This window comes from Martinezella tropici, from assembly GCF_003287875.1.
Classification (GTDB): domain Bacteria; phylum Pseudomonadota; class Alphaproteobacteria; order Rhizobiales; family Rhizobiaceae; genus Rhizobium; species Rhizobium tropici_C.
Genome location: NZ_QMKK01000025.1, coordinates 349,366 through 407,036 on the forward strand (window position 1 = coordinate 349,366; position 57,671 = coordinate 407,036).

At 60.9% G+C, this 57,671-nt stretch carries 51 protein-coding genes and 2 riboswitches (1 of these 53 running past the window's edge); of the genes, 27 read left to right on the top strand and 24 right to left on the bottom strand.

The annotated features are described in order from the left end of the window. Positions 1–8 precede the first annotated feature (8 nt). The 6 genes from DQ393_RS09715 to DQ393_RS09740 all read left to right on the top strand — a co-directional run bounded on the left by DQ393_RS09715 (position 9) and on the right by DQ393_RS09740 (position 6,443). Complete coding sequence (locus DQ393_RS09715) at positions 9–1,292, top strand: ABC transporter substrate-binding protein (RefSeq protein WP_112341543.1); 1,284 nt, start codon at positions 9–11, stop codon at positions 1,290–1,292. Positions 1,293–1,353: 61 nt separating this feature from the next. Beyond that, the gene (locus DQ393_RS09720; protein WP_245430302.1) at positions 1,354–2,265 is read left to right on the top strand and encodes a carbohydrate ABC transporter permease; all 912 of its coding nucleotides are present in this window, start codon (positions 1,354–1,356) and stop codon (positions 2,263–2,265) included. Continuing rightward, complete coding sequence (locus DQ393_RS09725) at positions 2,258–3,142, top strand: carbohydrate ABC transporter permease (RefSeq protein WP_112341546.1); 885 nt, start codon at positions 2,258–2,260, stop codon at positions 3,140–3,142. Before DQ393_RS09720 ends, DQ393_RS09725 begins: the two co-directional genes overlap by 8 nt. A gap of 73 nt (positions 3,143–3,215) precedes the next feature. Continuing rightward, entirely contained in the window at positions 3,216–4,241 is a 1,026-nt protein-coding gene (locus DQ393_RS09730; protein ID WP_112341548.1) for a Gfo/Idh/MocA family protein, read from the top strand. 7 nt (positions 4,242–4,248) lie between these two features. Continuing rightward, the gene (locus DQ393_RS09735; RefSeq protein WP_112341550.1) at positions 4,249–5,319 is read left to right on the top strand and encodes a Gfo/Idh/MocA family protein; all 1,071 of its coding nucleotides are present in this window, start codon (positions 4,249–4,251) and stop codon (positions 5,317–5,319) included. Positions 5,320–5,363: 44 nt separating this feature from the next. After that, positions 5,364–6,443 (top strand): ABC transporter ATP-binding protein, encoded by a 1,080-nt coding sequence (locus DQ393_RS09740; RefSeq protein ID WP_112341731.1) that lies wholly within the window; start codon positions 5,364–5,366, stop codon positions 6,441–6,443. Positions 6,444–6,507: 64 nt separating this feature from the next. Here DQ393_RS09740 and DQ393_RS09745 read toward each other — a convergent pair whose 3' ends face one another. The 7 genes from DQ393_RS09745 to epmA form a co-directional block, all read right to left on the bottom strand. Further along, positions 6,508–8,976: a glycoside hydrolase family 2 protein gene (locus DQ393_RS09745; protein ID WP_112341551.1), complete on the bottom strand. Its 2,469-nt coding sequence runs from the start codon at positions 8,974–8,976 to the stop codon at positions 6,508–6,510. A 76-nt stretch (positions 8,977–9,052) separates the two neighbouring features. Further along, a complete protein-coding gene (locus DQ393_RS09750; protein WP_112341732.1) occupies positions 9,053–10,012 on the bottom strand; it encodes a DUF1839 family protein in 960 nt (319 codons plus the stop codon). An 8-nt stretch (positions 10,013–10,020) separates the two neighbouring features. Next, the gene (locus DQ393_RS09755; RefSeq protein ID WP_112341552.1) at positions 10,021–10,929 is read right to left on the bottom strand and encodes an amino acid--[acyl-carrier-protein] ligase; all 909 of its coding nucleotides are present in this window, start codon (positions 10,927–10,929) and stop codon (positions 10,021–10,023) included. A 5-nt stretch (positions 10,930–10,934) separates the two neighbouring features. Further along, entirely contained in the window at positions 10,935–12,128 is a 1,194-nt protein-coding gene (locus DQ393_RS09760; protein ID WP_112341553.1) for an acyl-CoA dehydrogenase family protein, read from the bottom strand. Then, entirely contained in the window at positions 12,128–12,379 is a 252-nt protein-coding gene (locus DQ393_RS09765) for an acyl carrier protein (protein WP_112341555.1), read from the bottom strand. Before DQ393_RS09765 ends, DQ393_RS09760 begins: the two co-directional genes overlap by 1 nt. A 357-nt stretch (positions 12,380–12,736) precedes the next feature. Next, entirely contained in the window at positions 12,737–13,789 is a 1,053-nt protein-coding gene (locus DQ393_RS09770; protein WP_112341557.1) for a lysine-2,3-aminomutase-like protein, read from the bottom strand. After that, positions 13,786–14,850 carry an EF-P lysine aminoacylase EpmA gene (gene epmA, locus DQ393_RS09775; RefSeq protein ID WP_112341559.1) on the bottom strand — a complete coding sequence of 355 codons (1,065 nt, stop codon included), beginning with the start codon at positions 14,848–14,850 and terminating at the stop codon, positions 13,786–13,788. The genes DQ393_RS09770 and epmA overlap by 4 nt, the downstream gene beginning before the upstream one ends. A gap of 152 nt (positions 14,851–15,002) precedes the next feature. Here epmA and efp point away from each other — a divergent pair, with 152 nt between their 5' ends. Further along, a complete protein-coding gene (gene efp, locus DQ393_RS09780) occupies positions 15,003–15,572 on the top strand; it encodes an elongation factor P (protein WP_069611558.1) in 570 nt (189 codons plus the stop codon). A gap of 115 nt (positions 15,573–15,687) precedes the next feature. Here efp and DQ393_RS09785 read toward each other — a convergent pair whose 3' ends face one another. After that, a complete protein-coding gene (locus DQ393_RS09785; RefSeq protein WP_112341560.1) occupies positions 15,688–17,538 on the bottom strand; it encodes an ABC transporter ATP-binding protein/permease in 1,851 nt (616 codons plus the stop codon). Between the two features lie 164 nt (positions 17,539–17,702). Here DQ393_RS09785 and DQ393_RS09790 point away from each other — a divergent pair, with 164 nt between their 5' ends. The 9 genes from DQ393_RS09790 (at position 17,703) to DQ393_RS09830 (ending at position 26,721) form a co-directional block, all read left to right on the top strand. Next, a complete protein-coding gene (locus DQ393_RS09790; RefSeq protein WP_112341561.1) occupies positions 17,703–18,545 on the top strand; it encodes an AAA family ATPase in 843 nt (280 codons plus the stop codon). 277 nt (positions 18,546–18,822) lie between these two features. Continuing rightward, positions 18,823–18,900, top strand: a riboswitch (SAM riboswitch). 47 nt (positions 18,901–18,947) lie between these two features. Next, positions 18,948–19,874: a homoserine O-acetyltransferase MetA gene (gene metA, locus DQ393_RS09795; RefSeq protein ID WP_112341563.1), complete on the top strand. Its 927-nt coding sequence runs from the start codon at positions 18,948–18,950 to the stop codon at positions 19,872–19,874. Positions 19,875–19,877: 3 nt separating this feature from the next. Next, complete coding sequence (locus DQ393_RS09800; RefSeq protein ID WP_112341564.1) at positions 19,878–21,071, top strand: vWA domain-containing protein; 1,194 nt, start codon at positions 19,878–19,880, stop codon at positions 21,069–21,071. Positions 21,072–21,181: 110 nt separating this feature from the next. Next, positions 21,182–21,604, top strand: a complete 423-nt coding sequence (locus DQ393_RS09805; protein ID WP_112341565.1) for a hypothetical protein — start codon at positions 21,182–21,184, stop codon at positions 21,602–21,604. Positions 21,605–21,806: 202 nt separating this feature from the next. Beyond that, positions 21,807–22,832 carry an aldose epimerase family protein gene (locus tag DQ393_RS09810; protein WP_112341567.1) on the top strand — a complete coding sequence of 342 codons (1,026 nt, stop codon included), beginning with the start codon at positions 21,807–21,809 and terminating at the stop codon, positions 22,830–22,832. A 120-nt stretch (positions 22,833–22,952) separates the two neighbouring features. Next, complete coding sequence (locus tag DQ393_RS09815) at positions 22,953–23,726, top strand: GntR family transcriptional regulator (RefSeq protein WP_112341733.1); 774 nt, start codon at positions 22,953–22,955, stop codon at positions 23,724–23,726. After that, positions 23,723–24,754, top strand: a complete 1,032-nt coding sequence (locus DQ393_RS09820; protein WP_112341568.1) for an SIS domain-containing protein — start codon at positions 23,723–23,725, stop codon at positions 24,752–24,754. The genes DQ393_RS09815 and DQ393_RS09820 overlap by 4 nt, the downstream gene beginning before the upstream one ends. Next, a complete protein-coding gene (gene nagA, locus DQ393_RS09825; protein ID WP_112341570.1) occupies positions 24,754–25,911 on the top strand; it encodes an N-acetylglucosamine-6-phosphate deacetylase in 1,158 nt (385 codons plus the stop codon). The genes DQ393_RS09820 and nagA overlap by 1 nt, the downstream gene beginning before the upstream one ends. An 81-nt stretch (positions 25,912–25,992) precedes the next feature. Beyond that, positions 25,993–26,721, top strand: a complete 729-nt coding sequence (locus DQ393_RS09830; protein ID WP_112341572.1) for an SIS domain-containing protein — start codon at positions 25,993–25,995, stop codon at positions 26,719–26,721. Positions 26,722–26,975: 254 nt separating this feature from the next. On the opposite strand, the gene DQ393_RS09835 is transcribed toward DQ393_RS09830, so the two are convergent. The 5 genes from DQ393_RS09835 to DQ393_RS09855 all read right to left on the bottom strand — a co-directional run bounded on the left by DQ393_RS09835 (position 26,976) and on the right by DQ393_RS09855 (position 34,735). Then, a complete protein-coding gene (locus DQ393_RS09835) occupies positions 26,976–30,155 on the bottom strand; it encodes an efflux RND transporter permease subunit (protein WP_112341573.1) in 3,180 nt (1,059 codons plus the stop codon). Then, positions 30,152–31,333 (bottom strand): efflux RND transporter periplasmic adaptor subunit, encoded by a 1,182-nt coding sequence (locus tag DQ393_RS09840; protein ID WP_112341734.1) that lies wholly within the window; start codon positions 31,331–31,333, stop codon positions 30,152–30,154. Before DQ393_RS09840 ends, DQ393_RS09835 begins: the two co-directional genes overlap by 4 nt. A gap of 316 nt (positions 31,334–31,649) precedes the next feature. Next, a complete protein-coding gene (locus tag DQ393_RS09845) occupies positions 31,650–33,479 on the bottom strand; it encodes an ABC-F family ATP-binding cassette domain-containing protein (protein ID WP_112341574.1) in 1,830 nt (609 codons plus the stop codon). A 2-nt stretch (positions 33,480–33,481) separates the two neighbouring features. Beyond that, on the bottom strand, positions 33,482–34,135 hold the full coding sequence (locus DQ393_RS09850) for a thiamine diphosphokinase (protein ID WP_112341575.1): 654 nt from the start codon (positions 34,133–34,135) through the stop codon (positions 33,482–33,484). A gap of 72 nt (positions 34,136–34,207) precedes the next feature. After that, on the bottom strand, positions 34,208–34,735 hold the full coding sequence (locus tag DQ393_RS09855; RefSeq protein WP_112341576.1) for a MarR family winged helix-turn-helix transcriptional regulator: 528 nt from the start codon (positions 34,733–34,735) through the stop codon (positions 34,208–34,210). 165 nt (positions 34,736–34,900) lie between these two features. On the opposite strand from DQ393_RS09855, the gene DQ393_RS09860 reads away from it, so the two are divergent. The 5 genes from DQ393_RS09860 (at position 34,901) to DQ393_RS09880 (ending at position 41,877) form a co-directional block, all read left to right on the top strand. Further along, positions 34,901–36,439, top strand: coding sequence for an MDR family MFS transporter (locus tag DQ393_RS09860; protein ID WP_112341578.1), 1,539 nt, complete (start codon positions 34,901–34,903; stop codon positions 36,437–36,439). 70 nt (positions 36,440–36,509) lie between these two features. Further along, positions 36,510–36,626: riboswitch (TPP riboswitch) on the top strand. 86 nt (positions 36,627–36,712) lie between these two features. Further along, the gene (gene thiB, locus DQ393_RS09865; protein ID WP_245430303.1) at positions 36,713–37,705 is read left to right on the top strand and encodes a thiamine ABC transporter substrate binding subunit; all 993 of its coding nucleotides are present in this window, start codon (positions 36,713–36,715) and stop codon (positions 37,703–37,705) included. A gap of 10 nt (positions 37,706–37,715) precedes the next feature. After that, positions 37,716–39,353: a thiamine/thiamine pyrophosphate ABC transporter permease ThiP gene (thiP, locus tag DQ393_RS09870; RefSeq protein WP_112341735.1), complete on the top strand. Its 1,638-nt coding sequence runs from the start codon at positions 37,716–37,718 to the stop codon at positions 39,351–39,353. Further along, the gene (locus DQ393_RS09875) at positions 39,346–40,074 is read left to right on the top strand and encodes a thiamine ABC transporter ATP-binding protein (protein ID WP_112341581.1); all 729 of its coding nucleotides are present in this window, start codon (positions 39,346–39,348) and stop codon (positions 40,072–40,074) included. Before thiP ends, DQ393_RS09875 begins: the two co-directional genes overlap by 8 nt. A 375-nt stretch (positions 40,075–40,449) precedes the next feature. Then, entirely contained in the window at positions 40,450–41,877 is a 1,428-nt protein-coding gene (locus DQ393_RS09880) for a M48 family metalloprotease (protein WP_112341736.1), read from the top strand. A gap of 44 nt (positions 41,878–41,921) precedes the next feature. On the opposite strand, the gene DQ393_RS09885 is transcribed toward DQ393_RS09880, so the two are convergent. From DQ393_RS09885 to DQ393_RS09905, 5 genes are all read right to left on the bottom strand, one after another. Beyond that, positions 41,922–42,785 (bottom strand): RNA polymerase factor sigma-32, encoded by an 864-nt coding sequence (locus DQ393_RS09885; RefSeq protein WP_112341582.1) that lies wholly within the window; start codon positions 42,783–42,785, stop codon positions 41,922–41,924. Positions 42,786–43,191: 406 nt separating this feature from the next. Beyond that, positions 43,192–43,764, bottom strand: coding sequence for a CarD family transcriptional regulator (locus tag DQ393_RS09890; RefSeq protein WP_112341583.1), 573 nt, complete (start codon positions 43,762–43,764; stop codon positions 43,192–43,194). A 398-nt stretch (positions 43,765–44,162) separates the two neighbouring features. Beyond that, complete coding sequence (gene fdxA, locus DQ393_RS09895; protein ID WP_112341737.1) at positions 44,163–44,501, bottom strand: ferredoxin FdxA; 339 nt, start codon at positions 44,499–44,501, stop codon at positions 44,163–44,165. 196 nt (positions 44,502–44,697) lie between these two features. Beyond that, positions 44,698–45,102, bottom strand: a complete 405-nt coding sequence (locus DQ393_RS09900; RefSeq protein WP_112341585.1) for an RNA-binding S4 domain-containing protein — start codon at positions 45,100–45,102, stop codon at positions 44,698–44,700. A gap of 3 nt (positions 45,103–45,105) precedes the next feature. Further along, positions 45,106–48,240: a helicase-related protein gene (locus tag DQ393_RS09905; RefSeq protein ID WP_112341588.1), complete on the bottom strand. Its 3,135-nt coding sequence runs from the start codon at positions 48,238–48,240 to the stop codon at positions 45,106–45,108. A gap of 1,224 nt (positions 48,241–49,464) precedes the next feature. Here DQ393_RS09905 and DQ393_RS09910 point away from each other — a divergent pair. The 3 genes from DQ393_RS09910 (at position 49,465) to DQ393_RS33385 (ending at position 50,250) form a co-directional block, all read left to right on the top strand. Next, complete coding sequence (locus DQ393_RS09910; protein ID WP_112341589.1) at positions 49,465–49,620, top strand: DUF3309 family protein; 156 nt, start codon at positions 49,465–49,467, stop codon at positions 49,618–49,620. 46 nt (positions 49,621–49,666) lie between these two features. Then, on the top strand, positions 49,667–49,921 hold the full coding sequence (locus DQ393_RS09915) for a YMGG-like glycine zipper-containing protein (RefSeq protein WP_112341591.1): 255 nt from the start codon (positions 49,667–49,669) through the stop codon (positions 49,919–49,921). A 152-nt stretch (positions 49,922–50,073) separates the two neighbouring features. Beyond that, the gene (locus DQ393_RS33385; protein ID WP_169645216.1) at positions 50,074–50,250 is read left to right on the top strand and encodes a hypothetical protein; all 177 of its coding nucleotides are present in this window, start codon (positions 50,074–50,076) and stop codon (positions 50,248–50,250) included. Between the two features lie 115 nt (positions 50,251–50,365). Here DQ393_RS33385 and DQ393_RS09920 read toward each other — a convergent pair whose 3' ends face one another. Further along, entirely contained in the window at positions 50,366–51,091 is a 726-nt protein-coding gene (locus DQ393_RS09920) for a beta-ketoacyl-ACP reductase (RefSeq protein WP_112341592.1), read from the bottom strand. A 160-nt stretch (positions 51,092–51,251) separates the two neighbouring features. Continuing rightward, entirely contained in the window at positions 51,252–52,433 is a 1,182-nt protein-coding gene (locus DQ393_RS09925; RefSeq protein WP_112341593.1) for an acetyl-CoA C-acetyltransferase, read from the bottom strand. A gap of 241 nt (positions 52,434–52,674) precedes the next feature. On the opposite strand from DQ393_RS09925, the gene phaR reads away from it, so the two are divergent. After that, positions 52,675–53,247 (top strand): polyhydroxyalkanoate synthesis repressor PhaR, encoded by a 573-nt coding sequence (phaR, locus tag DQ393_RS09930; protein WP_112341594.1) that lies wholly within the window; start codon positions 52,675–52,677, stop codon positions 53,245–53,247. Positions 53,248–53,592: 345 nt separating this feature from the next. Here phaR and rpmF read toward each other — a convergent pair whose 3' ends face one another. From rpmF to mtgA, 3 genes are all read right to left on the bottom strand, one after another. Then, positions 53,593–53,778 (bottom strand): 50S ribosomal protein L32, encoded by a 186-nt coding sequence (rpmF, locus tag DQ393_RS09935; protein ID WP_003543812.1) that lies wholly within the window; start codon positions 53,776–53,778, stop codon positions 53,593–53,595. Between the two features lie 179 nt (positions 53,779–53,957). Beyond that, the gene (locus DQ393_RS09940) at positions 53,958–54,605 is read right to left on the bottom strand and encodes a glutathione S-transferase family protein (RefSeq protein WP_112341595.1); all 648 of its coding nucleotides are present in this window, start codon (positions 54,603–54,605) and stop codon (positions 53,958–53,960) included. 174 nt (positions 54,606–54,779) lie between these two features. Further along, positions 54,780–55,529 carry a monofunctional biosynthetic peptidoglycan transglycosylase gene (mtgA, locus tag DQ393_RS09945; RefSeq protein ID WP_432421997.1) on the bottom strand — a complete coding sequence of 250 codons (750 nt, stop codon included), beginning with the start codon at positions 55,527–55,529 and terminating at the stop codon, positions 54,780–54,782. Positions 55,530–55,708: 179 nt separating this feature from the next. On the opposite strand from mtgA, the gene DQ393_RS09950 reads away from it, so the two are divergent. Together DQ393_RS09950 and DQ393_RS09955 are read left to right on the top strand one after the other, a co-directional pair. Continuing rightward, positions 55,709–56,623: a polyprenyl synthetase family protein gene (locus DQ393_RS09950; RefSeq protein ID WP_112341596.1), complete on the top strand. Its 915-nt coding sequence runs from the start codon at positions 55,709–55,711 to the stop codon at positions 56,621–56,623. A gap of 237 nt (positions 56,624–56,860) precedes the next feature. Beyond that, positions 56,861–57,502 (top strand): LysE family translocator, encoded by a 642-nt coding sequence (locus DQ393_RS09955; RefSeq protein ID WP_112341597.1) that lies wholly within the window; start codon positions 56,861–56,863, stop codon positions 57,500–57,502. Between the two features lie 25 nt (positions 57,503–57,527). On the opposite strand, the gene ispG is transcribed toward DQ393_RS09955, so the two are convergent. Further along, positions 57,528–57,671, bottom strand: the final stretch of a protein-coding gene (ispG, locus tag DQ393_RS09960) for a flavodoxin-dependent (E)-4-hydroxy-3-methylbut-2-enyl-diphosphate synthase (protein WP_112341598.1). Its footprint extends 1,110 nt past the window's final position; the window shows 144 of its 1,254 coding nt (coding positions 1,111–1,254); its start codon lies off the right edge, out of view — the gene reads right to left on this strand; its stop codon occupies positions 57,528–57,530.

Here is a 57,671-nt window from a genome sequence, read left to right on the forward strand (position 1 = left end):
AGACCAGGATGACGTTGACGATCGACCGCCGGCAGTTGCTAGCCGGCATGGCAGCCACGCTTGCCTTCAGCTGTATGGGACTTTCGAGCGCCAATGCGGCAACCGCGATGCGCCTTCTTTGGTGGGGGTCGAAGGAGCGCAGCGACCGGACATTTGCAGCCGTAAAGGCCTATCAGGCCAAGAATCCGGATATCACCATCGCCGGCGAATCCTTCGGCTGGGACAGCTATTGGACGCGCTTGGCCACCCAGACCGGCGGCGGCAATGCCCCCGACCTCATCCAGATGGATTACCGCTACATCTTCGAATATGCCCGTCGCGGCGCGTTGCTCGACATGACGCCTTATCTCGGCAAGAGCCTGGCAATCGAGGATTTCGGCACGGCCAACATCGATTCCGGCAAAGTCGACAACAAGATTTACGGTGTCAGCCTCGGCGTGAATTCCTCAATGGTCGTCGTCAATACTGCCGCCTGGAATGAAGCCGGCGTCGAGCCGCCGCATGACGGCATGACATGGGAGCAGCTCGGCGAGGCCTGTGCCAAGGTGACGGCTGCCAAGAAACGCCGTGGCTTCTATGGCACGGCAGATGCCGGCGGCAGCGAGCCGGCTTTGGAATGCTGGCTGCGCCAGCGCGGCAAGGCTCTCTATACGGCTGACGGCAAGCTGGCTTTCGAAGCCAGGGATGCCACCGAATGGTTCGACTTCTGGGGCCATATGCGAGAGATCGGCGCGTGCACGCCAGCCGACGTCCAGGCGCTGGACCAGCAGACCCTCGAAACCGACATGCTCGTGACCAAGAAGGCAGCGGTCAGCTACGCACATTCCAACCAGTTCGTCGCCATTCAAGGCCTTGTCAAGGAGAAGCTCGATATCGTCTCCTATCCGGCCAATGCCGACAGCAAGCCCGGCCAGTATCTGAAACCGTCGATGCTGATGTCGGTTTCGGCCACGTCCGCGAACAAGGATGCCGCCGTCGCCTTCGTCAACTACCTGGTCGAAGACCCGGAAGGCACCAAGGCGCTCGGAGTCGAGCGCGGCGTTCCGCCTTCGAAAAAAATCCGCGATCTCCTGACCCCGGGTCTGGATCCCGTCAGCAAACAGGTGGTCGACTATATCGGCCGGTTGACGCCGCGTGTCGGAGCGCTACCGCCGTCTCCACCGAACGGCGCCGGCGAGAACGCTTTCCTGCTGAAGAAGATCGCCGAGGAGGTGGCCTTCGGCAAAACCAGTGCACGGGACGCTGGCACGAAGTTCACCGAACAGGCAGCAGCAAACATTACGCGAGGCTGACACCGTGGGTACAAACAGCAAGAGCGTTGCCGGCGGCTTGGCCGTCGGCGCGCGCGCGCCGTTGCGCGTTGAAACTGCCTATAAAGCGCCGAGCGCATTCGCGCGCAACGCACCCGGCTATCTCTTCCTTCTGCCGTGGTTCATCGGCTTCTTCGGACTGACCCTCGGGCCGGCGATCGCCTCACTCTATCTCTCCTTCACCGATTACAATCTGCTGCAGGCGCCGAACCTCGTCGGTATGGAGAACTACGTGCGGATCGCGACGGCCGATGACAAATTCCTGTCGTCGATGAAGGTGACGCTGTTCTACGTCGTCTGTTCGGTGCCGCTGAAGCTCGCCTTCGCGCTGCTGGTGGCGCTGCTGCTCAACCGCGGTATCAAGGGCCTACCGGTTTACCGTGCCATCTTCTACCTGCCCTCGCTGCTCGGCTCCAGCGTCGCGATCGCGGTGCTGTGGCGGCAGATCTTCGATGCCGACGGCATCGTCAATACCCTCCTCTGGTACGCCTTCGGCATCAACGGGCCGAGCTGGATCTCCAATCCGGACTATTCGCTCTACACACTCATCATCCTGGCCATCTGGCAGTTCGGTTCGCCAATGATCATCTTCCTCGCCGGCCTGCGCCAGATCCCGACCGATCTCTACGAGGCCGCCAGCCTCGACGGAGCTTCCAAGGCGCGAATCTTCTTCAAGATCACCCTGCCGCTTCTGACGCCGGTCATTTTCTTCAATGCCGTGGTCCAGACGATCGACGCCTTCAAGGCCTTTACGCCGGCCTATGTGATTTCATCCGGCACCGGCGGCCCGATCGATTCGACGCTGTTCTACACGCTCTATCTCTACCAGGAAGCCTTCGGCTATTTCCGCATGGGTTATGCCTCGGCGCTGGCCTGGATCCTGGTGATCATCATCGCGATCTTCACCGCCTTTTCCTTCCTCTCCGCTCGTTATTGGGTCTACTACGATGACTGACGCGAAGCTCACTCATTTTGCCGACGACATGAAGCCGCCGCGCGAGCGCCCGTGGTTCCTCTCCGTCCTCATCCACGTCGCTCTCGTCGCCGCGTCGATCGTGATGCTCTATCCGCTGCTGTGGATGCTCTCGGGCTCGATCAAGGACCAGAACGAGATCTTCGGCACGGCATCGCTGATCCCTTCGCAATTCGATTTCAGCGCCTATGCCCGCGGCTGGTTCGGCGGACAGGTCACCTTCGGCAAGTTCGTCTGGAATTCAGCCGTCATCGCCGTGCTTTCGGTCATCGGCAACGTCATCTCTTGCTCGCTGGCGGCTTACGCCTTCGCCCGACTAAATTTCTGGGGCAAGAATTTCTGGTTCGCCCTGATGCTGGGCACGCTGATGCTGCCCTATCACGTGACGCTGATCCCGCAATATATCCTCTTCCTGAAGCTCGGCTGGGTGAAGACCATGCTGCCGCTCGTCGTGCCGAAATTCCTCGCGGTCGATGCCTTCTTTATCTTCCTGATGGTGCAGTTCTTCCGCGGCATTCCCCGTGAACTGGACGAGGCCGCCATGATGGATGGCTGCAGCCCATGGCGCATCTACTGGCGCATCATGCTGCCTCTGTCGCTTCCCGTTCTGGCGACGGCCGCCATCTTCTCCTTCATTTGGACCTGGGACGATTTCTTTGGACCGCTGATCTACCTCTCGGACATCAACACCTACACGGTACAGCTCGGCCTGCGCTCCTTCGTGGACTCCACGGGAAGTTCCGATTGGAGCAGCCTGTTTGCCATGTCGAGCCTGTCGCTGATCCCGGTCTTCCTGATCTTCCTCTTCTTCCAGAGGCTGCTGATCGACGGCATCGCGACCGCCGGCCTCAAACGCTGATTACGAACCTCGCAGCCCCGAATACCCAAGATTTGGGGCTGCGAACCAACAAACCGACGAAAGGAAATGTCGCATGAGCGCGCTGCGCTTCGCCGCCATCGGCCTCAATCACGATCACATCTACGGCCAGGTCAACGTCATGCTGCGGGCCGGCGCCGAACTCATCGCCTTCCATGCGGTGGAGGACGATCTCGCCACCACCTTCGCCGAACGCTTCCCGCAGGCGAAACGCGTTGCCGATAAAAGGGAAATCCTCGAGGATAGCTCCATCGCGCTGATCGTCAGCGCCGCGATTTCCAGCGAGCGCGCCGACCTTGCTATCGAGGCCATGCGCCACGGCAAGGACGTGATGCTCGACAAGCCAGGCATGGTGACGCTGGATCAGCTCGCTGAAGTGCGAAAAGTGCAAGCCGAGACCAAACGCATCGTCTCCATCCTCTATTCCGAGCATTTCGAGACGGCGTCGACGGTCAAGGCCGGTGAATTGGTGAAGGCTGGCGCCATCGGCAAGGTCATCCACACGACCGGCCTCGGTCCGCACCGTCTGCGCAAACCGACCCGGCCCGACTGGTTCTTCGACCGCAAGCGCTATGGCGGCATCATCGCCGACATCGCCTCGCATCAGTGCGAGCAGTTCCTGTTCTTTGCAGACTCCCTTGAAGCCGAGGTGCTGTCGGCAACGGTGTCCAACCGCGCCAATCCGGAAACGCCGGGCCTGCAGGACTATGGCGATTTTCATGTAAGGACGCCCGACGTCACGGGCTATGTCCGCGTCGACTGGTTCACGCCGGACGGGCTTTCCACCTGGGGCGACGGCCGCCTCTTCATCGTTGGCACCGAAGGCACGATCGAGCTGCGCAAATATATCGATGTCGCCGGCCGGCCCGGCACCGACCATCTCTTCCTCACCGACCGCAAGGGCATGCAGCATATCGACTGCAGCGGTGTGGAACTGCCCTATGGCCGCCAGCTTGTTGACGACGTCAGAGATCGCACCGAAACCGCGATGGGCCAGGAACATTGCTTCAAAGCCATGGAGCTGGCGCTGAAGGCGCAGGCGCTTGCCGAGGCAACATCGCTCAACAGCATTCAAAGGTAATTGCGTCATGTCCGACATCAAGAAAGTCGCGATCATCGGCCTTGGCATCGGCCGCTCTCATATCGTCGAAGGCTATCTGCCGCATCCGGATCGCTTCGAAGTCGCCGTCCTTTGCGATCTCAACGAGGAACGCCTGAACGCCGTCGGCGACGAGTTCGGCATCGGCAGACGCCTCAAGGATTTCTCCGAAGTCCTCAACATGCCCGATATCGACATCATCGACATCTGCACGCCGCCCGGCTCGCACTTCCAACTGATCATGCAGGCGCTTGCCGCCGGCAAACACGTGGTCTGCGAAAAGCCGCTCGTGGGATCGCTCGCCGATGTCGATGCGGTCATCGAGGCCGAAAAGACCGCCAAGGGCCGGCTGATGCCGATCTTCCAATATCGCTATGGCGACGGCATCCAGAAAGCCAAGCGTATCATCGCTTCAGGCATTGCCGGCAAACCCTATGTCGCAACGTCGGAGACGCATTGGGTACGCGGCGCCGACTATTATGCGGTCCCCTGGCGCGGCAAGTGGGACACCGAACTCGGCGGCGTGCTGATGACGCACTCTATCCATCTGCACGACATGCTGACCTATCTGATGGGGCCGATCGCGGGCCTCTTCGGCCGTGTTGCCACCCGCGTCAACGATATCGAGGTGGAAGATTGCGCCAGCGCCAGCCTGCTGATGGAAAACGGCGCGCTCGCCACCATCAGCGCGACGCTCGGCTCGCAGGAGCAGATCAGCCGCCTGCGCCTCGCCTTCGAAAACGTCCTGATCGAGAGCAACCACGAGCCCTACAGCCCCGGCCAGGACCCCTGGAAGATCATCCCCGCCAATGAGGAGATCGGCGCGAAGATCGATGCGCTGCTCACCGATTGGTCGCCGATCCCCAACCGTTTCAACACGCAGATGAGGCTGTTCCACGACGCGCTGGTGTCGGGCGGACCGCTGCCGGTGACCACAGTCGATGCCCGCCAGGCGCTGGAGTTGGTCACCGCATTCTATGAATCGTCGGAAACCCGCACTGAAGTCCGCTTCCCCGTCGGGCCGGAAGCCAAGAAATACAAGAGCTGGAGGCCGTCATGAACGTTGCTCCGCGAGCCATCAGGACCAACAAGGAGGAAGCGCCCATGGCGACAAGCGTATCGCTGCAGAAGGTTATCAAGCGCTATGGCGAGCTCCAGGTGGTTCACGGGATTGACCTCGAAATCGAGCCGGGGGAATTCACCGTCTTCGTCGGTCCCTCCGGCTGCGGCAAGTCCACGCTCCTGCGCATGATCGCTGGCCTCGAGCCGATTTCCGGCGGCGGGCTTTATCTTGACGGCAGCCGCATGAACGATGTCCCCGCCTCCAAACGCGGCATCGCCATGGTCTTCCAGTCCTATGCGCTCTACCCCCATATGACCGTCTACAAAAACCTTGCCTTCGGCCTGGAAACGGCCGGCATGAAGAAGCAGGACATTCATCCGCGCGTCGAAAAGGCGGCCGAGATCCTGCAGATCAAGCAGCTGCTGCAGCGCAAGCCAAAGCAGCTCTCCGGCGGTCAGCGCCAGCGCGTCGCCATCGGCCGCGCCATCGTGCGCGAACCGAACATCTTCCTCTTCGACGAGCCGCTCTCGAACCTCGATGCCGAACTGCGCGTGCAGATGCGCGTCGAGATCGCCCGCCTGCACCAGCGGCTCGGCAATACCATGATCTACGTCACCCACGACCAGACCGAGGCCATGACCATGGCCGACAAGATTGTGGTGCTGAACGGCGGCAAGATCGAGCAGGTCGGCGCGCCGCTCGATCTTTACAACAAGCCGAAGAACAAGTTCGTCGCCGGCTTCATCGGCTCGCCGAAGATGAACTTCCTCGACGCGAAGATCGTCGTCTCCGACGACGGCTCCGCCGTCATCGATCTTGCCGGCCAGACGGTGCGCCTGCCGCGACGGCTTGGCAGCCTGCAGCCAGGGCAACCTGTCACCCTCGGGGCCCGCCCGGAGCATCTGAACATCGGCGATCGCGGCCTGGCGCTCGGCAATGCCCGCGTCGACCTCGTCGAGCACCTCGGCGGCCAGACGATCCTCTACGTCACGCTACATGGCGGCCAGGCGCTAACGGTCGCGCTGGAAGATCAGCAGGCCATCCGCGCCGGCGAGAGGGTTAGCATTCACATCGATCCCGAGCGCTGCCATCTGTTCGGGCCGGATGGGGTGACGCTGTAGGAGAGCTGGCGCAGGACCGATCTCGCCCCTGGCGGGCGAGATAACTCCTCGTGCCCACCATCACCTACACCTCGACGATCCGCCGGCTGCCGACGGAGCGGATTTGCCCGGATGGAATGACATCGGCCGGAACGCCTTCCCGCCGGTACAGCAGAAGCCGCCGGCTGCCTGGCGCAAGATGGAACCAGTCATCCTCGGCCCGATAGGTTTCCAGATCGATCTGCACCGATTGCGCCAGCTGATTGGTGCTGAGGTCGAGGAACCAGTCGTCGCCCTCCTGCATTGCCGATGCGGTGATCTCGGCATCGTGGAATGCCTTGGTGCGGCCAAGTGGGAAGTAAAAGGCCTCGGCAATCACCGCGCCGGTTACCGAGTTCGTCAGCCGCGCCACCGTGACATCATGCGATGGCGGCCCGAAGCGGAAGGCATACGTCGTGTCGAAGAAGGCGCCGAAAAGTTCAGTGCATGCTATCTTTTGCTTGCCGCGCGCTTCAAGTGTCAAATCGCGGCCGCCACCGACGACGACCTGACGGCCATCGCGCAGGCAGGAGACTTCGACGGTCAGATCGAGCGTCGCATCGCTTTCGTTGATGACATGTACGTCGAGACCGTTCGTGCCCTCGTCCATCAATAATACCTGCACCGGCCGGAAAGCGCGGCGCAGCCCATACCAGACCGGCTTCGGCTCCCCGGTCGAATCGATCACACCCCAGCCGGCGCCGGGAAGCAGATCCTGCAGCGTCCAGACGAGTGCGCCGTTGCAGCCGGAGCCGTGACGGCGCCACTCGGCATAGGTCTCCTCAGCCACCTCGCCCGTCACCGCACGGGAGAGGTTGAGATAGAGATCCGGGTCTTCCCGCCGCAGTTTGTTCGGCTCGAAACCGTAAAGCTCCTGAAGATAATGATCGCGCACATCCTCGAAATCCCAGGATGCGCCGCGATCCCGCGGCACGCGCTCCTTCCATAGTGGGCTATGGACTGCCGGAACCGGCAGATGCTGGCCCAACGTACGGGCTTGCGGCACATGCGCGAAAGCCAGGCTCTCGGCGGCAAAACGAACATCGGCGCGGCGCGCATCGGCAACCGGCCGCATATAGGCGCCGACGCCGTAATAATGCGTGACCCCGGCATTCGGGGAAAACGGCATCGGCCCGCCCGTTGGCGAGTTGACCACATAGGGCGCATCCGGCCGCAGCGATTGCACCAGCGGCGGGATGATTTCTTCGACGATGGGGCTTTTCCAGAACTGTTCCGGCAGACCCATCATGGCCGCCTGCTGGTGGATCTCGCTGCCGCCGCAAAGGATAGCCAGCGAGGGCGAGAGGCGTGTGCGGCTCAGAAACTGTGAAACCTCCGCCTCGACATGGACGTTGAACATCTTGTCGGTCTTCGGATAATCGAAATTGGCGAACATGAAATCCTGCCAGACCAGCAGGCCGAGTTCGTCACAGAGACGAAAGAATTCCGACGTCTCGTAAGCCATGGTGCCGCCGATGCGGATCATGTTCATCCCGGCCTCAGCCGCCACGCGCAGCCAGGGTTCATAATCGTCGCGGCCGCCAGGCAGGCGTACGATATCGGCCGTGGTCCAGACCGCGCCACGGCAGAAGATCCGCTCGCCATTCACGACAAGAGCGAAATCCTGGCCATCGGCACCACGATCGATCGACAGCCGGCGAAACCCGGTCTGCCCAAGTGCGTGCTCGACTCCATCGACGACGAGGGCGACATCATGGAGTTGCGGCACGCCATGCGTATGCGGCCACCAGGGCGCCACATCGGGAATTTTCAGAATTGCGGTATAGCGGCCGGCGCTATCCTTTTCGAACGCCTGTTCCGTCTCTCCGCAGCGCAAAAGCAGCTCTTCAACATCGCTCTCGATCGAGAGCGAAGCGTAGAGCCTGCCCTCGCCATTCTCGAGCAGGTCCGGCCGCAAGGAGAGATCGCGAATAACGGGAGCGCCCGGCCGCAGCAGCGTAATCGGCCGCCATGGACCAACGGCCTGAACCTCCGGGCACCAGCCGGGCATATGGCCAAGCAACGTCGTGCGCACCATCCGCAGACCCTGCGGCGTGATCATCTGCGGCCGCCAGCGGGCGCGCGGACCCGGTTCGGAAAGCTTCGGCTCCAGCGCACGGAAGCAGAGCGCCAGCTCGTCACCGCCAAGCAGGATGACGTCGATGTCATGTGCCTCGAACATGCTTTCGGAAACAAGGATTTGCTGGCCGTTGAGGAAGACTTCGCAAAGCGTCGCCAGCCCCTCCAGCCGCAGCACCGCCTCGCCGGCCTCTGCATCCACCAGACGGCAGATGTACCAGGCATCGCGATCATGAAGAGGCTGTGACTTTGTCCTATCGAAACGCCCCGCTTTTTCCAGTGCTTGCGCTGTCGTGCCCGGCACGGGCGCGGGGATGAAGCCAGACGTCAGCGGCACATCGGAGGGCGAGAGGCATGTGCCCGCCTCCGTCAGTACCAGATTCCAACCCTCGCTCAGCCTCATTCCGCCGCCGAGATCCGCCAAGCGCCCGCCCATGACATCTTCCGGGGGATTACCCCGCCCCAATATGTTCAGAAATGACCCAGCCGTATCGCGGTCAAACGGAAGCTTGTCAAAGCTTCCGTTCGAGCTCGCTCATCATGGAATCCCACGCATCGGCGGCCGGATCAAGCGCCGTGCGCAATGGCTCGAATTTCTTGCGCGTAATCGCGCGGGCAAGCTGGAACTGCACCGATTTTGCCGTCTCGGAAATTTTCCGCGCTTCGCCGGCCGCATTGCCCAGATCGGCCGCAAGCCAATCGAAATGGCTGCCGGCGAGCTCGAAATTGGCACCGAGCTGACGCAGCGTGTTGAAGGCATATTTATGAAAGAAGCCGAAAGGCCGTTCGGCGACCGCCTCCACCTGCGTCGGGAAGACCTCCGCGAAGGCGCGGATCGGATTGGCCTTGGGACGACGGCGGAAATGGAAAGACAGAAGCTGCCGCGCCGTCTGACGGATCGCGGCGTCGCTCGGTGCCTTCTCCGGAAATTTCGCAAATTCCGTATAGGGCAGGAATGGCAGATCTTCATCCGTCAGATGCAGCTGGAAGAGCCCGTCGAAATCTTCGCCCGACAATTGGAAGAACCCGCCATTGTGGAAATAGTCGACCGTGCGGCCTTCCATGTCGAGCCGGTTGATCGCCACCGTCGTCTTGCCGTGTTCGCGGCGATAGCCGACGCCCTGCGTATCCGGCATGAAGAAGGAATCCATCTCCACCAGGCAAAGCCGGCCACGGCCGATCTGCTCGGCGACATGGTTCTGCACCTTGTCGTAGATCGCAAGCTCGGTGCAGCGCACGCCATAGAGCGCTTCCAGATCCTCGAGCGGCACCTTGAAGAAGGTGAACTGGTCGCCCTCGAAATCCTGTGTCAGCGTGAAGCCGAGCATGGCTTCCGGCGGCAGCTCCAGGCGCGAAAGCACTTCGATCCAGAGATCGATATAGCAGTTGGTCTCGGGCCACATGCGCTCGCTGTCGTGCAGCGCATGTGGCTTGTAGGCGGCGGGATCCAGTCCCTGAAACACGGCTGCCATGGAAGCGATCAGCCCCACAGCGCCTTACGCACGCTCTCGGGCCATTCCTTGACGTCGAGACCGTGGGTGTGGAACAGCGCCAGCGCGATGCGCTCCAGGCCGAAACCGACGCAGGCCGTATGCACGACGCTGCCATCGGCGAAGTTCAAGCCCCACTTCGTGCCGAAGGCATCCTGGTGGTAGTTGAAGCTCATGCAGGCGGTCGGCTTGGCGGTCGAGGTGATCGGGATCAGCAGCTCGAACTTCAGGTTCTGGTCGCGCTGGTTGTTGGCGAGCATCTTGCCGGCCCGGCCGAAGAACGGATCGTTGGCGACATCTATGGTCACGTCGAGGCCGACGGCCTTCATCATCTCGACACCACGATCCATCCAGCTCTGGCGGAAATCCGTCACATGCTTTTCGCTGCCCATGCAGACATATTCGCGCATGCGGAAGAGCTGCTGGCGGGCCGGGTCCTTGGAGGGCTCGTGGCGGAAGCAATAGGACTGCAGGTCATAGAGCGCGCCGTCTTCCGGAATGGCGCCGCGCTTGGCAACGGTCGGATAGAGCGGATAGCAGGCGGCCGGCGTCAGCACGATATCGGTCGCCTGCTGGTCTTTCGTCCAGTCGTCGCCGACTTCCATGCACTTCAGCAGGCTCATGTGATCGAGTTCGTTGCCGCAGAAGCTGTGCACCGTGCCGGCGAGCTGCGGGAAGCTCTTCATGTAGCCGCTCTTTTCGAAGAAGGCGCGGTTCATGCCGGGCGGAAAACGGATGGCCTCGGCGCCATCGGCGCCGCCGAATTTGTCGATCAGCCGCTCAAAGGCGGAAATGACATCTTCGAACTGGCCGCTGCGGCCGTAGAGTCCATCAACGCCGGTGTCGATCAGGAGACCGGAATCGAAAAGGCGATCGAGAAACGATGTTTGCATATCCATGACGGTTACCCCAACAGGCTGGTATCTTGTTTGTGGACGAGCAGCATGGTCGACGTATTGCCGAGAATGCGGTCATTCGAGATCATTAATTGCGCCGAGTGCGCGTCGCGCAGGTGGCGGCCGAGGCTGTAGGGCGTACCGTTCTTGTAGCCCATGATGCCGCAGATCAGCATCGCATGATTGATGATCGGCAGGATCATCTCCGACGATGCGATCTTGACGTTGTTCATCGCCACGGCGAAGGCCATCGACGACAGGCGGTCCGCGTCGAGTTTCGCCTCTTCATAGGCCTTCAGCCCGGCAACCACATTGGATTTCACCATCTGCAGCATGCTGGAGGCTTCGGCGAGACGCAGTGCGCCGGGCGGCGGTGCGCCGGGAGACTTGCGGGCAGCGGCACGAACAAAAGCCTGTGCACGGGAAACCGCATCAGCGGCGATGCCATACCACACACCGCTCCAGAGCAGGTGCGAACTGGCTAGCATCGATTGCGCGGCGATCTCGGCAAACGGCTTTGGCAGGATCTGCTTGGCCGGCGCCACGCCCTTGAATAGGAAACCGTCGGAGCAGGTACCGCGCATGCCGAGCGTGTTCCACTCGACCGTGCGCTTGATCTCGTATTGATCTCTAAGGAAACAGGTCAGCACCTGATCGGAAGACGCCGCCTCGGCATGGCTGCGCGAGGTAATCAGAATGGCGTCGGCATGGGCGCCGTATGAAATGACGGTCGCATCCTTTTCGAGGGTGCAGGTATCGCCTTCGACCTTGATGGCGCAGATGCTGTTGCGCAGATTGCCGCCGATCCCGCCCTCGGTCGTCGCCGAGGCAAGCAACAGCTGTTCCCTGGCGATGCGGCGCATGAAATCGCGGTGCCAGTCGCTATCGACGCCGTGCTCGACCAGGCTCGACAGCTTGATCTGATGCATGGCGAAGACCATGGCGCTGGCGGCGCAGGCCTGACCGAGGATCGAGCAGAGCTCGGCGATTTCGGTCATCGATGCGCCTTCACCGCCGAGATCGGCTGGGATCTGAATGGAGAGCAGCTTTTCAGCGCGCATCGCGTCGACAGCTTCGCGTGGGAACCGGCCTTCGGCATCGACGGCATCGGCGTGTTGGCTGGCGATCGCTGCGACTCGGGCGGCACGTACCGCCGCTCCCTCGCCCGTCCCAACCTCAAGTAGAGCGACCGCCGCAGTCATCAGGCGACCTTTCTGCTGTCCAGGATCATGCCGACGGTTCTTTCGATCGCGGCGATGCTGGCGAAGGACTTGCGATTCAGCAGGTTGTCGGGAAATTCGATGTCGAAGGCTTCCTCGATGCCGAGCATCAACTGTACGGAAGCGAAAGAAGACAGGCCGGTCGCGTAAAGATCAGCATCATCTTCGATCTGATCGATAGTAACAGGAAGCGCACCGAACTTGGCCAGCAAATCGCGAATCGTCTTGTTCATAATCTAGTCCCTTCTGGCAATTGCAAGCATAACCGAAGTCATGCCGTCTTATCGTTCGCCAAGAAGTAACAGGTAAAATAGAACATTCCGCTAAGCGACGTGGTAAATACAAACAACTTATACTTCGTAGAAAATTGCTATATTCAACAATTTTCTGATTAAAATTTACCTTCCGTAAGCCATATAAATGATGACTTCCACGAAAATATTAAATTTACCTAATATTATGCCATGTCGATTTTTGGAAGAGTGAGGTCCCGAAGAGGGTTAACGCACCAAAATTCGCCACTACGTTTTATTCGAAAATCATCATCACAATCAGAGCGTCAGTCCAATATAAGATCGTAAGTATGCACTTTAGCTTTGCGGCGGATAGATATGCTCGCCGCCGCGATAGTCTGAAATCGAGTAGCAACCTTCACCCGTTTCACGGACGGAACTCTGACCGATATCGGCTTTGCCGTAGCCACCGGGGATATCGAGAATGTAAGTGGGCTGGCAAAGGCCGGAAATACGGCCGCGCAGTGCCGCGACGATCGCTTGCCCCTCGGCAATCGTCAGGCGGAAGTGGCTGGTTCCGGGCGCAAGGTCAGGATGATGCAGATAATAAGGCTTCACCCGCGTTTCGACGAAAGCCTTCATCAGCGCCGCCAGCACCTCCGGATCGTCGTTGACGCCCTTGAGGAGAACCGACTGGCTGATAAGCACGATGCCCGCATCGACCAGCCGGGCACAGGCGGCGCGCGCCTCCTCCGTCAGTTCTCGCGGATGATTGGCATGCAGCGCCACATAGATGGTCTTGCCGCTCGCCTTCAGCGCCGCAATCAGCGCCGCATCGACCTTCAGGGGATCGACGACCGGAATACGGGTGTGAAAGCGGACGATCTTCACGTGATCGATCTCGGCAAGCTGCCCGAGAATCTCTTCCAGCCGGCGTGGCGAAAGCACCAGCGGATCGCCGCCGGTCAGGATGACCTCCCAGATCTCCTGATGGTTGCGGATATAGGCAAAGGCGCCGTCCAGCGCCTCGCCATCCAGCGTGCCGAGCCCTTGGGGGCCGACCATCTCGCGGCGGAAACAGAAGCGGCAATAGACCGGGCAGACATGTACGGCCTTCAGCAGCACGCGATCCGGATAGCGATGCACGATGCCCTCGACCGGGCTATGCGCGTGATCGCCGATCGGATCGGCCCGCTCCTCCGGCATGACGCGCAATTCGGCAGCATCGGGCACGAACTGCCGGGCAATGGGATCGGCGGAGTTTGCGGGATCGATCAGCCGCGTCACGGTCGGCGTCAGGGCAACGGCATAGCGTTCCGCCACCGCTTCGAGCGCGACCGCCTGATCGGCATCGATCAGCCCGGCGCGCTCAAGCTCTCCGATGGTCCGGATCGGGCGCACCACATTCATGCGTCATACTCCGCCACCGGAGCCCACAGCACCTGCTCGATCCGTGAGGCGCCGGTTGCCAGCATCACGAGCCGGTCGAAACCCAGCGCAATGCCGCTTGCGTCAGGCATGACTGCAAGCGCCTCCAGAAACTCCTCATCCAGCGGATAGGTCTCGCCATAGACGCGCTGCTTTTCCGCCATCTCGATCTCGAAGCGGCGGCGCTGCTCTTCGGCATTGGTCAGTTCGCCGAAGGCATTGGCAAGCTCGACGCCGCAGGCATAGAGCTCGAAACGCTCGGCGACACGATGATCCCTGGCCGATGGCCGCGCAAGCGCCGCTTCGGAAACGGGATATTCGTCAAGGATCGTGGCACGGCCGAAGCCCAGATTCGGCTCGATCTTCTCGACCAGCACACGGCTGAAGAGATCCTGCCACAGGTCGTCGTCGGCAACGCGGATGCCCGCCTGGCGCATATCCGCCGCCAGACGCTCGCGATCGGTCGATCCGTCAAGGCCGATGGAGGCAAAGAGATCGATGCCGGCATAGCGCTCGAAAGCAGCGGCCACGCTGATGCGCTCGGGCGGCAGGAACGGATCGGTTTCTGCGCCGCGATAGCTGAATTTCTTCGCCCCGACGGTCTCGGCCGCAAGCCCCAGGATTGCGGCGCAATCGGCCATCAGGACCTCATAGCTTTCGCCGGCCCGATACCATTCGAGCATGGTGAATTCCGGATGGTGCAGCGGCCCTCGCTCGCGATTGCGGTAGACGTGAGCGAAGCAGGCAATGCGCTCCTCGCCCGCCGCAAGCAGTTTCTTGCAGGCGAATTCCGGCGAGGTATGCAGATAAAGCGGCAGCGCCTTTCCATCTGTCGTCAGCGCCTCCGTCTCGAAGGCGTGCAGATGCGCCTCGTTACCCGGCGATACCTGCAGTGTCGCCGTATCCACCTCGATGAAGTCGTTGCGGGCAAAGAAAATGCGCAATGCAGCCTGGATGGCATTGCGGCCAATGAGGAACGGCCGCCGGTCCGCATGGACATTGCGGGTCCACCAGGGGGACGCTTTGCTCGTCTTCGGCTTCATTCCTAGCTTTCTTCGTGGCACGAGCCACGCAAGGGGGTGGCAATTTCCATTGATTTAGGGTAGTTGCGCCCCCAAGCAAACAATTGCTGCGTCTCGGAGAGCATTTCGACAGTCCCTCTACGACGCAAAACGCAGCGTTACAAGGAAGTCTTATGGTCAAGGTCATCGCCTCTTCGGTCCGCAAGGGCAACGTTCTCGACGTCGACGGCAAGCTCTACGTCGTTCTCACCGCACAGAACTTTCATCCAGGCAAGGGCACTCCGGTCACCCAGGTCGACATGCGCCGCATCGTCGACGGCGTGAAGGTGTCCGAGCGCTGGCGCACCACCGAACAGGTCGAGCGCGCCTTCGTTGAAGACGTGAACTTCCAGTACCTCTATGAAGACGGCGAAGGCTTCCACTTCATGAACCCGGCCACCTACGACCAGGTCGTCGTCGATGCCGAAACCATGGGCGACCAGAAGGCCTATCTCCAGGAAGGCATGACCTGCATCCTGTCGATCCACGAAGGCGTTCCGCTGGCGCTCGAACTGCCGCGTCACGTCACGCTCGAGATCACCGAGACGGAACCGGTCGTCAAGGGCCAGACGGCATCGTCTTCCTACAAGCCGGCTATGCTGTCCAACGGCGTGCGCACCATGGTGCCGCCGCACATCAACGCCGGCACCCGCGTTGTCATCGCGACGGAAGACAATTCCTATGTCGAGCGCGCCAAGGACTGACCTCGGCCGCCCACATGCATGGAAAACGCCTCGTCCTGGTGACGGGGCGTTTTGCATTTCGGGTGTATGGAGATCAAATCGAACTCGTAAAGGCGCGCGGCATCACGAATTCGCGTTATGGGGCACTGGCCTTTTTCTGATTCTTCTGCGCCGCGCTGACGGTTTCCGGCTGCGTATCGATCTCGATGCTATGCTCATGCGGCGCCAAGGTCTGCAAATGCAGGAGGCGCGGCGACATGGCCTGCATGAAGGCCTCGGAGCGGCCGATATAGATCAAGGTCGCATCGGGTAGTTCGGCCAGCAGGGCACAGGCCTTGGCCTGAACTTCAGCCTCCAGCCCTTCCAGGGCATCATCCAGGATGACCCATTTCGGCTTTGCCAGCAGCAGATGCGCAAAACCGATGGCCTTCTGTTCTTCCGTATCCAGCAATCGATCCCAGCGGGCCTGCGTGTCGAGGCGGCTCTTGAGGCGACCAAGACCCACCGTGTCCATGATGGCATTGACGGCGGCATCGTCATAAGCGTCGCGATCCTCGGGAAAGCAGATCGCTTCTCTCAACGTGCCGCTGGGAACGTAGGGCGTATGCGGCATGAACAGCATATCGTCCATCGGCGGCAAGCTCACAGTGCCGGAACCGCTGTACCACTGATGCGCCAGCACCTCGAACAGCAGCCTGCGGTTCACGCCGTGATCGCCGTTGATCATGACATGCTCGCCGGCATGGATGGTGACGGTGCCTTCGGCAATCGAGAAACCGTTTTCCGTGGCCTCGTCATTGGTTTTCGTGGAAACTTCCAGATCGGTCCACACCATCGTTCCAGGCGGCGCCTTATCGAAGACGAGCGTATGCGGCATCGGCGTCTTGTCGTCCATTTCCGTCAGCGCCTTGCGGAAATCGGTGACGCGCATCAGCGTCGCACGCCATTCGGCGATCGGGCCGAAATTGGCAACATACCAGCGCAATGCCGAATTGACCTGATTGAAGGCGCCAACGGCCACCATCAGCTGACCGAAGGTCAGACCGCCGGAGAAATAGGCGGGGGCGGCAACGAGGATCGGAATAATCAGCACCAACCAGCCATAGCCTGCGGAGACCCAGGTCAGATTGGTATTGGCGATGGCAAGCTGGCGGATGACGCCAAGAACGGCTGATATATCGAGGTTGATCCGCCGCCGCTCGTTCTCCTCGCCACCGGCAATGGTGATCGCCGCCATGTGCTCGTTGGCATGCATGAGCGCAAAGCGCAGCTCGGCTTCCTTCGAATAGCGGTCCGCATTCAATCGCACCAGCCGGCGGCCGACGAACTGGCTGAGGAACGATGCCGATCCGGCATAGAGGATCGCGGCCCAGACCATGTAGCCGGGGATGGCAAAATTCATGCCGTTGACCTTGAACACCATGCCGCTGGACAGCTCCCAAAGCACGCCAATGAAGCTGAAGAGCAGGATCGTCGCCTGCACCAGACCGATGGCAAGCCCCGTCGTGCTTTCAGCGAGATTGCGGGCATCTTCATGCAGGCGCTGATCGGGATTGACGCCGATCAGCCCTGAGGAGGCGAGACGAAGCGCGCGCTTGGCCTGAAGCCACTGATTGACCAGATCGCGCGCCAGGCCTTCGCGCATATAGAGCGCGGTCATCTGGTTGAGCCAGGCCTGGACGACGTTGAGAACCAGAAGCGAGCCGGCGATGATGCCGAAGACGCCGAGCTGGTGGAAGAAGGCGGCGATATCGCGCCTTGCCAGCGAATCGTAAAAAGGAGCGTTCCAGCTGTTAAGCAGCACCTGGACATAGGCCGTGACCACGATGATTGCGAAAAGCGCGACGACAAGAATAATGAGCTTGATGCGGACCGGCGAATTCCAGAACGCGGAAAACATCATCCTCAACCGAAAGAAGAGGCTCAAATCGTATCCGACCTGCTCGTTCCCCTGCACATTCGGCTTGGCTTGCGTTTCAACTGCCATCAGCACTTCCCTGCGACCACATCCCGTCAGTTAACCATGACCCGCCCCCATGTCCATCCTTGCAATAGATCAGTGCGATCACGTTCCTATATACACGGTTTCGCGCCTTGAACCGAATTAGGTCAGCAATTAGCTTGCCGTTGAAAGATTGAGAAAGCCTTCCGATGCAATTTCAGGGAACTGCGGACTATATCGCCGACAAGGATCTGATGGTCGCCGTCAACGCCGCCATAAGGCTGGAGCGTCCACTTCTGGTCAAGGGCGAACCCGGGACGGGCAAGACCGAACTCGCCCGTCAGGTGGCCGCAGCCCTTGGGCTCGATCTCATAGAGTGGAATGTCAAATCGACGACGAAAGCCCAGCAGGGCCTCTATGAATATGATGCGGTTTCGCGCCTGCGCGACAGCCAGCTAGGCGACATCAGAGTTCACGATGTCAGCAATTATATCCGCCGGGGCAAGCTGTGGCAGGCCTTCACCTCGCCGACGAAGTGCGTGCTGCTGATCGACGAGATCGACAAGGCCGATATCGAATTCCCCAATGACCTGCTGCAGGAACTCGACCGCATGGAGTTCCACGTCTATGAGACTGGCGAGACCATCCAGGCCGCCGTCCGCCCGATCGTCATCATCACCTCGAACAACGAGAAGGAACTTCCGGACGCCTTTCTGCGCCGCTGCTTCTTCCATTATATCCGCTTTCCCGACATGGAGACGCTGACGCGCATCGTCGAGGTTCACTATCCCGGCATCAAGCAGACGCTCGTCCGCGCGGCGCTGACGCAGTTCTTCGAAATCCGCGACGTACCGGGGCTGAAGAAGAAGCCGTCCACCTCCGAAGCGCTCGATTGGATCCGCCTGCTGGTTGCCGACGATATCGATCCGGAAACATTGCGTGCCGATGCGAAGAACGCGTTACCGAAACTGCATGGCGCGCTTCTGAAGAACGAACAGGATGTGCATCTGTTCGAACGACTGGCCTTCATGGCGCGAGGTCAAGGGAAGTGATGCTGCCGGATGCTGCGCTTTCTGCCCACAAAACTGCAGAAGCCTTCTCCGACAGACAACGGGGTTATCACCCACCCTCGCCCTTCGAGGCTCCGGCTTTTCAGCCTGCGCACCTCAGGTGAGGTCTGATCTCCTGTGTCTTGGCGCGGAACCCTCTCTGCCTCACCCTGAGGTGCCCTGGTCTTGAGCGTCAGCGTAAAGGCCAGAGCCTCGAAGGGAGAGGTGGCCCCTACACTTGGAGTTAGCCCATTGACCCGCGGAAATGTCAGGTCTATTGAATTTCCCTCGTGGTGATTTGGCCGGCCGGCTTGCAGCCACGTTAAATAAGTCGCTAAAGGGCCGCGTGCGGACCGGTAGCGATTCTTATCGCGGCCGGTTTTTTTGTATTTGGCGAGTGAAACAATGCCCATCAAGATTCCCGATACGCTGCCCGCGTTTGAGACCCTCCAGAGCGAGGGTGTGCGGGTGATGACCGAAACGGTGGCGTTCCGTCAGGATATCCGCCCCCTTCAGATCGGGCTGCTCAACCTCATGCCGAACAAGATCAAGACCGAGGTCCAGATGGCGCGCCTGGTCGGCGCATCGCCGCTGCAGGTAGAGTTTTCGCTGGTGCGCGTTGGCGGCCACAAGGCCAAGAACACCTCGCAGGAGCATCTGCTTGCTTTCTACGAGACGTGGGAAGAGGTGAAGCACCGCAAGTTCGACGGCTTCATCATAACCGGGGCGCCGATCGAGCTGCTGGAATATGAGGACGTCACCTACTGGAACGAGATGCAGGAGATCTTGGATTGGACGACCACCAATGTCCATTCGACGATGAACGTCTGCTGGGGCGCAATGGCGGCGATCTACCATTTCCACCAGGTGCCGAAATACACGCTGAAGGAAAAGGCGTTCGGCGTCTATCGCCACCAGAACCTGAAGCCCTCCTCGGTCTATCTTAACGGCTTCTCCGACGATTTCGCCATTCCGGTGTCCCGCTGGACGGAAGTGCGCCGCGCAGACATCGAAAAAGTGCCTGGCCTGGAAATCCTGATGGACTCGAGCGAGATGGGCGTCTGTCTCGTGCACGAACAGGCTTGCAACCGGCTCTACATGTTCAATCACGTGGAGTATGATTCCACATCGCTGGCGGACGAGTATTTCCGGGATGTGAATGCGGGCGTGCCGATCAAGATGCCGCATAACTACTTCCCGCATAACGATCCCGAAATTCCCCCGCAAAACCGGTGGCGCAGCCACGCGCACCTGTTCTTCGGTAACTGGATCAACGAGATCTACCAGACCACGCCGTATGATCTGGAGGAGATCGGCCAGGAAAGGACTTGAGGCTTGTTCATTCCCTTCTTCCTGAAGCTGAACGAAGCGAAGGTTCCGGTGACGCTCGGGGAGTTCCTGTCGCTGCTTGAGGGAATGGAAGAAGGGATTGCCGATTATGACGTCGAGGCCTTCTACTATCTGGCCCGCGCAACACTCATCAAGGACGAGCGCTACATCGATCGCTTCGACCAGGTCTTCGCCGATTACTTCCGCGGCGTGGAGGTGATCGGCGGCAATGCCGATGGAGAAGCGGTGGAGCCGACCGCCCTTCCCGAGGAATGGTTGCGCAAACTTGCCGAGCGGCACCTGACCGAAGAGGAAAGACGGCAGATCGAGGCACTCGGCGGCTTCGACAAGCTGATGGAGACGCTGCGCGAGCGGCTGGCAGAACAGAAGGGCCGGCATCAGGGCGGCTCGAAATGGATCGGCACGGCGGGTACCTCGCCCTTCGGCGCCTACGGCTACAATCCGGAAGGCGTGCGCATCGGCCAGGAAACATCGCGCCATCGCCGCGCGGTAAAAGTCTGGGATCGGCGCGACTTCAGGAATCTCGACGACGGCGTCGAGCTCGGCACCCGCAACATCAAGGTGGCGCTGAAGCGCCTGCGCCGCTGGGTGCGCGAGGGGGCAGCCGAGGAATTGGACCTCTCCGGCACCATCCGCTCTACCGCCGAGCATGGCTATCTCGACGTCCAGACACGACCGGAGCGCCGCAATGCCGTGAAGCTGCTGATGTTCTTCGATGTCGGCGGCTCGATGGACGACCATATCCGTGTCGTCGAGGAACTCTTCTCCGCCGCCCGCGCGGAGTTCCGCCACATGGAGTATTTCTACTTCCACAACTGCCTCTACGAGGGTGTGTGGAAGGACAATCGCCGCCGGCGCGTCGATATCACGGCGACGACGGATCTGATCCGCACCTTCGGTCCAGACTACCGCGTCGTCTTCGTCGGCGACGCATCCATGAGCCCCTACGAGATCACTCAACCAGGCGGCTCGGTGGAGCATTGGAACAAGGAGGCCGGCGAGGCCTGGCTCAGTCGCATGACCGGCCATTTCCGCAAATGCGTCTGGATCAACCCCGTGCCGGAAAGCTTTTGGGGCCATACGACCTCGATCTCGATGATCCGCCGGCTGATGACCGACCGCATGTATCCCCTGACGCTCGGCGGATTGGAAAAGGCGACGCGGGAACTGTCGCGCTGACCGATTAGCATTTGCATGCCGTGGCGCCACCAAATCAACACAACCATTTGCAGAAAGAGAAACGCAGCAGATACTTTCCCGCATTACTGGGGAAACTGGTGGAGATATGCGTGCGCTACGCTGTGAAATTGCTTCTCTTCATCACAATCATTTTGCTCGTCTCACAGGAGGCAAGATCCGAAGAAGGAAGCTTCTCCGGGCAATGGGAGCAAATTCATTCCAACGCCAGCGTCCGAGAAAAATGCCACGTGGGAATAATCAGGCAGGGCAGGTTTATGAGGATCAGCGCGAGCAACGGCTGGAGCGCTATCGCAGAGACGAGCAGCTACGGAAATGCCGCCTATGCGGCAGGCATGGGACGCTGGAGCTCCTATGTGGAAAAATACAGTCAAAAAGCGTTCTATATCCTTCTCGCCGTTCGCGGTGACAGGTTGATGGTGATCATGAAGGCCGAAAAAGCGGATGGGTCGAACCAACTGATCAAAACGCTTTTCAGTAGACGGACAGCCAAACCTCTTTACGACAAGAGATGATAGATCGGGCCGAAATCGGCCGCCTGTCGCACACGGCGCATATTGAGGGCGTAATGTGCCAGTCCGAAGCCAGGGGCAAAGCCCAACCAGACCTTGATCCCCTGCTGGCCACCTCTAAATTTCGCCCTCTGACCGGTTGCGGATCGCGGCGAATGGGGGCAGGGTCTGGCCTCGCATTTCGATAGGGAGCGGATGAGCAGATATGACGGAAAGCACTTTGCAGCGGGAACATTTTGGGACGACGGCCGATGGAGAGACCGTCTATCGCGTCAAGATCGTCGGCGGCGGCCTGACGGCGCATATCATGTCCTGGGGCGCGGTCATCCAGGATCTGCGCCTTGACGGCCACGGGCCCTCGCTGCTGCTCGGCTTCGACGATTTTGCCGATTATCCCGCCCACTCCTCCTATTTCGGCGCCACGCCGGGACGCTGCGCCAACCGCATCGGCGCCGGTCGCTTCACGCTTGATGGTAGGCAGTACCAGCTGGACCTCAACGAGAAGGGCATTACCCACCTGCATGGCGGCAAGGACAATATCGCCAAGCGCAACTGGACCATCGTCGAGCACGACACAGACCGCGTTGTCCTGAAGATCGTCGATCCCGATGGCCGCGCCGGTTATCCCGGCAACTGCACGATCCAGGCGACCTACCGGGTCCATGGCAATGGCGAACTGTCGGTCACCTACGAATCGACCACCGATCAGCCGACGCTCGCCAATGTCTGCCAGCATGCCTATTTCAACCTCGACGGCCGCGACGATGCCCTCGGCCACGACATCATGATCGCCGCCGATCACTACACGCCGACGGACGACAAGCAGGTGCCGACTGGCGAGATCCGCTCCGTGGAAGGCACAGTCTTCGATTTCCGCGAGATGGCGCCAATGAAGCGCTTCGAACGAAGCGAGCAGGCGCTCTACGATCACAATTTCTGCCTCTCGCCCGAGCGCACCGCCAAGCGCTCCGTCGTGCTTGCCCGCAGCGTCAATTCCGGCGTCTCGCTTGAAGTTCGCACCACCGAGCCCGGCGTGCAGTTCTATACCGGCTTCAAGCTCAACGTGCCGGTTCCCGGCCATGACGGCCGCAAAATCGGCCCGTTTGCCGGTTTCTGCCTGGAAACGCAGGTCTGGCCCGACGCCATCAACCACGAAGGCTTTCCCAACGCCGTGCTCCGCCCGGGCGAGGTATTACGGCAGGAAACGGATTACATCTTCACCAAGAACTAAGCTGGGAACGCCGGCTTTCCTAAATTTCGGCCGGGCGTCCAAAGCGCCCGGCCGATTCTTTTTTGCCTGCAGCCAGATTCATCTTGTGAATTGGTTCTAAATAGGTTCTATATGGCAGCCATGGATAGAACCAGTTTGATCACCGAACTGAACAATCGCGGCTTGAGCGACGAGACCGCGAGCGGACCGCTTTACAAGCGCTTGGCACAGGCGCTGACCGGCCTTATCCAGGAAGGCCTGCTGAAACCGGGCACGGCACTGCCGGGCGAGCGCGATCTCGCCGGCGCCCTGCAGATCGGCCGCGTCACTGTGCGGACAGCCTATCGCGACCTGCTCACCTCAGGCGTCATCGAATCCCGTCACGGCAGCGGTACCTTCGTCTCGCAGCATGTGGAGCGCATCGAACAGCCGCTCTGGCGTCTCTCCTCCTTTTCCGCAGACATGCGCTCGCGCGGCCGCGAACCGGCAGCGCGCATCCTGTCCCGGACTGTCAGCGCGCCGGCGCCGGAAGAATCCTTTCTGCTCGGCCTCGGCCTAGACGAGCCCGTGCTGCGGCTCGACCGACTGCGCCTGGCGGATGGCCAGCCGCTTGCCATCGAGCGCGCCGTCGTTCCCGTCAAATTCCTTGGCGAAGACGCCATATCCGAAGGATCGCTCTATGATGCGCTGGCCGCCAAAGGTTTCAAGCCGGTGCGTGCCCAGCAGAGGCTGACGGCCGTGACGCTCGACCCGACATCCGCATCGATCCTGACCGTCAAGGCCGGGGCGCCGGCGCTGCTGATCGAACGCGTCTCCCGGCTCGCGGACCAGCGCGTCGTTGAATACACACGCTCGCACTATCGCGGCGATGCCTATGATTTTGTTGCTGAATTGAGAATTGGAGATGACCAATGAGCGAGACCCAATCCCTGATGCTGACGGAAGCCGGACAATCGCCGGAGGTGATCGCAACCCTGCTTGAAAAGGAAAAGCCCGCTTTTGCCGAGATCGCGAAGCTTTTCGCCTCAGGCCGTCCCTCGCTGATCACGACGGCGGCGCGCGGCTCTTCCGACCATGCCGCCACCTTCTTCAAGTATCTCTTCGAAATTTCCTGCGGCATCCCGGTCGCCTCCGTCGGTCCGTCGATCGCCTCGGTCTATGGCGCACCTCTTCACCTGAAGGGCGGCATCCACTTCACAGTCTCACAATCCGGCGGCAGCCCGGATATCATCGCGCTGCAGGCGGCCGCCAAAAAGGGCGGTGCGACAACGATCGCCGTCGTCAACGTCACGGATAGCCCGCTTGCCAAAGAAGCCGATATCGTGCTCGGGCTCAATGCCGGCCCGGAAAAGAGCGTTGCGGCCACGAAATCCTTCATTGCCTCCGTCGCCGCGCTCGCTGGCGTCACCGCAGCGATTTCGCAGGATAAGACGCTATCTGCCGGCCTCGCAAAGCTGCCGGAGGCGCTTGCCGCAACCTCGGGTATCGACAGCAAGGCCGCGGAGGACGTGCTTTTCAACGCCTCCTCGCTCTATACCGGTGGCCGCGGCCCGGCCTTTGCCATTGCGCTCGAAGCGGCGTTGAAGGCCAAGGAAACCGCCGGCCTGCATGCGGAAGCCTTTTCGCTCGCCGAACTCATGCATGGCCCGATGCGCCTCGTGCAGCCGGGCTTCCCGATCGTCGCCTTCTCGCCCGACGATGCTGCCTTCGCCAACAATGCCCAGGCGCTCGAACGTCTGCAGAAGCTCGGCGCAACCGCCGTCTCCTTCTCGACCGCACCGCTTGCCGGCATCAACCTGCGCATGCCGACGACCGGCAACGGCCTGCTCGATCCGCTCGTCTCGCTGCTATGCTATTATCGCCTCGTCGAGTCCGTAACGCGGCGCAAGGGCTTTGACCCGGATAAGCCGGCTAACCTTCTCAAGGTAACGGAGACCATGTGATGGACTACAAGGTCTTTACCGGCGCCCGCATCTTCGATGGCGACCGTTTTCATGAAGACAGTGCGCTCGTCATCGGCAATGGCCGCATCCATGCCATCACCGGCATCAACGATGTGCCTGAGAACGCCGAAACGATCCAGCTGGAGGGTGGCGTGCTCTCTCCGGGCTTCATCGATGCACAGGTGAATGGCGGCGGCGGCCGTATGCTAAACGACGAGCCCTCGCCCGAATCCATGTTCATGATCGCCGCAGGACATCGCCCCTACGGTACGACATCGCTGCTGCCGACCCTCATTACCGATGTCGCAGCCGCGACCACGGCGGCGATCGAAGCGGCTGTCGAGGCAGTGAAGGCCAATCGCGGCGTTGCCGGCCTGCATCTCGAAGGTCCGCATCTGGCGCCTGCCCGCAAGGGCGCGCATCTCGCGGAACTGATGCGTCCGGTCGAAGACAGCGACGTCCGGACCTTCATCCGCGCCCGTGAGGCGATCGGCACGCTGCTTGTCACGATCGCGGCCGAACAGGTGACGGAGCGGCAGGTGCAGGCACTCAGCGAAGGCGGCGTCATCGTCAGCATCGGCCACAGCGATTGCACAGCGGAAGCCGCCAATGCGCGGTTCGATGCCGGTGCGCGCGGAGTCACTCATCTTTTCAATGCCATGAGCCAGATGGGCCATCGTGCCCCCGGTCTCGTTGGGGCGGCGATCGATCATCCCGCCCCCTGGTGCGGCATCATCGCCGACGGTCATCACGTCGAGCCGATTGCACTCAGGGTCGCGCTGCGCGCCAAACGCGGTGAGGGCCGCCTGTTTTTCGTCACCGACGCCATGTCGCTCGTCGGAACCGACCGTCCGAGCTTCACCCTGAACGGCCGCACGGTCTATCGCACCAAGGGCGGCTATTGCTCCAAGCTGACGCTGGACGACGGCACGCTGGCCGGCTCCGATGTCGATATGGCCTCCACCGTCCGCTATGGCGTCAATATTCTCGAGCTGCCGCTGGCTGAGGCCCTGCGCATGGCGACCTCCTATCCCGCCCGTTTTCTGCGGCTTGCTGATCGCGGCCATCTGGCGCCGGGAATGCGCGCCGACCTCGTTCACATCAACGACGGCATCGAAGTCACCGAAACCTGGATCTCCGGCGAGCCTTCGCGGTAGAGCATTTCCAGGAAAGATGCGCAGCGAAATCTCGCCCCGAATGCGCAAAACAAAGAGTAGCACTCGAAAGGGAGGCTCGGCATGAGCGCAGTCACCGACAGCTATTTCTCCGCTCTCATCGGCCGGCTGGAAACCCTGCGTGAAACGCTGGCCGAGCCCATGTCCCAGGCTTCGGCCGCCATTTGCACTGCCGCACGCGCCGATCGCCGCGTCTATGTCTTCGGCACCGGCCATTCGCACATGCTGGCGGAAGAAGTGCATTATCGCGCCGGCGGTCTCGCCTTCACCATCCCGGTGCTTGTGGGATCCGCCATGCTGCATGAAGGCGCCGTCATCAGCTCGGTCTATGAGCGCACCGAAGGTCTCATCCGCCCGATTTTCGAGCGTTACGGCATGCAGCCGGGCGATGTGCTGATCATCGCCTCCAACTCCGGCGTCAACGCGGCGCCGCTCGAGGCCGCCGATTATGGCCGCGAGATCGGCGCGACAGTCATCGCCATCACATCGCTCGCCTATTCGGCCGCAATCGCCAATGGTCGCAGGAAGCTCGCCGATATCGCCGATATCGTGCTGGATAACGGCCTGCCGCCGGGCGACGCTATGATCGACCTGCCAGGCACCGCCCTGAAGGTCGGCCCGGCGTCGACGGCGGTCGGCGCCACCGTGCTGAACGCCATCTTCGCCGATGTCGCCGCCGAACTTTGCAAGGACGGCGATCCGCCGGTCTACCTCAGCGCCAACATGCCGGGCGCCAAAGAGACCAATCAGCGGCTAGTCAAGAAATACCGGCCGCGCAATCCGCATCTGTAGATGCGTTTCCGCTTTTCCCCGAATCGCGAAAACGCTCTAACCTCTTGTATTTACGCAATTCCGAACGGAAAACCGCTATGCACTTTTCCTGGAATTGCTAAAGTAGTCAGCGGCATCACGCTCTACGTCTTTCATTCTAGAGCGGATTCAGGTTTTAGGTCGACTCGACCTATCATCCGGCTCTAGCTTCGTAAAAGCGGAAATATGGAGCGGCCGAGCGTTTCCCGTGAAACGCTCGGCCGCTCTATTTGGCATCACTGTGCCGCTGCATCGGTGACCGAGGATTCCTGTGCGGCAGCTTCTGCCTGCCGGCGCCGCCGGCGCAGGACGACGTAGAAGACCGGCGTCAGGAACAGGCCGAACAGCGTCACGCCGAGCATGCCGGAAAAGACTGCCGTGCCGAGCGACTGGCGCATTTCCGCGCCCGGGCCGGTAGCGATCATCAGCGGCACGACGCCGAAGATGAAGGCGAAGGCGGTCATCAGGATCGGACGCAGACGCAGATGGCTGGCCTCGATCGCGGCTTCGACAGCGCTTTTTCCTTCAAGCTGCGCCTGCCGGGCGAACTCGACGATCAGAATCGCGTTCTTGGCCGCAAGACCGATCAGCACGATCAGCCCGATCTGCGTGAGGATGTTGTTGTCCATCCCTCGCAGATACACGCCGATCAGCGCCGCCAGAACCGCCAGCGGCACGATGAGAATGATCGCAAGCGGCAGGATCCAGCTTTCATACTGCGCCGACAGCGCCAGGAAGACGAAGATGACCGACAGGGCGAAGATATAGATCGCGGTATTGCCGGTATGCTTCTCCTGATAGGCGAGTTCGGTCCACTCGAAGGTCGTGCCCGACGGCAAGAGGTTCTTTGCCAGCCCCTCCATGGTGTCGAGTGCCGTACCCGTAGAAACCCCCGGCCCTGGATTACCCTGGAGAGGGACCGAGACATACATGTTGTAGCGCTGCACGAGCGTCGGCCCGGTCGTATCCCGGATATCGACCAGCGTGCCAAGCGGCACCAGCGCCCCGGTCGCAGAGCGCACCTTCAGCGCCAGAATGTCCTCGCGATCCATGCGATATTGCTGATCGGCCTGCGCCCGCACCTGATAGACGCGGCCGAAGGCATTGAAGTCGTTGACATAGGAGGTGCCGAGATTGATCGACAGGGTCTCGAAGATATTCGGGATCGGCACGTTGAGCGCTCGCGCTTTGTCGCGATCGATCGCCAGGAAATATTGCGGGCTGTTGGCGGAGAAGGTGGTGAAGACGCCGCTGACGCCTTTGTTCTGCGCCGCGACGCCCATCATCTGGTAGGCGAGCGGCAGGATACGGCGCATGTCCGGATTTTCCCGGTCCATGATCTGCATCTTGAAGCCGCCGGAATTGCCGATGCCTCGAATCGAGGGCGGCGGAATGGCGATGATGAAGGCCTCCTGCAGGCCCTGCAGACTGCCGAAGAGCTGGCCGATGATCTTCGTCGCCGACTCCCCGCTCTTCAGCCGTTCCTCGAATGGCTTGAACGGCGTGAAAATCACGCCCGAGTTCGAGGCATTGGTGAAGGTCGCGCCGTTGAAGCCGGCGAAGGCGACGGCATTGGCGATGCCGGGCGTCTTGTTGATGATACCGGTCGCCTTCTGGATGACGGCGTTGGTGCGCGCAAGCGAGGCCCCATCAGGCAATTGGACGACGACGATGGCATAGCCCTGGTCCATTGTGGGAACGAAGCCCTGCGGCACGATCCGGCCCATGTACCACGTGCCGGCGAGCAGCCCGGCAAAAACGAGAAGCGCGCAGGCGAGCGCCGCCCAGGTCGTCACCAGATGGCGGACGATCCAGGAATAGCCGCGGCTCATCCGCTCGAAACCCCGGTTGAACCCGTCACCCAGAGCACGGCCGAAGCGCGCGAAGATATTGTTGGATTTCTCGTGACTATGCGGGCGCAGCACGATCGCGGCGATCGCCGGTGAAAGCGTCAGCGAGTTCAGGCAGGAGATCGCCGTCGCGACCGAAATCGTCACTGCGAACTGCCGGTAGAACTGTCCGGAGATGCCCGGAATGAAAGCGGTCGGCACGAAGACGGCGATGAGCACCAGGGAAATTGCCAGAACGGCAGTGCCGACCTCGTTCATCGTCACATGCGACGCCTCTTTCGGCGTCATGCCGAGCGAGAGGTTGCGCTCGACATTTTCGACCACCACGATCGCATCGTCGACGACAATGCCGATCGCCAGCACGAGGCCGAACAGAGTCAGCATGTTTAGCGAGAAACCGAAGGCAAGCAGGAAGGCGAAGGTGCCGATCAGCGAGACGGGGATGGCGACGATCGGGATGATCGCCGTCCGCCACGATTGCAGGAAGACCAACACCACGATCGCGACGAGAATCGCCGCCTCGAAAATGGTCTTGTAGACCTCATGGATCGATTCGGCGATGAACTCGGTCGGGTTATAGATGATGCGATATTCAAGCCCCTGCGGGAAATCCTGCGCCAGGGTCTCCATCGTCTTCTGGATATCCGCTGCGGCGGCAAGTGCGTTGGTGCCGGGCCGGGCGAACACGCCCAGCGCCACCGCCGGGCTGCCGTTCAGATAACTGTTGGTGACGTAGTCCTGAGCGCCGAGCTCGATGCGGGCGACATCCTGCAGCTGCACGAGGCGGCCATTGCCTGTCGCCTTGACGATGACATAGCGGAATTGCCGCGCATCGGAAAAGCGCCCTTGTGTCGTCACCGTATATTGGAAAGCATTGGTGCCCGAAACCGGCGGCCCGCCGATCGCACCGCCCGACACCTGCACGTTCTGATCCCGAAGCGCCTGCACGATGTCGCCTGCGGTCATGCCGTAGGCGGCGAGCTTTTCCGGATCGAGCCAGATGCGCAGCGAATACTGCCGCTCGCCGAAGAGCTGCACATCGCCGACGCCATCCAGACGAACGAGAAGGTCGCGGATGCGCGTACGCGCATAGTTGGAAATATAGAGCTGATCGTAGCGGTTGTTCGGCGAGAGAAGATGCACGACCATCATCAGGTCGGGCGAGCTCTTGACGGTCGTAATGCCGATGCGGCGAACGTCGTCGGGCAGGCGCGGCTCGGCAATGGCGACGCGGTTCTGTACCAGCACCTGCGCCTTGTCGAGATCGGTGCCGAGCTTGAACGTGATCGTCAGGGACATGGAGCCGTCGGCACTGGAATAGGAGGACATATAAAGCATGTCCTCGACGCCGTTGACCTCCTGCTCGATCGGTGTCGCCACGGTATCGGCGATGGTCTGCGCGTCGGCGCCCGGATAGGAAGTACGCACGACGATCGTCGGAGGCGCGACCTCCGGATATTGAGCTACCGGAAGCTGGAAATAGGCGATGCCGCCGACGATCAGCAGTACGATGGATAGGACCGATGCAAAGATCGGCCGATCGACGAAGAAGTGGGAAAACCTCATTGGTTCGTCCCCTGTACGTCGGCCTGGGCCGGCGGCTCCTCATTCGTCGCCTGCTGCGGCAGTTCGATCAGCTGCGGCGTCACCTTGGCGCCGGGCCGAATGCGCATCAGCCCGTTGACGACGATCGTTTCGTCGCCGGTCATGCCGTCACGGATGACGCGATAGCCATAGAGCTTCGGCCCGAGGCGCACCGGCTTCGGCGTGATATTACCGGCGGTATCGGCGACATAGACGACGCGCTGGTTCTGGTCCGAGCCGATAGCTTCATCTGGGACCAGGATCGCCTTGTAGCTGTTCGAGCCTTGCACCTGAACGCGTCCGAACAGGCCGGGCTGCAGGATGAGATCAGGGTTCGGGAAGCGGGCGCGGACGCGGATCGTGCCCGTCTCGTTGTCGACGCGGTTTTCAGCGAAATCGAGCTTGCCCTTGAACGGCTTCTGCCGCTGATCGGCAATCGTGACGGTCACGTCAAGCCCGCCGCCGCCCTGCTGCAGGGCGCTGCCGTTCTTGCGGGCCTCGTCGGCATAGGAGAGCAGCCGGCGTTCGTCGACGTCGAAATAGAAATCGATGGGATCGAGCGACACGATGGTGGTCAGCACGGTCTGGTCGGCCTGCACGAGATTGCCGACCGAAATCAGCCGCCGGTCGATGCGGCCGCTGAGCGGCGCGGTGATCCGGGTGAAATCCATATCCAGATTGGCGCGATCGACAGCGGCCTGCGCGCCACGCACATTCGCCTCGGCCGAAACGAGATCGCGACGGCGGTCGTCGAGGGTCGAAGCCGACTGGCTGCCAGTCGTCGACAGCGATTGCGCGCGCTTGAACTGCGCATCGGCAAGCGTCAGCGACGATTTCGCCACTTCCAGCGAGGCCGTCGATTCGTTCAGCGCGGTCACGAATGGCCGCTGGTCGATGACGAAAAGCAGGTCGCCCTGTTTGACGATAGCACCATCCTGGAAATGCACTTCCTGAAGATAGCCGCCCACCCGCGAGCGCACAGAAACCTCATCGACCGCCTGGAAGCGCCCGATGAACTCGTCGCTATCGACGACATCGCGAACGATCGGCTTGGCGACCGTCACAGGCGGGGCCGGCGGCGCACCCTGCGCCAGCGCCTGAGCGCCCGAGAAAACGGCAAAAACACAGCTGAACAAAACGGCACGCGGCAGCATCGGCATGAAGCCCCCTTCGAAAAACCGCATACGGCAAGAGGCGCCGTTATCACGGTAAGCACTCACAAAATTTGCCTGCAACTTTCCGCAAAAGACCCGTCGCCACCAGGCGCCATACAACCAGGTCTCTTCGGACTTCCCCAACATGCGCCCGGGCCGCGCGAGCCCGGGTATCATCCAGCCCTCGGGGGCCAGCATCACGCGTTTAATGTATAAACGGTTTATCGAATTGGACAACAGGCAATGAAGCGGGCGCAATCAAAACGCAACCAATTGTTTTCATTATACGGAAGGACGCCCATAAGATGAGCTGGCCGAGCGATCAGCCCTCCAGCTCCTCGCGCAGCATTTCGAGCTCGAGCCATTCCTCTTCCATGCTGACAAGGCTTTCTCGCAGCTTTTCCATCTCCGCCGCCAGGCGATTGAAGGTTGCGGGATCCTTGGAAAAGAGGTTCGGATCGGCCATCTTCTTTTCGCGAGCTGCAATCTCGGCTTCCGCCTTGGCCATGTCCTTCGGCAGGTTTTCGAGCGCGAATTTCTGCTTGTAGGAGAGCTTGCCCTTGCCTTTCGAGCCTTCGGCGACCGGTGTTGCGGCTTCGGCTGATTTCGGCTTTTCGGCCGCCTTTTCCGCCCGCTTGCGCTCCTCGATCGCGCCCTTGCGCTGGGCCAGCATGTCGGAATAACCGCCGGCATATTCGATCCAGCGGCCATCGGGCTCTTCCGGATTGGCGGGAGCGATTGTCGAGGTCACGGTGCGATCGAGAAAATCGCGGTCGTGGCTGACGAGAATGACCGTCCCGGCAAAGCCGGACACGATTTCCTGCAGCAGATCGAGCGTCTCGATATCGAGATCGTTCGTCGGTTCGTCGAGGATCAGGAGATTGGTCGGCCGCGACAGGATGCGGGCCAGCATCAGCCGCGCGCGTTCGCCGCCGGAAAGATTCTTGATCGGCGTGCGCGCTTGTTCGGGCTGGAAGAGGAATTCCTTCATATAGCCGGTCACATGCCGCTGCTCGCCGTTGACGAGGAGGTTCTCGCCGCGGCCGTCGGTCAGATAATTGGCGAGCGTGTCCTCCGGGTTCAGCTCCTCGCGCTTCTGGTCGAGTGTCGCGATCTCCAGATTGGTGCCGAGCTTCACCGTGCCGCTGTCCGGCTCCAGCTGGCCGGTCAGCATCTTCAGCAGCGTCGTCTTGCCGGCGCCGTTCGGGCCGACGAGACCGATGCAATCACCGCGATGCACGCGAATCGAAAAGGGCGCGACGATGACCCGCTCATCATAGGCTTTGGTGATCTTGTCGGCCTCGATCACCAGCTTGCCGCTTTCCTGCGCATCGGAAGCAGTCGCCTGCACCGTGCCCAGAGCGCCCTTGTGGCCACGATAGCGCGAGCGCATATCCTGCAGCTCGCCGAGACGGCGCATATTCCGCTTGCGCCGCGCCGTCACGCCGTAACGCAGCCAATGCTCCTCGCGCTCGATCTGTTTGCCAAGCTTGTGCTGCTCTAGCTCCTCGGCCTCCAGCACCTGATCGCGCCAAGCCTCGAAATGGGCGAATCCCTTGTCCAGCCGGCGCGAGGTGCCACGATCGAGCCAGACGGTTGCGGTCGAAACCTTTTCCAGAAAGCGACGGTCGTGCGAGATCAGCACGAGTGCGCTACGGCTCTTCTGCAGCTCGCCTTCCAGCCATTCGATGGTCGGCAGATCCAGATGGTTCGTCGGCTCGTCGAGCAGCAGGATGTCCGGCTCGGGCGCCAGAACGCGTGCGAGGGCCGCACGGCGGGCTTCGCCGCCGGAGAGGTTCTTCGGATCCTCTTCACCGGTCAGGCCGAGATGTGAGAGCAGATAGGTGACGCGATAGGGATCGTCGCCAGGCCCGAGACCTGCTTCAGCATAAGCCGCGACCGTCTTGTAACCAGCAAAATCCGGCGCCTGCTCGAGATACCGTACGGTCGAAGACGGATGGCGGAACACTTCGCCCGACTGCGCCTCGACGAGACCCGCGGCGATCTTCAGGAGCGTCGATTTGCCCGAACCGTTGCGGCCAACAAGGCAGATCTTGTCGCCCGGCTCCACCTGCAGGCCGGCACCGGCGAGCAAGGGCGCACCGCCAAAGCTCAGGAAGATGTCGTCGAGTTTCAGAATGGGAGGGGCCAAGATCAGACTCCGCTGAGATCATAGGGGCGGGCAAGGATGATCGCCCTGCCGCTGCCGAGCGAAAAGCGCACGTCGCCTTCCGCCACATTGGAAATGGTGCGCGACGCGCCAAAGGGCAAATGGAAATCGCGCAAAGGGTAACGGGCATTGTCGATGAAAAGGCCCGACAGATCGCTAAAACCGAGGACGGAAAACAGCGAACCGGCCGGCAGCGCCAGCGTGAGATCGCCCGGCCGAAGCGGCACCGCTTCCTCGTCACCGGATGTCAGTAGGACATCGAAGCCCTTCTCGGCCAAGCAGATCCCATAAAGCAGATGCTGGATGGCATGATCGGAGCGTTCGCCGCCCATGGCGCCGGCGAGAATCAGTCTTTTGGCGCCGCGATCGATCGCTTCCGAAACGGCAATCTCGCCGTCGGTCGCAGCCTTCGCCGCCGGATAGGGCTGCTTGGGCACATCGGGAAAGGCAGCTTGCAAATCCGCGGGCGTGGAATCGAAATCGCCGACCCACAGCTCAGGCTCCACTCCGAGCGCGACCGCGTGGCGCATGCCGCCATCGGCTGCGATGAAACGGCTGCCGGAAATGGCGGCGCGCAACCGCTCCGTCAGACGAAGCTCGCCTCCGAGCAGGATGGTGAAGGTGGTGGACTGGCTCATGAGGCATGCCCATAGCGCAAAGTCATGTCCCTAGGGAAGAGCAGCATAGGCAAGAACGGCCGCGAGGGCGGCTCAGTCGTCCGTTTCCTTGAGGCGCGCCTGGAAAACCCGCTCATAGCCGCTGACATAACGATCAAACAGCAGCGAGAAGCTCTCGATCTCCTCCTGCGTCCAGTCGGCGAAGATGCTGCCGATGACGGAATATTTCTGTGCCTGGATCTCCGACAGCAATCTCTGCCCGAGCGCGGTCAACACCACCACGATGCGCCGCGCATCCGCCTGCGACGCCTTGCGCCGCAACACGCCACGCGTCACCATGTCGGCAACGATGCGGCTCGCCCGCGACGGATCGATGCGCAGCATCTCGGCAATCGTGCCGACGGTGACTTCGCCCGTCTCCTCCGCCCGCCGCACGACATCGAGCACGTCGAGATGGGACAGCTCGAGTCCCGGCGCGACGCTCTGGATGGCAAGCCTGCCGATCATGCGGCGACCTGTCAGCAGGCGCATGCGCGTCATCGCATGGCCGATACGCAGGAGATTCTCGTCATCGGTCAGGGCCTGGGCTTCAATTTCACGTGTATTCGTCGCAGATGTCATCTTTCCACCATACCAGAGGCGGTAAAGAAATAAAACATGCAAACAGCATTCACCTGTCATTGACATTTATGTGCTAACGGCACATATGTATCGACTATGAAAACCGGGCGTCCCGCGCATTCGATCGACCGCGCAGCGTTTCGGCCAAGTTCGGATTTTTGCCCCATGGACATGCAGACAACGTTCGCGCCGCTCGTAGCGGATCATAAACGGCGGCTTATACTCTTTCTGTTTCTGATGACTGCCATGTTCATGGCAACGCTCGACAACCAGATCGTCTCGACGGCGCTTCCGACGATCGTTGGCGAATTCGGGCATCTGGAGCGTTTCGGCTGGATCGGGTCAGCCTATCTTCTCTCGCTCTCCGCCGTCATGCCCGTCTATGGCAAGCTCGGCGATCTCTTCGGCCGCAAATATGTGATGATGACGGCGATCGCGATCTTCACGATCGGCTCCGCCGTCTGCGGCCTGGCCGTCTCGATGGACACGCTGATTGCCGCCCGCGTCCTTCAGGGCCTTGGGGGCGGCGGCATCCTGGTGTCGATCTTCGCCGTCAATGCCGATCTCTTCGAGCCGCGGGAACGCGCCCGCTACCAGAGCTATTCCAGCCTCGTGCTGATGGCGTCAGGCGCCATCGGCCCGGTTCTCGGCGGCACGATGAGCGATCTCTTCGGCTGGCGCTCGATCTTTCTCGTCAATGTGCCGATCGGCTTTGTCGTGCTGGCCGGTCTCGCCTTCATGCTGCCCTATCGCAAGCCGGCCCGCCGGCCGAAGATCGACTATGCCGGCGCGACCGTTCTTGCACTGACGACGACGAGCATCGTGCTTGCCGCCGACGGCACCGAACTCTTCGGATCGCTGCTGTCGCCGCAGTGCCTCGGCATCATCGCCTTCGGCGCGATTTGCGCCATCGCCTGGGTCTTCATCGAACGCCGCGCGCCCGAGCCGATCGTGCCGATGACGCTGTTCCGCAATCCAACATTCGGCCTCCTGCTGATCATCTCGATCACCAGCGGCGCCGTGGCCATCGGCATGGTGAATTATTTCGCGCTCTTCCTGCAGACGACGACTGGCCTTTCGCCCTCGATGGCCGGCCTGCTGTTCATTCTCCTGACCGGCGGCATCGTCTGCGGCTCGCTCTCGGCCGGCCGGCTGATTGCGGCCAAAGGGCGTTACAAACCCTTTGCCATCGCGAGCGCTGCCTGCAGCGCCATCGCATTTGGCTTGCTCGCCGTCCTGCCTGCCGGCACGCCCGTCGTCTTCATCGGTGGCCTGATGCTGCTGCACGGCATCGGTATCGGCCTTGCGCAGCAGGTTCCCGTCATCGGCGTGCAGAATGCGGCCGGTGCCCGGGACGTCGGCGCGGCGACCGGTGCGGTCACGCTCTCGCGCATGGGCGGCGCCTCGATCGCCATCTCCGTCTACGGCGCCATCATCGCCGCCAAGCTCGGCAATGTCGGCGTCTCCATATCGGGCGTATCCGATATCGAACAGTTGACGCCGAAGATGATGGCCGCATTGCCCGAGGCGACCCGCGAGGCCGTCGCCAACGCCTATGCGAGCGCTTTCAGCCCGCTGTTCATGACGGCTGCCGGCATCTGCCTCATCGGACTGCTGACCGCGCTGACGCTGAAAAACGTGCAGCTGCCCGGTGCAACGAAGAAATTCGAAAGCCCAACGGCCGCCGCTCACGCCGCCGAGTAAGATCACCCACCTGCAATCGACAGGGGAATCATTTCCCTTGTCATCCCTTCGTCACAAGGCTAAATCTGCCGACGCTCTAACGGGGTGCCTCATATCCTCTAGGATATCTGGCTGAGAGGCTTTCACCGGCCAACCCGCGGAACCTGATCCGGCTAACACCGGCGGAGGGATTAGACGCGTGACGAAATCATAGCGCCCTTTTCCCCTTCAAGACGAAACCAAAGTGGAGGCGCTGTCGTGCAAAACCGATCCCTATTGTCATTCTTCGCCGGCCTGGCCCTTTCCGCCGGCGCAACGTTTTTTGCTGCCCAGACGGCCGAGGCAGCCGACAAGACCTTGACCATCTACACCTATGAGAGCTTCACCGCCGATTGGGGTCCGGGCGCCAAGGTCAAGGCCGCCTTCGAGAAGACCTGCGGCTGCACGGTCAACTACGTCGCCGTCACCGATGGCGTGGCACTTCTCTCCCGCCTGAAGCTGGAAGGTACGGGCACCAAGGCCGATGTCGTTCTCGGCCTGGACACCAATCTCATAGATGAAGCGAAGGATACCGGCCTCTTCGATGCAAGCGGCGTCGACACCTCGGCCCTCAAGGTTCCGGGGGATTTCAAGGACGACGTCTTTGTGCCCTATGACTACGGCCATTTCGCCGTGATCTACGACAGCCAGACGGTCAAGAACCCGCCGAAGAGCATGAAGGATCTTGTCGAGGGCGACCCCTCGCAAAAGATCGTCATCGAAGACCCGCGCACCTCGACGCCGGGTCTCGGCCTGCTGCTCTGGGTCAAGTCGATCTACGGCGACAAGGCAGCCGATGCCTGGACGAAGCTCAAGGGACGCATTCTGACCGTCACCCCCGGCTGGTCGGAAGCCTACGACCTATTCACCAAGGGCGAAGCGCCGATGGTGCTCTCCTACACGACGTCGCCGGCCTACCACATGATCGAAGACAAGACCGACCGCTATCAGGCGGCCGCCTTTTCGGAAGGACACTATATCCAGATCGAGGTCGCCGGCCTTATCAAGTCCTCGCCGAACAAGGAGCTTGCCCGCGATTTCCTGAAGTTCATGATCTCCACAGGCTTTCAGGACATCATCCCGACAAGCAATTGGATGATGCCGGCCTCCGCCACTTCGGAGCCGCTGCCGGATGCCTTCAGCAAGCTCGTCGTGCCGTCGAAGACCTTCCTGATGAGCCCCGAGGTCGTCGACAAGAACCGCAAGGCCTGGATCGACGAATGGCTGGCCGCCACCAGCGGCAACTGATGCCTTGACGATACTTACGGCACCAGAACGAAGACGCGCCATTTCCGGCGGGGCATTCGGCCTCGCCGGCATCGTGCTCTTCGTCGGGATCGCCGTCTTCGTCCTCTTGGCCGCCGGTATCGAATCCGGCGACACCAATCCCCTGACAGATCCCTACTTGCTGCGTGTCCTGCGCTTCACGTTGCTGCAGGCGGTGCTCTCGACCCTGTTATCTGTCATGCTCGCCATACCCGTCGCCCGCGCATTGGCGCGTCAGCCCCGTTTTCCGGGTCGGCTATGGCTGATCCGGCTGATGGCCGTGCCGATGGGCCTGCCCGTGCTGATCGGCGCGCTCGGCCTGCTTGGCATCTGGGGTCGGCAGGGGCTTATCAATCAGACGCTTACGGCGCTTGGCCTGTCGCAGCCCGTCAGTATCTATGGCTTGGCCGGCATCCTGCTGGCGCATGTCTTCTTCAATATGCCCCTCGCCTGCCGGCTGATGCTGGCCGGGCTGGAGCGCGTGCCGGCGGAATATTGGCTTGTGGCCGGCGGGCTCGGCATGCGGCCCGCCTCGGTCTTTCGCTTCATCGAATGGCCCATCCTGCGCGGTCTCATACCCGGCATTGCCGGCCTGATCTTCATGCTCTGCGCCACCAGCTTCACGCTGGTCCTGATCCTTGGCGGCGGCCCTGCCGCAACGACGCTGGAAGTGGCGATCTATCAGGCCCTCCGCTTCGATTTCGATCCCGGCCGCGCCGTGCTGCTGTCGCTACTGCAGATCGTCGTCACCCTCCTCGTCCTCGGCGCCATGACGCTGTTTCGCGCGCCCGACGATCATGGCCTGACCAGCGGCCGCGCGCTTCACCGTATCGATGGCCAAAAGGCGGCTGCACGATGGATTGACGCTTTCCTGCTGTCGGCCGCTACTCTCTTTCTCGGCCTGCCGCTCGCTTCGGTCGTGGTAACCGGCCTTGAGGCAAACCTTCCGAAACTCGCCGCCCAGCCGATCTTTCTGCAGGCGGCCGTCACCAGCCTGGCGATTGCGCTCGCCGCCGGCCTTCTGGCGGTCTTGATATCCTTTGCGATCATCCGCGCCCGATCGGTGATCTCGGCGGATCGCCGCAAGACCGCCAGCCTGCGCAGCCTGGCGGTCGCCTTGAGCGCAAGCTCTTCCCTTATCCTGCTCGTCCCGCCAATCGTGCTGGCAACCGGCTGGTTCCTGGCGCTGAGACCATTGGGTGATCCCAGCCGCTTTGCCGCCATCCTCATCATTGTCATCAATGCGCTGATGGCGCTGCCCTTCGTCATCCGCGTCATCGAACCGGCCTATGCGGTCCATGTCAGCCGCACCGAACGGCTGGCGGCGAGCCTCGGCCTTCACGGCATTGCCCGCCTCCGCCTCATCGATTGGCCGGGCCTGCGCAAGCCGTTCTTCACCGCCCTCTCCTTCGCCATGGCGCTGTCGCTCGGCGATCTCGGCGCGGTGGCGCTCTTCGGCTCGGATAGCCTGATGACCCTGCCCTGGCTGGTCTATAGCAAGCTCGGCAGCTATCGCACGAACGATGCCGATGGATATGCCTTGATCCTCGGCCTGGTCTGCCTTCTTTTGACCATCGCCGGCACGGCCGGCCAGAGCATGAGCGATCACGAAAGCAACAGAAATGACTGACGGCCACGACATGAAGAAACAAGGCATTGCCATGGCCGGCGTCGAGCTGCGCCTCGGCACGCATAATTTCCGCTTCGATTGCACGTTGCCGCAGGGCAAGATCATCGCCATCGCCGGGCCGTCGGGATCCGGCAAATCCACCTTTCTCAATCTATTGGCCGGCTTCGAGCAGCCCGATCGCGGCCGCATCCTGCTTGCCGGGCAGGACGTGACCGGCCTGCATCCCGCCGACCGGCCGGTGTCGCTGGTCTTTCAGGACAACAACCTCTTTGCCCATCTCGATCTCTTCACCAATGTCGGCCTTGGCATCAGCCCTTCATTGAAGCTTTCGGTACAGGATCGGCAAAGGGTCTCGGAGGCGCTGGCGCGCGTTGGGCTTCCTGGCTTCGAGAAGCGCAAGCCGGGGACACTTTCCGGCGGCGAACGACAGCGTGCCACCTTCGCAAGGGCGCTGGTGCGTGACAAGCCGATCCTACTGCTGGACGAACCCTTCGCCGCCCTTGATCCAGGCCTACGCTCCGGCATGGTCGAACTTTTGAAAACCCTGCATCGCGAGAGCGGCAATACGGTGCTGATCGTTTCGCATGATCCGGCCGAGGTGCGGCGTCTTGCCGACCATGCCGTCTTCATCGAGGGCGGCGCGATCAGGCTTGCCGCCTCCATCGAGACCTTCCTGACGGCGGGCGACATTCCGGCATTGACCACATTTCTGCAGCATTGATTGCGCTGCAGCATCTTGCTGTCGGCTTTGCCTTAATTTCGTCGTGCCGAACGGCTGAAAGTCCTCGGAAATGCTTGCTAAAATACAACGCCGCCACATTTAAACGGAGTCTCGCTATGCAACCGGTGCCAAAATCGGCTAGAGCAAGGGTTGGAGACCGTCCGGGCAGATGCGGATCGATGAGGATGCAGGCAACCTCTATCGGTGCGCGACGATGATCAGCCCGGTAACGATCAACCGGATTTGGTGCCGAGCCGGCATGGCAGCGAAATGAGTGGGATACTGGTACTGAAGCAGAGCGAACGAGCAGAACGAAGGATCAGCGTGACCGTCGCACCCCGTTTGCGCCGCTTTGCCCCGCTCCTTGTCGCTGCCATGGTGTTGGACAGCTGCCAGACGGTGATGGATCAGTCCTATCAGCCGAGCGTGTCGCCGTCCGCCAATCCGCAGATCGTCTCCGAGGTGCAGAAGAACGATCCGCGCGCGCAGATGGGTGCGCGCGAGCATCCGCGTATCCTTGCAAGCTATGGCGGCGAGTACAAGGACGCCAAGACCGAGCGGCTCGTCGCTCGCATCGCTGGGGCCTTGACCAGCGTGTCGGAAAATCCGCAGCAGTCCTATCGCATCACCATTCTCAATTCGCCGTCGATCAACGCCTTTGCGCTTCCGGGCGGCTATCTCTACGTGACCCGCGGCCTTCTGGCGCTTGCCAATGATGCTTCCGAAGTCGCTGCCGTGCTGTCGCACGAGATGGCGCACGTGACAGCCAATCACGGCATCGAGCGGCAAAAACGCGAGGAAGCCGAAGTCATCGCCAGCCGCGTCGTTTCGGAAGTCCTGTCGAGCGATCTGGCCGGCAAGCAGGCGCTCGCACGCGGCAAGCTGCGTCTTGCCGCCTTCTCGCGCCAGCAGGAACTCCAGGCCGACGAGATCGGCATCCGCACGCTCGGCCAGGCCGGCTACGATCCGTATGCCGCTGCCCGCTTCCTGAACGCCATGGAAGACTACAGCCGCTTCATGTCGGCCAATTCCGATGCCGACCAGAGCCTAGACTTCCTTTCGAGCCACCCGAGCACGCCACAGCGCATCGATCTTGCCAAGGCGCATGCCCGCGAATTCGGTGAGGAAGGCAAGGTCGGCGACATCGGCCGCGATTATTACCTGAACGGTATCGATGGTCTGCTCTATGGTGACAGCCCCGAGGAAGGCTATGTCCGTGGCCAGACCTTCCTGCACGGTGGCCTCGGCATCCGCTTCGACGTGCCGCCGGATTTCCGCATCGACAACAAGGTCGAGGCCGTCATGGCGACCGGCCCCGGCGATATCGCCATCCGCTTCGACGGTGTTGCCGACAGCCAGAACCAGAACCTGACGAACTATATTTCCAGCGGCTGGGTGACGGGCCTCGATCCCTCTTCGATCCAGTCGATCACCGTCAACGGCATGCCGGCTGCAACCGCGCGCGCTTCGGCCGATCGCTGGGATTTCGATGTTACGGTCATCCGCGACCGCACGCAGATCTTCCGTTTCCTGACAGCCGTGCCGAAGGGGAACATCGCCCAGCTCAACCAGACGGCGGACGTGCTGCGCTCGAGTTTCCGGCACATGACGCCGGATGAGGCAGCCTCGCTGAAGCCGCTCAGGGTCCGCGTCGTCACCGTCAAGCCGGGCGACACGATCACGACGCTCGCCGCCCGCATGATGGGGACCGACCGCAAGCTCGACCTGTTCAAACTGATCAACGCCCTACCGACCGGGGCAACGATTGCGCCGGGCGACAAGGTCAAGATTATTTCGGAATAGCGATCGGCCTATCTATCTTCTCCCTGGCCGGGAGAAGAGCAGTCTCACGCGTAGCTCGCCATACGAGGATCCGCATCGACAAGCGCGTTGCGGAGCTTGTCCATTGCGCGGCTTTCGATCTGACGCACACGTTCCTTGGAAATTCCGAGATCGGCGCCGAGTTCTTCGAGCGTCGCTCCGTCTTCCACGAGGCGTCGTGCCTGGATGATCTTCATCTCGCGTTCGTTGAGATGCTTCAGCGCCGAAGCGAGCCATATGCGCCGGCGTTCACCGTCGATCATGTCGGAAACCTGCTCGTCCGGAAGCGGTTCGTCGCTGATGAGAAAATCGATACGTTCCGCGCTTTCGGAATCGCTTGATATCGACGGCGCCTGCAGGGACGTATCGCTGCTGGAAAGGCGCGCATCCATGGTCTGCACGTCGGCAAGACTGACCCCGAGCGCAACTGCGATTTCCTCATGGATGGACTGGACGGTAACGCTCGAATTGCTGCGGGCGAGCTTGGCGCGCAGGCGTCGAAGATTGAAGAACAAGGCCTTCTGCGCCGAACTCGTGCCACCACGCACGATCGACCAATTGCGCAGAATATAGTCCTGGATGGAAGCGCGGATCCACCAGCTTGCATAGGTCGAGAAGCGAACTTCCCGTTCCGGTTCGAAACGGGCGGCTGCCTCGAGGAGGCCGACATAGCCCTCCTGGACGAGATCGCTCATGGGCAGTCCGAAATTGCGGAATTTGCCCGCCATGGAAATGACGAGGCGCATATGGGCAGTTGCTATCTGGTTGCGGGCGCCGCGATCATCATGATCCTTCCAGCGTATAGCAAGATCATGTTCTTCGTCGCGATCGAGATAGGGAGCAGCCATCGCGACTTTGATCATACGTCGATCTGCAGACATGTTCGTCATACGCATCTCCTAGGTTCAGCCTCAAGTCGTCTTCAGTGCCGCGGTCGACGAAAAGGGCAACAAGTATCGTTTCCGAACATCGCTGCTCGGATGGAAATCAATGAATGAAATTCAAATTGGAGACCGATATCCGGTTCGCCGGATAATCGATGACTAGTCTTGTTCGATCTCAGCGAATGGGTCTGACGATTGAAGCATGTTCAGATCGCCGGGGGGCTTCGGATGAAAACGCATAGGCCGGTCCTCGTGAATGTCGATAATACGGCCAGTCCGGAACCTCTCCCCACAGGAGTGCACTCACACCGACCGTTAACACGAGGCTTAAACGCGGCAGAAGCAAAAAGGTTCCAAAGAAAAAACCCGGCACGAAGGCCGGGTTTTTTGAAGCTGGATTGGCGCGCTCGCCTTAGGCTGCTTCGTCCTGGGAATCGTCTTCCTCGACGACCTTGCCACGCTTGGGACCCTTGTTGAGATTGGTCTCGACAAGGCGAACGGCTTCGGTTTCCGACATCTTGTTGACGGCTGCAATTTCGCGCGCCATGCGATCGAGCGCAGCTTCGTAAAGCTGACGTTCGGAATAGGACTGCTCGGGCTGGTTCTCGGCGCGATAGAGATCGCGAACCACCTCGGCGATGGAGAGCAGATCGCCGGAATTGATTTTGGCATCATATTCCTGCGCGCGACGCGACCACATGGTGCGCTTCACGCGGGCTTTGCCCTGCACGACCTTCAGCGCCCGCTCGACGAAATCCGTCTCGGAAAGCTTGCGCATGCCGATGCTCATGGCCTTGGCCACCGGCACCTTCAGGCGCATCTTGTCTTTCTCGAAGTCGATTACGAACAGCTCGAGCTTCATGCCTGCGACTTCTTGCTCTTCGATGGCAGTGATCGTGCCGACGCCGTGGGCGGGATAAACGATCGCTTCACCAGTTTTGAAGCCATGGCGTGCTGCTGAAGGTTTTTTCTGCTGGGTCGTCATTCTTTTCAAAAACTCCCTGTTACGCGCCCGGTTGGGCCGGGTGCCGGGTCAGTCAGGCCCGGATGAGACGGACGTACCGTCGGGGTCACTTCATCCTGGTCCAGCCAGACTTATGCAAACAGAAACCCACCCATCGCGATCTAAGACCCGACAACACAAACGGTTGATATGTCAAGGAAACCGCGTACGGATTGGTGATTTGCTTTCGTGATGGTTTTGGGCATGCGAAATGCCGCAGTGGATCAGTGTGCGGAACCTATCACAAAAATCTGAGGAAATCAATAATTTGCTGTACGCGCGCCAAAAGGGCCACGTTGACCGCTATGCGGCCTGACGGCAATGATTCGCTTTCTGCGATATCGACTACACCTTTATCGACCGCCTGTCACGGCCCTCGGTCAGTCGCCGGTTCCTGGGTTCGCCGAGAAATACTTCTCGAACTTTCCTTCTTCGCCATCCATCTCCTTGGCTTCCGGCAACGGGTCGCGCTTGACCGTGATGTTGGGCCAGATGGCGGCATACTCCATATTGATCTTCAGCCACTTGTCGAGACCCGGCTCCGTATCGGGTTTAATCGCCTCGGCGGGACATTCCGGTTCGCAGACACCGCAATCGATGCATTCGTCGGGATGGATGACGAGGAAGTTCTCGCCTTCGTAGAAGCAGTCAACAGGGCAGACTTCCACGCAATCGGTATATTTGCAGCGGACGCAATTATCGGTCACGACATATGTCACGAAGCACTCCAGGAATGTCTTTAGCTTCCGCGGATGCGCAACCTGGAACGTCGCGCGCTCCCGCGGAGCCGAACGGGGATCAAGCGCAAACGCGCCGCCCGGCTGGTTACCGGCAGGTTGATGGTGAGGTATCGACTTTGTCATCCAATTTCAAGGACAAACAATCTGGAAAGCGGCCTGAGACGGGCAGAGTTTTCTAATCGTCGTCCGAGATCAGGCGATCGATTGCACGGCGATCGCGCTTCGTGGGCCTTCCACTCCCCGGCGCCCGTAATGCCTGCTCGAACGGGGTGAGGCGTTTTGTCTCATCCGGCGGCGGCGTTAGGTCCTCATAGAGCAGCTTGGCTTCCTCGAAAGGGCCTCGGCGCTCGCCGGCGGCACGCACGATGAGGACGACATCTCGGCGCTCCAGCGAGAGCTCGATACGGTCGCCCGCCTTGACGCCGAAACTCGGCTGCACAATCCGCTCGCCATTGACCCGTACGCTGCCGTTCTGAACGTAGAGCTGCGCCAGCGAGCGGGATTTCACCATGCGGGCAAAGAACAGCCATTTGTCGATGCGCTGGCGCGAACCGGAAAATGGCTGTCTCTCGTCCGTCATGGGTTATTTCTTCATCTGCTCCTTGAGGGCAGCGAGCTTGGCGAAAGGAGAATCCGGATCGATCGGCTTTTCTTTGCGCGGCGGCTTGGCCTCGAAGCGCAATGGCTGCGATGCACCGCGATTGTTGCGATCGTTCCGGTCATTGCGTTCGCCACGCTCCTGACGGTCACCCCGGTTGCCCTGATGCTGCGGACGGCCGCCCTCGCGGTTGGCGCGCGGCCCCTTGTCACCGCCGCGGTTGTCACGGCCATCGCGACGGTCACGTCCCTCGCGATTGCCCTCGCCACCGCTCGCCTGCTGCTCGCCACCGCCACGGCGATTGCCGTGCTGACCGCGGCCCTCGCCCTGCTGACCGCGACGGTCACCATGACCGCGGCCGCCTTGGCGCTGCTGATTATCGTTGCGGCCACCCAGGCGCCAGAGCAGAACTGGCTTCGGCTCAGCAGGCTCCGCGGCAGCGGCTTCAGTGTCGGCAGCCTCGGCAACGTCAGCTGCCGCTGCCACCGGTTCGACGGAGGCTTCGGCGGCGGGAGCTGCTTCCTGCGCGACGGCTTCCGGTTCCTTAGCCGGCTCGTCGCCCGCAGCGTCGGCGTCGTCATGATCGGTCTTTTCGGCAGCGGCTTCCGCAGCCGGCGATGCCGGTGTCGCCGCGGCATCCTGCTGGGCAAGGAAGGCCGTGGCCTCCTCGGCCTTCACCGAATCGGCGCGGTAGCCGAGACCCTTGAGAATTTCCTCCATGTCCTCGAGCGTCGCACCGAGGATGGAGAGCATGGCGGTCGTCGTGGTGAAGCGGCGACCGTCATAAGCGCCTTCGGGGCGCGAAGCCTGGCCGGGCTTCCACTGCAGGAGCGGACGGATGAGATCCGCCAGGCGCTCGAGAATATCGATGCGGACCGCGCGCTTTCCAAGAAAGCGGAAGCCGGCAAGCTTGTAGAACATGCGCTCATAGCCCGGATCGGTGACGACCGAGGTACGGCCGGCGGCGAGAACGGGGATCAGATCGCCATAGCCCGGCTTGTCCAGGCCATCGTTCTTCAGAGCCCAGAGCAGCGTGATGAGTTCGGCGGGGGCCGGCTTCAGCAATGCGGGCACGAAAATATGATAGGCGCCGAAGCGGACGCCGTAGCGGCGCATGGAGGCGCGCGCATCCTGATCCAGCGACTTCACCTCTTCGGTCACGTCGCGGCGGAACAGAACGCCGAGATTCTCCACCAGCTGGAAAGCCAGCCCCTTGGCGAGGCCCTGCAGATCCTCGGCACGCTGAAGATCGTCGAGCGGCTTCAGGATCGTGCTGATATGATGGTTCACGAAGCGCTCGATGCGCGAGGCGACATGATCGCGCGCATTGCCCGTCAGCTGCTCGTCGGCAAGCAGGATCACGCGCGGACGCATGATATGATCGCTTCCCGACAGACGCGCCACGGGATCGCCGAGCCAGCGCACGAGGCCGTCGGCGCTGATCGCAAGATCGCTGTTGCCAGCCGCATGCAGACGCGCGGCGCGCGCCTCGAATTCCAGCGACAGCGCCTTCTGGGAGGCTGTCTGGACGGCCTTCGCGTCCGGCCCCTCGGTGCCGGCAACCGGCGTGAACCGGAAACCGGTCAACTGTCCCACATGATGCCCTTCGACGAAGACATCCCCATTCACACTGATTTCAGCTTCCAGCATCGCATTCTCTCTCAGGCGCTTCATGAGCACAGATGTCCTGCGATCAACAAAGCGTTTCGTCAACCTCTCATGTAACGCGTCGGACAATCGATCTTCGATTTCCCGCGTCTTTTCTTGCCAGTGTGTCGGATCGGCAAGCCAGCCGGGCCGGTTCGACACATAGGTCCAAGTCCTTATCTGCGCGATTCGCGCCGAAAGCGTGTCGATCTCGCCATCCGTCCGATCGGCACGATGCACCTGTTCGGCCAGGAAGTCCTCTTTCACCGTGCCATAGCGCACCAGGTCGGAAAAGAGGGCGGCAATAAGATCGGCGTGCTGGGCAGGCGTAATGCGCCGATAGTCGGGAAGCGCGCAGGCCTCCCACAATTTCTCAACCCGAGCCGGGTTGCTGGCAAGATCGACTATCTCCAGATCGCGTGACAAATATTCCAACGCCTGCTGGTCTACCGCAGGCAGCGCCCGCGTCAACCCCTGCACGCGCGGCGCGTCTTCCAAACTGGCGCGCAGAGCTGCGATCGAAGCGAAATCCAGATCCTTGCTGCGCCATTGCAGCACCTTGACCATGTCGAATTCGTGTCCCTCGATCCGGCGGACCAGCTCGTCGTCGAACGGGTCCACCTGCCCCGTCACGCCGAAGGTGCCGTCCTTGAGATGACGGCCGGCGCGGCCGGCGATCTGGCCGAGCTCGGCCGGATTGAGGTTACGGAACTGATAGCCGTCGAACTTGCGGTCCTGGGCAAAGGCGACATGGTCGACATCGAGATTGAGGCCCATGCCGATCGCATCGGTCGCGACCAGATATTCGACATCGCCGGCCTGGTAGAGGGCTACTTGCGCATTGCGGGTACGCGGGCTGAGCGCCCCAAGCACGACGGCGGCGCCGCCACGCTGGCGGCGGATGAGCTCGGCAATCGCATAGACCTCATCGGCGGAAAAAGCCACAATCGCGGTGCGCTGCGGCAAGCGCGTGATCTTCTTCTGCCCGGCATAGAAAAGATGCGACAGCCGTGGCCGCTCAAGGACGGTGATCCCAGGCAGAAGCTGTTCGAGGATGGGCCGCATCGTGCCGGCACCCAATAGCAGCGTCTCGTCGCGGCCGCGCAGGTGCAGGATGCGGTCCGTGAAGATATGGCCGCGCTCTAGATCGCCAGCAAGCTGGACCTCGTCTATGGCGACGAAGGAGGCACGCGTCTCGCGCGGCATGGCTTCGACGGTGCAGACGGAAAAGCGGGCATTGGGCGGAGATATTTTTTCCTCGCCCGTGACAAGCGCGACATGCTGAGCCCCGACCTTTTCGACGACGCGGGTATAGACCTCGCGCGCCAGCAGCCGCAGCGGCAGGCCGATCACGCCGCTGCCGTGCGCCACCATGCGTTCGATGGCATAATGGGTCTTGCCGGTATTGGTCGGTCCGAGCACCGCGGTCACGCCGCGTCCGCTCAGGATCATGGGCTGCGAAGTCTGTGTCATTGGTCCGTGCATGGGCGAGAAACCACCGTCTTTCGATCAGCAAGTTCCCCAAGGAGGAAACGAAGAGATGACGACCATATGCGACAAAGGCAAGACCTGAATAAAAAAACAGCCACCGCAACAACCGATTTCATTATTGACGATCTCAACCGTAAGCCACATTAACCCTGCATCTCATGCGAGTCCCGACGATCGCGGAACACCTTGAGAACGAATCGGAGACGAATCGCTGACTCGCCAGCGTTCTTTTTTTGTTCACTACAATATATGGATTTCGATGGAAAGAGTCACACCAAATGCTGAATCTCATTTCAGTGCCTTTTCCACGAGAAAAGGAGTCAAGCCGAGAATCCAAAGCCGGCGAAGATCGCTATGTTTTATGGTTAATTATCTGTAAATCATCGGATTTTCGGAACAGCGCCCTTCTCTTCGAGATCTGAGGTCAAAGCCAGAACGAATCGGAGACGAATCGCTGATTCCACAGGATTCCTCTTTTGTTCTATACCATATTTAGCGTTTCGGCGGCCGAGGCATACAGGACTCTGAATGGTTGAACCCACGATTCCCGCCGAATCAGGAATTGCGATCAATCTTTTAACGAGCGCAAATATAACGAATTCGCAAATACACGTACAGGATGTGATTATCTGTAAAACGCCGGGGCCGCAGCGCCCGGATTTCACGGCTACATATTTCTTTTCGCCAGGACAGCATCGAAATTCGGGAGGCGGCAAGGGCACCAAACCTCTTCGTAGGCCCATTCAACCCAAACCGAACGAGGCTGGAAGGCGCCTTCCCCCGCATACCCGATTTCGCTCTTTCTGCATGTCGGCAACCTGTAAGAAGGCACCAGGACATTAACCAAAGTCCAAAGGCAGAACGAATCACCGACGAATCACGGACATGCTTCTTTTCTCTCTTTGTTCACCGCAACATATTGTATTTTAATGGTATTTTAACCATAATAGCAAATCGCCGCAGCCTCTTTCCACACCTGTATCGCGCCGTCGCGTTAATATCCGGCTGAATGCGCTCCCGCCGGCATTCCCGCCTTTTTATTTCTTAGCCGGAACAATTTTCTGCGACGCAAGTTTCTATCTGCAGAATTGAGGAACTCCGCCCATTCACTAGGAAACCGATTCGAGCTGGAACCGCTGGACCATAGTGCCGGAATGAAGGAAATTGCCGGCGCCATTCAAGCGATGGACATGGAGGAGACATATCATGCTTGGTACGGTATTGCTTGTCATATTGATTCTGCTGCTGATCGGGGCACTGCCCAACTGGGGGTACAGCCGGGGATGGGGGTACGGTCCATCGGGCGGGCTCGGACTTGTTCTCGTCATTGTCCTCATTTTGTTATTGATGGGGCGGATCTGATCCGCAGGTCAATGTTCAAACTTCACAACACCAGGGAGCTAACACCATGAAGAAGATCATCGTCGCGATCGCCCTTGTCGGCGCTTTAGCGTCGTGCACGGCAACGGAAAAAGGGACTGCCATCGGTGCCGGCACTGGCGCCCTGATCGGCGGCGTGGCCACCCATAGCTGGGGCGGCGCGGCAGTCGGCGCTGTTGCCGGCGGCGTCGTCGGCAATCTCATCGGACGCTCCCATGAGCGCCGCGGCTATTGCATCTATCGCGACCGCTACGGCCATCGCTACGAAGCTCGTTGCCGCTAAGGCCTGAGGGCCGCGACCGGCCGCTTCTGCGGCTCGGTCGCGGACATCCGACCCTCGGGGCCAGGCCCTGGAAGCCTCAGTTTCTGAGAGAATCCTCTTCCCGCACGATCGGTCTCGGGAAGGGAGCAGTGTTTTGAGAAAGGAACGGCACCATGGCCGCAATCATCGCAAGCATTGCAGCATTCGCGCTCATCGGCACCACTTTTTACGCGCTTGGAAGCGCGGCGCGGATGCGGGACAAAGAGAAGAAGCAACGGGTGGCGTTGGAAGCCGTGATCCTGGAATTCAAGCCACGGCAGCGGCAACAGGCAAATTCAGGCCGAGGATGATTGCCGGATCGGTTGTGACTTCTATCCGGCAATCTTCTCCCTGACGCAGGCGGGCAAGAGCGCATCAGCTTTTCATGGAAATCCCGAGCCCACCGCGTACTTTCCCGGAATTGCTCTAGACGAAGAACTGGCCGCCATTGGCCGTTATCGTCGATCCCGTAATGAAACCGGCATCATCGCTGGCAAGGAAAACCGCGATGCGGGCGATCTCCTCCGGCTCGCCCAGGCGGCCCACCGGGATCTGCGGGATGATGCGCTCGTTCAATACCTTTTCCGGCACCGCCAGCACCATTTCCGTGCCGATATAGCCGGGGCAAATGGCATTGACGGTGATGTTCTTGGCAGCACCTTCCTGGGCTAGCGCCTTGGTGAAGCCGAGATCGCCGGCCTTGGCGGCAGAGTAATTCGCCTGCCCCATCTGCCCCTTCTGACCATTGATCGAAGAGATATTGATCACGCGGCCGAAGCTGCGGTCGCGCATGCCCTGCCAGACATGATGCGTCATGTTGAACAGGCCGGTGAGGTTCGTATTGATGACTTCGTGCCACTGCTGCGGCGTCATCTTGTGGAACATGGCGTCGCGGGTAATGCCGGCATTATTGACCAGCACATCGACATGGCCGAGATCGTGCTCGACCTTGGCTATGCCTTTGCCGCAGGCTTCGTAATCGGTGACATCCCATTTATAGACGGCGATGCCGGTCACATCGTGGAAAGCCCTGGCTTTCTCATCGTTGCCGGCATAGGTCGCCGCCACCTTGTAACCCGCATTGTGCAGCGCCATCGAAATGGCCGCGCCGATGCCGCGCGTACCCCCGGTTACCAATGCCACTCTGCTCATGTGCCACTCCCCTTTTTTGCTGCGGAGGCGGGACGCCCGAAGGTCGGGTCGCCCGCTCGCTTTCACCACTTCTTCTGGAAAATTCCTTTCAAAACGCCCCCGAGCATGATGCCGAAAAGTATGAGCGGTTTTCGGATCATCATGCTCTATTTCTTTGATTTTAAAGCGCTTCGAAGCACATGGCGACACCCATGCCGCCGCCGATGCACAACGTGGCAAGCCCCTTGCGGGCGCCGCGGCGCTTCATTTCGAACAGCAGCGTATTGAGGACGCGGGCGCCGGAGGCGCCGATCGGGTGCCCGATGGCGATTGCGCCGCCGTTGACGTTGACGATCGACGTATCCCAGCCGAGATCCTTGTTCACGGCGCAAGCCTGGGCGGCAAAAGCTTCGTTGGCTTCGACGAGATCGAGATCGGCGACGGACCATCCGGCCTTTTCCAATGCCCTGCGCGAGGCTGGGATCGGCCCGGTGCCCATGATCTGCGGATCGACGCCGGCTGTTGCCCAGGAAACGATGCGGGCAAGCGGCTGAATGCCGCGGCGCGAGGCTTCCGCCTCCGTCATCAGCACGGCGGCAGCCGCACCGTCATTGAGGCCAGAAGCGTTGCCGGCCGTGACGGTCCCTTCCTTGTCGAAGGCCGGGCGCAACTTCACCATGCCGTCGAGCGTCGCGCCGTGGCGGATATATTCGTCGGCATCGACGGTTACATCGCCTTTGCGCGTCTGGATGGTGAAGGGAACGATCTCGTCCTTGAACCGGCCGGCCTTCTGCGCGGCTTCGGCCTTGTTCTGGGAGGAAACGGCGAACTGATCCTGTTCCTCGCGGGAAAGCTGCCACCGCCGCGCGATGTTTTCGGCCGTAATCCCCATGTGATAGCCGTAGAAGGCATCCGTCAGGCCATCCTTGATCATGGTGTCGATCATCTTCATGTCGCCCATCTTGGTGCCCGCACGAAGGTTTGCCGCATGCGGTGCCATCGACATGGATTCCTGGCCGCCGGCGACGATGATCTTCGCATCGCCGGTCGCGATCTGCTGCATGCCGAGAGCCACGGCGCGCAGGCCGGAGCCGCAAAGCTGGTTGACGCCCCAGGCGGTCGCTTCCTGCGGAATGCCGGCCTTCATCGCGGCCTGACGGGCCGGGTTCTGCCCTTCACCGGCCTGAAGCACCTGACCGAGGATCACTTCATCGACTTCCTTGGCATCGACGCCGGCACGCTCCAGCGCGCCTTTGATGGCGGTGGCGCCAAGCTCATGAGCCGGAACGCTCGCAAAAGCACCGTTGAATGAGCCGACGGCAGTGCGGGCCGCGCTGGCGACGACGATGGATGAACTGCTCATGGAAGCCTCCTCGGAAAATGAACGCATATATGAGCCGAAACTGTCAAAGCTTTGCGCCGGAGTCAAATTGCAAGAATTTCCCGCGTGCAGATTTTATGAAGCCGTCATTGCCCGCGAGAAATCCAATCAAAGGATTGGCTTGCCGCATCGCACAAAGCGATTGTCACCAAGCTTCTTTTGCGTCTACACTCAGGGGTGGAGGAGTATTCCATACAATCAGACGGGGCCAGGAGAACTGATAATGGCAAAGAATGAGGGCCAGATCGTAATCAAGAAATATGCGAATCGCCGCCTATACAATACCGGCACCAGCACCTACGTGACGCTAGACGACCTGGCGGAGATGGTGAAGAAAGGCGAGGAATTCACTGTCCAGGATGCCAAGAGCGGCGAAGACATTACGCATTCGGTCCTGACGCAGATCATTTTCGAGCAGGAATCAAAGACCGGCAACACGCTGCTGCCGATTTCCTTCCTCCGGCAGCTTATCGGCTATTACGGCGACCAGATGCAGATGGTCGTCCCGAGCTTCCTTGAGCATTCCATGCGCGCCTTCACGGAGCAGCAGACGCAGATGCGCGAACAGATCAATCGCGCCTTCGGCGAAACGCCGCTCGGCAAGAATCTTCAGCTGCCTATGCAGATGGTCGAGGAGCAGGTCCGCCGCAACACTGAAATGTTCCAGCAGGCCATGCAGATGTTCTCCCCCTTCATGAAGCCGCCGGCCAAGGAAAGCCGCAAGGCCGAAGCCAAGGATATCGACGAGCTGAAGGAACAGCTTCGCGCCATGCAGAGCAAGCTGGATAGTTTGTGAGATAAGACGGCACTGGAAAAGGTCTGTGCGTTCATGGAGAGTTTTCACCCCCTCCGTCACTTCGTGACATCTTCCCACAAGGGGGGAGATGGTAATTCGCAGTACCTTCTCGCCACAAATCACAGGCGCATCTGCTGAAGCTGACCTATAAAGTTTATTCCAGGAAGAAGCGACATACTCCCAACGATCTCCCCCCTTGTGGGGGAGATGTCCCGAAAGGGACAGAGGGGGTATCAGCCGCACGGCACGCAAGCAGCCGCCTCCCCCGCACAAACCCCAATCACAAACAGAAAAAGGCCGGCGAAACGCCAGCCTTTAAGTCATGCCACCAAGGCAGCGCTTGAATTATGCGCTTTCCTTCGGCGTCAGAACCTGGCGACCGCGATACATGCCGGTCTTCAGGTCGATGTGATGCGGGCGACGCAGTTCGCCGGAGTTCTTGTCTTCGACATAGGTCGGAGCCTTCAGGGCGTCAGCCGAGCGGCGCATACCGCGCTTGGACGGGCTCGTTTTTCTCTTCGGTACAGCCATTCTCGTTACTCCATGTACGGACGAAACATATCCACGGCCAGCAAGGCGGCCGAAACAGACATGCATCAATTTCGGAATTTGGGCGGGCTTATACATGGCTTGTTGGGCTTTGACCAGTCCCTTCGAGCATTTTTTGCCCGCAGCGCTTGATTCGGAGATATCGACGCCAAATCAGGCGGTCAAGCCTCGTCCTCCGGCACGATCCACGTTTCCTTCAACGCCGCTTCCTCCCATTTCTTCCAGGCAGCCAGGGCTTTCATGACGGCCATATAGTTCCTCGTATCGGCGGAGACGGCAATGTCGTACCGTTCCAGGCGGCTGACGACCGGAGCGAACATGGCATCGGCTCCGGAGAATGTCCCGAACAGGAAGGGACCGCCGGAGCGGGAACGCGCCTCGCGCCAGATGGTTTCGATGCGCGCCACGTCTTCCGTCACCCCTTCCGGGAGGTCGAGGCGGCTCACCGGGCGACGCATGTCCATCGGGCAGGCATTGCGCAAGGCGCCGAAGCCCGAAAGCATCTCCATGCTGTGGGATCGCGCCAGCGCGCGGGCCTGCCGGTCCTTAGGCAGAAGACCGGCATCGGGGAAAAGCTCGGCCACGTATTCGATGATGGCAAGCGACTCCCACACCTTGAAGCCGTCATGCACCAGCATCGGCACCTTGCCTGTCGGCGAGACCTCGCGAATGTTCGGATTGCCCGCCGGAAAATCGAACGGGATCAGCACCTCCTCGAAAGCGATGCCGCAGCCTTCGAGCGCGATCCACGGCCGGAACGACCAGGAGGAATAATTCTTGTTGCCGATGTAGAGGGTGAGCTTGCTCACGATCTTGTTCCCTTTTTAGCGTCGGAACTCGAAGGGGAAGAGTTCCTCGAATGGTTCGTGTCCTCGAACGCGCCGGAGGGCGGCGGTCCGATCGTCATTGGCAGGTCACCCGCCCGTAGGTCACAGCGAAGGATGCCAGATGACGACAAGCCGATCGAACGACAAGTTCTGATATCAGTCATAAAGGCATTTGATATATGCGTCGGCATTGCGCGCGCGGCGCTGGATCAGCGAGGCAAGCTGGCCAAGCCCCCGCCCCGGCTTGCTCGCCACCCGATCGATCGGATTGGGAAGCGAGACGGCAAGAAGGGCCGCCTGACGCGCCGTGAGCTTGGAGGCCGGGACCTTGAAATGGTAGCGCGCCGCGGCTTCGATGCCGTAGATGCCTGGCCCCCATTCGGCAACATTCAGATAGATTTCCATCATCCGGCGTTTCGACCACACAGCCGAGGCGGAGACCGCCAAAGGCAATTCCAGCGTCTTGCGGACGAAGGAGCGGCTGTTCCATAAAAACAGGTTCTTCACCGTCTGCATCGGAATCGTGCTGCCGCCGCGCGTGGACTTGCCGCGCAGCGTTTCCTGGACGAGCACCCGCATCTCGCCCCAATCGACACCGCCGTGATAACAGAATTGTCCGTCCTCGGAGACCATGACGGATTTCACCAGCACCGGCGCGATTTTATCCAGCGGCACCCAGCGGCGGTCGTAGCCCTGAAGGGTAACGGCATCGCCGATCATCAGAGTGGAAACAGGGTGGATGAACGGCAGCACATAGACGACGATGAAGAAATAGGGCAGCAGCAAGAGGACGATCAGGACGAGGACGATGCGCTGCCATAATGGACGGTCTCTGAAGCGTGCCAACAGGGAGGAGCGTCGCGGCACCTCGGCTTCCTCCCCCTCATTGTCCGTCGATATGTCCAAATGTCTGACGTCCACGGCCGCTCCATCCCGGTACATCCCTTAATGTATCCGGGAAACGCTCTGATGCTGCACTCGTCATACCGTCTACGCAAAGCGATGACCAGAGTGTGACGCAATTCCCCATCCGGCTGTTGACAATTCTCGTTGCCAGCAACCGCCTCTCATGCCAAACAGCGGCCATGGACAGCACCCATTCCTCATTCGAGCACCGTCTCAAGGACAATGCCGGCAAGATCGAAGCCATGTTAAACGGGCTTCTGGCCGACGCCAGCCTCAGTGACGAGATCGTCCGCCCTGCCCGGCTCCTAAGCGCGATGCGTCACGGCGTGCTGAACGGCGGCAAGCGGCTGCGGCCCTTTCTCGTCATGGAATCCGCGGCCCTTCTCGGCGGCGATGCCAAGGCGGCACTCAGGATCGGCGCGGCACTCGAATGCGTGCACTGCTATTCCCTTGTCCATGACGATCTTCCCGCCATGGACGATGACGACCTGCGCCGCGGCCAGCCGACGGTGCATATCGCCTTCGACTACGCGACGGCGATCCTGGCGGGCGACAGCCTGCTGACCTATGCCTTCGATATCATCGCGGCACCCGAAACGGAGCTACCGGCGGACCGGAAAGTAGCGCTTGTGCTGGCACTGTCGCGCGCAGCCGGCATCGGCGGCATGGCCGGCGGCCAGGCGCTCGATCTCGCCGCGGAGAAGGAGGCGCCGGACGAAGGCGGCATCACCACGCTGCAGGCGATGAAGACGGGCGCGCTGATCCGCTTTGCCTGCGAGGCCGGCGCCATCATTTCAGGCGCCCCCGTCGGAGACCGCAAACGACTCCGGACCTTCGGTGAAAAGATCGGCCTTGCCTTCCAGCTCGCCGACGATCTGCTCGACCTGACAGCGGACACCGCCACCATGGGCAAGGCAACCGGCAAGGATGCCGCCCGTGGCAAAGGCACGCTGGTGGCTCTCCACGGCCAGGAATGGGCGGAAGTGACGCTCGCAAGGCTGGTGAAGGAAGCGGCCGACCTGCTGTCCGGCTATGGCGACAAGGCGGATGTCCTGACGGAAACCGCCCGCTTCATCGCGAACCGCAAGAGCTGATCCCGAAGACTTCCACACGGCGTTGCCTGATGGCAGAACCACTGACCTTCCGGCCGGATGGGCAGCTACCATCCATACCGGTACGGCTACCCATTCAGCTCGGGAATGTCACCATCACAAGAATCCATGGCGTCGCCGGGTGATTTCCGCCGCATTCTGTGCCACATTCCCGTGCCGTATTGGCCTGTAGACGCGGAAATCTTCGCGGCCGTGCCAATCCCTTCGGGAATGATCTCCATGCGCGAAACGCTTTCCTATCTGCCGCACATCCTGCCGGCCTATATCGCTTACATCGTTGCGGTCATCAGCCCCGGCCCCGCCATCATGGCCATCATCGGTACCTCGATGACCCATGGCCGCAAGGCTGGCATGACCCTGGCGCTCGGCATCTTCGGCGGCTCACTGACCTGGGCGACGGCTGCGGCCGCGGGTCTTGCCACGCTGCTGCAGACCTATGCGATGGCGCTGGAGATCCTGAAGATCTTCGGCGGCCTCTATCTGCTCTACCTCGCCTATAAGGCCTTCCGCGCCGTGCGCTCAAATGGGGAACTGCCGACCGCCGCCGAGGGGCCGAAAACGCCAGGCTTCAAGTCGCTGATCCTGCGCGGCTACGGCATTCACGTGACCAACCCGAAGGCCATCTTCGCCTGGCTTGCCATCATCGCGCTCGGCATGCCGCAGGGCGCGCCGGGCTCAGTCGCGATGCTAATCATCGCCGTCTGCGGCGTGACCGGTTTCGTGGTGTTCATGGGCTATGCGATCCTGTTTTCGACGCCGCATGCGCTGAAAATCTATCGCAATGCGCGCCGCTGGATCGAGGGCGCCATGGCCGGCTTCTACTGCTTCGCCGGCATCAAGCTGCTGACGAGCAATATCTGATCCAGCCTCGGCTTTAAGCAGCGGATTACTCGGCCGCGACGTTTTTCTGGCCGAATCGCTTTTCGATATAATCGGTCACTAACGCCTCGAAATCGGAAGCGATGTTCGGGCCGCGCAGCGTCATGGCCTTTTGGCCGTCGATGAAGACGGGGGCGGCCGGCGTCTCGCC

Bases quoted from the DNA above. Each gene is read 5' to 3' on its own strand.
- DQ393_RS09850 (WP_112341575.1), bottom strand. From the start codon at position 34,135: ATGAGCCAGTCCACCACCTTCACCATCCTGCTCGGAGGCGAGCTTCGT.
- DQ393_RS09900 (WP_112341585.1), bottom strand. From the start codon at position 45,102: ATGACGGACGAGAGACAGCCATTTTCCGGTTCGCGCCAGCGCATCGAC.
- DQ393_RS09860 (WP_112341578.1), top strand. From the start codon at position 34,901: ATGGACATGCAGACAACGTTCGCGCCGCTCGTAGCGGATCATAAACGG.
- DQ393_RS09890 (WP_112341583.1), bottom strand. From the start codon at position 43,764: ATGACGACCCAGCAGAAAAAACCTTCAGCAGCACGCCATGGCTTCAAA.
- DQ393_RS09815 (WP_112341733.1), top strand. From the start codon at position 22,953: ATGGATAGAACCAGTTTGATCACCGAACTGAACAATCGCGGCTTGAGC.
- nagA (WP_112341570.1), top strand. From the start codon at position 24,754: ATGGACTACAAGGTCTTTACCGGCGCCCGCATCTTCGATGGCGACCGT.
- rpmF (WP_003543812.1), bottom strand. From the start codon at position 53,778: ATGGCTGTACCGAAGAGAAAAACGAGCCCGTCCAAGCGCGGTATGCGC.
- DQ393_RS09835 (WP_112341573.1), bottom strand. From the start codon at position 30,155: ATGAGGTTTTCCCACTTCTTCGTCGATCGGCCGATCTTTGCATCGGTC.
- metA (WP_112341563.1), top strand. From the start codon at position 18,948: ATGCCCATCAAGATTCCCGATACGCTGCCCGCGTTTGAGACCCTCCAG.
- DQ393_RS09925 (WP_112341593.1), bottom strand. From the start codon at position 52,433: ATGAGCAGTTCATCCATCGTCGTCGCCAGCGCGGCCCGCACTGCCGTC.
- DQ393_RS09740 (WP_112341731.1), top strand. From the start codon at position 5,364: ATGGCGACAAGCGTATCGCTGCAGAAGGTTATCAAGCGCTATGGCGAG.
- epmA (WP_112341559.1), bottom strand. From the start codon at position 14,850: ATGAAGCCGAAGACGAGCAAAGCGTCCCCCTGGTGGACCCGCAATGTC.
- DQ393_RS33385 (WP_169645216.1), top strand. From the start codon at position 50,074: ATGGCCGCAATCATCGCAAGCATTGCAGCATTCGCGCTCATCGGCACC.
- efp (WP_069611558.1), top strand. From the start codon at position 15,003: ATGGTCAAGGTCATCGCCTCTTCGGTCCGCAAGGGCAACGTTCTCGAC.
- DQ393_RS09810 (WP_112341567.1), top strand. From the start codon at position 21,807: ATGACGGAAAGCACTTTGCAGCGGGAACATTTTGGGACGACGGCCGAT.
- phaR (WP_112341594.1), top strand. From the start codon at position 52,675: ATGGCAAAGAATGAGGGCCAGATCGTAATCAAGAAATATGCGAATCGC.
- DQ393_RS09920 (WP_112341592.1), bottom strand. From the start codon at position 51,091: ATGAGCAGAGTGGCATTGGTAACCGGGGGTACGCGCGGCATCGGCGCG.
- DQ393_RS09750 (WP_112341732.1), bottom strand. From the start codon at position 10,012: ATGGCAGCCGTGTTTCAGGGACTGGATCCCGCCGCCTACAAGCCACAT.
- DQ393_RS09905 (WP_112341588.1), bottom strand. From the start codon at position 48,240: ATGACACAGACTTCGCAGCCCATGATCCTGAGCGGACGCGGCGTGACC.
- DQ393_RS09790 (WP_112341561.1), top strand. From the start codon at position 17,703: ATGCAATTTCAGGGAACTGCGGACTATATCGCCGACAAGGATCTGATG.
- DQ393_RS09820 (WP_112341568.1), top strand. From the start codon at position 23,723: ATGAGCGAGACCCAATCCCTGATGCTGACGGAAGCCGGACAATCGCCG.
- DQ393_RS09765 (WP_112341555.1), bottom strand. From the start codon at position 12,379: ATGAACAAGACGATTCGCGATTTGCTGGCCAAGTTCGGTGCGCTTCCT.
- DQ393_RS09725 (WP_112341546.1), top strand. From the start codon at position 2,258: ATGACTGACGCGAAGCTCACTCATTTTGCCGACGACATGAAGCCGCCG.
- DQ393_RS09715 (WP_112341543.1), top strand. From the start codon at position 9: ATGACGTTGACGATCGACCGCCGGCAGTTGCTAGCCGGCATGGCAGCC.
- DQ393_RS09885 (WP_112341582.1), bottom strand. From the start codon at position 42,785: ATGACGAACATGTCTGCAGATCGACGTATGATCAAAGTCGCGATGGCT.
- DQ393_RS09770 (WP_112341557.1), bottom strand. From the start codon at position 13,789: ATGAATGTGGTGCGCCCGATCCGGACCATCGGAGAGCTTGAGCGCGCC.
- DQ393_RS09955 (WP_112341597.1), top strand. From the start codon at position 56,861: ATGCGCGAAACGCTTTCCTATCTGCCGCACATCCTGCCGGCCTATATC.
- DQ393_RS09910 (WP_112341589.1), top strand. From the start codon at position 49,465: ATGCTTGGTACGGTATTGCTTGTCATATTGATTCTGCTGCTGATCGGG.
- DQ393_RS09855 (WP_112341576.1), bottom strand. From the start codon at position 34,735: ATGACATCTGCGACGAATACACGTGAAATTGAAGCCCAGGCCCTGACC.
- DQ393_RS09950 (WP_112341596.1), top strand. From the start codon at position 55,709: ATGGACAGCACCCATTCCTCATTCGAGCACCGTCTCAAGGACAATGCC.
- DQ393_RS09760 (WP_112341553.1), bottom strand. From the start codon at position 12,128: ATGACTGCGGCGGTCGCTCTACTTGAGGTTGGGACGGGCGAGGGAGCG.
- DQ393_RS09880 (WP_112341736.1), top strand. From the start codon at position 40,450: ATGGTGTTGGACAGCTGCCAGACGGTGATGGATCAGTCCTATCAGCCG.
- DQ393_RS09875 (WP_112341581.1), top strand. From the start codon at position 39,346: ATGACTGACGGCCACGACATGAAGAAACAAGGCATTGCCATGGCCGGC.
- DQ393_RS09730 (WP_112341548.1), top strand. From the start codon at position 3,216: ATGAGCGCGCTGCGCTTCGCCGCCATCGGCCTCAATCACGATCACATC.
- DQ393_RS09840 (WP_112341734.1), bottom strand. From the start codon at position 31,333: ATGCCGATGCTGCCGCGTGCCGTTTTGTTCAGCTGTGTTTTTGCCGTT.
- DQ393_RS09915 (WP_112341591.1), top strand. From the start codon at position 49,667: ATGAAGAAGATCATCGTCGCGATCGCCCTTGTCGGCGCTTTAGCGTCG.
- DQ393_RS09755 (WP_112341552.1), bottom strand. From the start codon at position 10,929: ATGGATATGCAAACATCGTTTCTCGATCGCCTTTTCGATTCCGGTCTC.
- DQ393_RS09785 (WP_112341560.1), bottom strand. From the start codon at position 17,538: ATGGCAGTTGAAACGCAAGCCAAGCCGAATGTGCAGGGGAACGAGCAG.
- DQ393_RS09830 (WP_112341572.1), top strand. From the start codon at position 25,993: ATGAGCGCAGTCACCGACAGCTATTTCTCCGCTCTCATCGGCCGGCTG.
- DQ393_RS09745 (WP_112341551.1), bottom strand. From the start codon at position 8,976: ATGGGCGGGCGCTTGGCGGATCTCGGCGGCGGAATGAGGCTGAGCGAG.
- DQ393_RS09735 (WP_112341550.1), top strand. From the start codon at position 4,249: ATGTCCGACATCAAGAAAGTCGCGATCATCGGCCTTGGCATCGGCCGC.